The organism is Nonomuraea sp. B19D2 (genome assembly GCF_040137845.1).
In the GTDB taxonomy this organism is placed as follows: Bacteria; Actinomycetota; Actinomycetes; order Streptosporangiales; family Streptosporangiaceae; genus Nonomuraea.
Window position 1 is genome coordinate 57,338 of record NZ_JBEFAK010000001.1, and the last position, 53,391, is coordinate 110,728.

General features: G+C 69.4%; 61 protein-coding genes, 1 tRNA gene and 2 pseudogenes (2 of these 64 only partly in view). 35 read left to right on the forward strand and 29 right to left on the reverse strand.

Annotated features, from left to right (window positions below):
* The 7 genes from ABN273_RS00275 to ABN273_RS00305 all read left to right on the forward strand — a co-directional run.
* Positions 1–600, forward strand: the 3' portion of a protein-coding gene (locus ABN273_RS00275) for an anti-sigma factor family protein (RefSeq protein ID WP_349446540.1). 219 nt of this gene lie to the left of the window's left edge; 600 of the gene's 819 nt are visible here — the last part of the coding sequence; the start codon falls outside the window, past its left edge; the stop codon is at positions 598–600.
* Positions 601–645: 45 nt separating this feature from the next.
* A complete protein-coding gene (locus ABN273_RS00280; RefSeq protein ID WP_502910895.1) occupies positions 646–1,080 on the forward strand; it encodes a thioredoxin family protein in 435 nt (144 codons plus the stop codon).
* Positions 1,081–1,266: 186 nt separating this feature from the next.
* Positions 1,267–1,680 (forward strand): DUF4395 domain-containing protein, encoded by a 414-nt coding sequence (locus ABN273_RS00285; protein WP_349446542.1) that lies wholly within the window; start codon positions 1,267–1,269, stop codon positions 1,678–1,680.
* Entirely contained in the window at positions 1,677–2,516 is an 840-nt protein-coding gene (locus ABN273_RS00290) for a sulfurtransferase (RefSeq protein ID WP_349446543.1), read from the forward strand. Before ABN273_RS00285 ends, ABN273_RS00290 begins: the two co-directional genes overlap by 4 nt.
* Complete coding sequence (locus ABN273_RS00295; RefSeq protein WP_349446544.1) at positions 2,516–2,818, forward strand: DUF1416 domain-containing protein; 303 nt, start codon at positions 2,516–2,518, stop codon at positions 2,816–2,818. The genes ABN273_RS00290 and ABN273_RS00295 overlap by 1 nt, the downstream gene beginning before the upstream one ends.
* Before the next feature lie 107 nt (positions 2,819–2,925).
* Positions 2,926–3,486 carry an RNA polymerase sigma factor gene (locus ABN273_RS00300; protein WP_349446545.1) on the forward strand — a complete coding sequence of 187 codons (561 nt, stop codon included), beginning with the start codon at positions 2,926–2,928 and terminating at the stop codon, positions 3,484–3,486.
* Positions 3,483–4,247: a methylated-DNA--[protein]-cysteine S-methyltransferase gene (locus ABN273_RS00305; protein WP_349446546.1), complete on the forward strand. Its 765-nt coding sequence runs from the start codon at positions 3,483–3,485 to the stop codon at positions 4,245–4,247. Before ABN273_RS00300 ends, ABN273_RS00305 begins: the two co-directional genes overlap by 4 nt.
* Positions 4,248–4,252: 5 nt before the next feature.
* Here the strand turns inward: ABN273_RS00305 and ABN273_RS00310 are convergent, their stop codons facing one another.
* Entirely contained in the window at positions 4,253–4,837 is a 585-nt protein-coding gene (locus ABN273_RS00310; RefSeq protein WP_349446547.1) for a helix-turn-helix domain-containing protein, read from the reverse strand.
* Between the two features lie 19 nt (positions 4,838–4,856).
* On the opposite strand from ABN273_RS00310, the gene ABN273_RS00315 reads away from it, so the two are divergent.
* Entirely contained in the window at positions 4,857–5,306 is a 450-nt protein-coding gene (locus ABN273_RS00315; RefSeq protein ID WP_349446548.1) for a hypothetical protein, read from the forward strand.
* A gap of 114 nt (positions 5,307–5,420) precedes the next feature.
* Positions 5,421–6,662 carry a hypothetical protein gene (locus tag ABN273_RS00320; RefSeq protein WP_349446549.1) on the forward strand — a complete coding sequence of 414 codons (1,242 nt, stop codon included), beginning with the start codon at positions 5,421–5,423 and terminating at the stop codon, positions 6,660–6,662.
* 21 nt (positions 6,663–6,683) lie between these two features.
* Here ABN273_RS00320 and ABN273_RS00325 read toward each other — a convergent pair whose 3' ends face one another.
* The 3 genes from ABN273_RS00325 to ABN273_RS00335 are packed head-to-tail and all read right to left on the reverse strand — an operon-like array spanning position 6,684 to position 9,578.
* Complete coding sequence (locus ABN273_RS00325) at positions 6,684–8,261, reverse strand: hypothetical protein (RefSeq protein WP_349446550.1); 1,578 nt, start codon at positions 8,259–8,261, stop codon at positions 6,684–6,686.
* Positions 8,262–8,268: 7 nt separating this feature from the next.
* On the reverse strand, positions 8,269–8,919 hold the full coding sequence (locus ABN273_RS00330; protein ID WP_349446551.1) for a hypothetical protein: 651 nt from the start codon (positions 8,917–8,919) through the stop codon (positions 8,269–8,271).
* Complete coding sequence (locus ABN273_RS00335) at positions 8,916–9,578, reverse strand: DUF4352 domain-containing protein (protein WP_349446552.1); 663 nt, start codon at positions 9,576–9,578, stop codon at positions 8,916–8,918. Before ABN273_RS00335 ends, ABN273_RS00330 begins: the two co-directional genes overlap by 4 nt.
* 170 nt (positions 9,579–9,748) lie before the next feature.
* Between ABN273_RS00335 and ABN273_RS00340 the strand changes: the two genes are divergently transcribed.
* From ABN273_RS00340 to ABN273_RS00355, 4 genes are all read left to right on the forward strand, one after another.
* Positions 9,749–11,695 (forward strand): hypothetical protein, encoded by a 1,947-nt coding sequence (locus tag ABN273_RS00340; protein ID WP_349446553.1) that lies wholly within the window; start codon positions 9,749–9,751, stop codon positions 11,693–11,695.
* 71 nt (positions 11,696–11,766) lie between these two features.
* Positions 11,767–14,739 (forward strand): ATP-binding protein, encoded by a 2,973-nt coding sequence (locus ABN273_RS00345; RefSeq protein ID WP_349446554.1) that lies wholly within the window; start codon positions 11,767–11,769, stop codon positions 14,737–14,739.
* 65 nt (positions 14,740–14,804) lie between these two features.
* Positions 14,805–16,034 carry a MurT ligase domain-containing protein gene (locus tag ABN273_RS00350; RefSeq protein ID WP_349446555.1) on the forward strand — a complete coding sequence of 410 codons (1,230 nt, stop codon included), beginning with the start codon at positions 14,805–14,807 and terminating at the stop codon, positions 16,032–16,034.
* Complete coding sequence (locus tag ABN273_RS00355) at positions 16,024–16,737, forward strand: type 1 glutamine amidotransferase (protein WP_349446556.1); 714 nt, start codon at positions 16,024–16,026, stop codon at positions 16,735–16,737. The genes ABN273_RS00350 and ABN273_RS00355 overlap by 11 nt, the downstream gene beginning before the upstream one ends.
* A 70-nt stretch (positions 16,738–16,807) precedes the next feature.
* On the opposite strand, the gene ABN273_RS00360 is transcribed toward ABN273_RS00355, so the two are convergent.
* Together ABN273_RS00360 and ABN273_RS00365 are read right to left on the reverse strand one after the other, a co-directional pair.
* A complete protein-coding gene (locus ABN273_RS00360) occupies positions 16,808–17,170 on the reverse strand; it encodes a DsrE family protein (protein ID WP_349446557.1) in 363 nt (120 codons plus the stop codon).
* Between the two features lie 4 nt (positions 17,171–17,174).
* Positions 17,175–19,286 carry a transglycosylase domain-containing protein gene (locus ABN273_RS00365; RefSeq protein ID WP_349446558.1) on the reverse strand — a complete coding sequence of 704 codons (2,112 nt, stop codon included), beginning with the start codon at positions 19,284–19,286 and terminating at the stop codon, positions 17,175–17,177.
* A gap of 117 nt (positions 19,287–19,403) precedes the next feature.
* Here ABN273_RS00365 and ABN273_RS00370 point away from each other — a divergent pair, with 117 nt between their 5' ends.
* The 4 genes from ABN273_RS00370 to ygfZ all read left to right on the forward strand — a co-directional run bounded on the left by ABN273_RS00370 (position 19,404) and on the right by ygfZ (position 21,909).
* Positions 19,404–19,892, forward strand: coding sequence for a heme-binding beta-barrel domain-containing protein (locus tag ABN273_RS00370; RefSeq protein ID WP_349446559.1), 489 nt, complete (start codon positions 19,404–19,406; stop codon positions 19,890–19,892).
* Between the two features lie 6 nt (positions 19,893–19,898).
* Complete coding sequence (locus ABN273_RS00375; RefSeq protein WP_349446560.1) at positions 19,899–20,195, forward strand: DUF2470 domain-containing protein; 297 nt, start codon at positions 19,899–19,901, stop codon at positions 20,193–20,195.
* 307 nt (positions 20,196–20,502) lie between these two features.
* Positions 20,503–20,916, forward strand: a complete 414-nt coding sequence (locus ABN273_RS00380; protein WP_349446561.1) for a Fur family transcriptional regulator — start codon at positions 20,503–20,505, stop codon at positions 20,914–20,916.
* 54 nt (positions 20,917–20,970) lie between these two features.
* Entirely contained in the window at positions 20,971–21,909 is a 939-nt protein-coding gene (gene ygfZ, locus ABN273_RS00385) for a CAF17-like 4Fe-4S cluster assembly/insertion protein YgfZ (RefSeq protein WP_349446562.1), read from the forward strand.
* Between the two features lie 4 nt (positions 21,910–21,913).
* On the opposite strand, the gene dtd is transcribed toward ygfZ, so the two are convergent.
* Positions 21,914–22,339 carry a D-aminoacyl-tRNA deacylase gene (gene dtd, locus ABN273_RS00390; protein ID WP_349446563.1) on the reverse strand — a complete coding sequence of 142 codons (426 nt, stop codon included), beginning with the start codon at positions 22,337–22,339 and terminating at the stop codon, positions 21,914–21,916.
* Between the two features lie 66 nt (positions 22,340–22,405).
* Here dtd and ABN273_RS00395 point away from each other — a divergent pair, with 66 nt between their 5' ends.
* Complete coding sequence (locus ABN273_RS00395; protein WP_349447159.1) at positions 22,406–23,308, forward strand: asparaginase; 903 nt, start codon at positions 22,406–22,408, stop codon at positions 23,306–23,308.
* Between the two features lie 8 nt (positions 23,309–23,316).
* Here ABN273_RS00395 and ABN273_RS00400 read toward each other — a convergent pair whose 3' ends face one another.
* Complete coding sequence (locus ABN273_RS00400) at positions 23,317–24,924, reverse strand: DUF2207 domain-containing protein (protein ID WP_349446564.1); 1,608 nt, start codon at positions 24,922–24,924, stop codon at positions 23,317–23,319.
* Positions 24,925–24,952: 28 nt separating this feature from the next.
* A complete protein-coding gene (locus tag ABN273_RS00405) occupies positions 24,953–26,053 on the reverse strand; it encodes an FAD-dependent monooxygenase (protein ID WP_349446565.1) in 1,101 nt (366 codons plus the stop codon).
* 106 nt (positions 26,054–26,159) lie between these two features.
* On the opposite strand from ABN273_RS00405, the gene ABN273_RS00410 reads away from it, so the two are divergent.
* Positions 26,160–27,068: a TetR/AcrR family transcriptional regulator gene (locus ABN273_RS00410; RefSeq protein WP_349446566.1), complete on the forward strand. Its 909-nt coding sequence runs from the start codon at positions 26,160–26,162 to the stop codon at positions 27,066–27,068.
* Between the two features lie 204 nt (positions 27,069–27,272).
* Here the strand turns inward: ABN273_RS00410 and ABN273_RS00415 are convergent, their stop codons facing one another.
* Complete coding sequence (locus ABN273_RS00415; protein ID WP_349446567.1) at positions 27,273–28,007, reverse strand: alanyl-tRNA editing protein; 735 nt, start codon at positions 28,005–28,007, stop codon at positions 27,273–27,275.
* A 27-nt stretch (positions 28,008–28,034) separates the two neighbouring features.
* Here ABN273_RS00415 and ABN273_RS00420 point away from each other — a divergent pair, with 27 nt between their 5' ends.
* The gene (locus ABN273_RS00420; protein ID WP_349446568.1) at positions 28,035–28,664 is read left to right on the forward strand and encodes an SGNH/GDSL hydrolase family protein; all 630 of its coding nucleotides are present in this window, start codon (positions 28,035–28,037) and stop codon (positions 28,662–28,664) included.
* Here the strand turns inward: ABN273_RS00420 and ABN273_RS00425 are convergent, their stop codons facing one another.
* From ABN273_RS00425 to ABN273_RS00445, 5 genes are all read right to left on the reverse strand, one after another.
* The gene (locus tag ABN273_RS00425) at positions 28,665–29,027 is read right to left on the reverse strand and encodes a DUF2516 family protein (RefSeq protein WP_349446569.1); all 363 of its coding nucleotides are present in this window, start codon (positions 29,025–29,027) and stop codon (positions 28,665–28,667) included.
* Between the two features lie 121 nt (positions 29,028–29,148).
* Entirely contained in the window at positions 29,149–29,565 is a 417-nt protein-coding gene (locus tag ABN273_RS00430) for a hypothetical protein (protein ID WP_349446570.1), read from the reverse strand.
* Positions 29,566–29,568: 3 nt separating this feature from the next.
* Positions 29,569–30,060 (reverse strand): helix-turn-helix domain-containing protein, encoded by a 492-nt coding sequence (locus tag ABN273_RS00435; RefSeq protein WP_349446571.1) that lies wholly within the window; start codon positions 30,058–30,060, stop codon positions 29,569–29,571.
* Between the two features lie 61 nt (positions 30,061–30,121).
* Entirely contained in the window at positions 30,122–31,027 is a 906-nt protein-coding gene (locus ABN273_RS00440; protein ID WP_349446572.1) for a M56 family metallopeptidase, read from the reverse strand.
* On the reverse strand, positions 31,024–31,380 hold the full coding sequence (locus ABN273_RS00445) for a BlaI/MecI/CopY family transcriptional regulator (protein ID WP_349446573.1): 357 nt from the start codon (positions 31,378–31,380) through the stop codon (positions 31,024–31,026). The genes ABN273_RS00440 and ABN273_RS00445 overlap by 4 nt, the downstream gene beginning before the upstream one ends.
* Positions 31,381–31,526: 146 nt before the next feature.
* On the opposite strand from ABN273_RS00445, the gene ABN273_RS00450 reads away from it, so the two are divergent.
* Positions 31,527–32,030 (forward strand): O-acetyl-ADP-ribose deacetylase, encoded by a 504-nt coding sequence (locus ABN273_RS00450; RefSeq protein WP_349446574.1) that lies wholly within the window; start codon positions 31,527–31,529, stop codon positions 32,028–32,030.
* Positions 32,031–32,043: 13 nt separating this feature from the next.
* Here the strand turns inward: ABN273_RS00450 and ABN273_RS00455 are convergent, their stop codons facing one another.
* The gene (locus ABN273_RS00455) at positions 32,044–32,832 is read right to left on the reverse strand and encodes a class I SAM-dependent methyltransferase (protein ID WP_349446575.1); all 789 of its coding nucleotides are present in this window, start codon (positions 32,830–32,832) and stop codon (positions 32,044–32,046) included.
* A gap of 40 nt (positions 32,833–32,872) precedes the next feature.
* Positions 32,873–33,616 (reverse strand): SDR family NAD(P)-dependent oxidoreductase, encoded by a 744-nt coding sequence (locus ABN273_RS00460; RefSeq protein ID WP_349446576.1) that lies wholly within the window; start codon positions 33,614–33,616, stop codon positions 32,873–32,875.
* Positions 33,617–33,824: 208 nt separating this feature from the next.
* On the opposite strand from ABN273_RS00460, the gene mshA reads away from it, so the two are divergent.
* The 3 genes from mshA to ABN273_RS00475 are packed head-to-tail and all read left to right on the forward strand — an operon-like array spanning position 33,825 to position 36,418.
* Positions 33,825–35,102, forward strand: a complete 1,278-nt coding sequence (gene mshA, locus ABN273_RS00465) for a D-inositol-3-phosphate glycosyltransferase (RefSeq protein ID WP_502910896.1) — start codon at positions 33,825–33,827, stop codon at positions 35,100–35,102.
* Positions 35,103–35,142: 40 nt separating this feature from the next.
* Positions 35,143–35,622: a type III secretion system chaperone family protein gene (locus tag ABN273_RS00470; RefSeq protein WP_349446577.1), complete on the forward strand. Its 480-nt coding sequence runs from the start codon at positions 35,143–35,145 to the stop codon at positions 35,620–35,622.
* A 52-nt stretch (positions 35,623–35,674) separates the two neighbouring features.
* A complete protein-coding gene (locus ABN273_RS00475; protein WP_349446578.1) occupies positions 35,675–36,418 on the forward strand; it encodes a phosphoglyceromutase in 744 nt (247 codons plus the stop codon).
* Positions 36,419–36,541: 123 nt separating this feature from the next.
* On the opposite strand, the gene phoU is transcribed toward ABN273_RS00475, so the two are convergent.
* Positions 36,542–37,186, reverse strand: a complete 645-nt coding sequence (gene phoU, locus ABN273_RS00480) for a phosphate signaling complex protein PhoU (RefSeq protein ID WP_349446579.1) — start codon at positions 37,184–37,186, stop codon at positions 36,542–36,544.
* 123 nt (positions 37,187–37,309) lie between these two features.
* Here phoU and ABN273_RS00485 point away from each other — a divergent pair, with 123 nt between their 5' ends.
* On the forward strand, positions 37,310–38,491 hold the full coding sequence (locus ABN273_RS00485) for a sensor histidine kinase (protein ID WP_349446580.1): 1,182 nt from the start codon (positions 37,310–37,312) through the stop codon (positions 38,489–38,491).
* Positions 38,488–39,180 carry a winged helix-turn-helix domain-containing protein gene (locus ABN273_RS00490; RefSeq protein ID WP_349446581.1) on the forward strand — a complete coding sequence of 231 codons (693 nt, stop codon included), beginning with the start codon at positions 38,488–38,490 and terminating at the stop codon, positions 39,178–39,180. The genes ABN273_RS00485 and ABN273_RS00490 overlap by 4 nt, the downstream gene beginning before the upstream one ends.
* 51 nt (positions 39,181–39,231) lie before the next feature.
* On the opposite strand, the gene ABN273_RS00495 is transcribed toward ABN273_RS00490, so the two are convergent.
* Positions 39,232–39,813: a copper chaperone PCu(A)C gene (locus ABN273_RS00495; RefSeq protein WP_349446582.1), complete on the reverse strand. Its 582-nt coding sequence runs from the start codon at positions 39,811–39,813 to the stop codon at positions 39,232–39,234.
* 275 nt (positions 39,814–40,088) lie between these two features.
* Here ABN273_RS00495 and ABN273_RS00500 point away from each other — a divergent pair, with 275 nt between their 5' ends.
* From ABN273_RS00500 to ABN273_RS00515, 4 genes are all read left to right on the forward strand, one after another.
* Complete coding sequence (locus ABN273_RS00500) at positions 40,089–40,571, forward strand: CarD family transcriptional regulator (protein ID WP_020544658.1); 483 nt, start codon at positions 40,089–40,091, stop codon at positions 40,569–40,571.
* Positions 40,572–40,588: 17 nt separating this feature from the next.
* A complete protein-coding gene (gene ispF / locus ABN273_RS00505; RefSeq protein ID WP_349446583.1) occupies positions 40,589–41,059 on the forward strand; it encodes a 2-C-methyl-D-erythritol 2,4-cyclodiphosphate synthase in 471 nt (156 codons plus the stop codon).
* A 181-nt stretch (positions 41,060–41,240) separates the two neighbouring features.
* Positions 41,241–41,528 carry a GlsB/YeaQ/YmgE family stress response membrane protein gene (locus ABN273_RS00510; protein WP_349446584.1) on the forward strand — a complete coding sequence of 96 codons (288 nt, stop codon included), beginning with the start codon at positions 41,241–41,243 and terminating at the stop codon, positions 41,526–41,528.
* A gap of 97 nt (positions 41,529–41,625) precedes the next feature.
* Positions 41,626–41,895 (forward strand): GlsB/YeaQ/YmgE family stress response membrane protein, encoded by a 270-nt coding sequence (locus tag ABN273_RS00515; RefSeq protein ID WP_349446585.1) that lies wholly within the window; start codon positions 41,626–41,628, stop codon positions 41,893–41,895.
* Between the two features lie 61 nt (positions 41,896–41,956).
* Here ABN273_RS00515 and ABN273_RS00520 read toward each other — a convergent pair whose 3' ends face one another.
* On the reverse strand, positions 41,957–42,967 hold the full coding sequence (locus ABN273_RS00520; protein ID WP_349446586.1) for a DUF2637 domain-containing protein: 1,011 nt from the start codon (positions 42,965–42,967) through the stop codon (positions 41,957–41,959).
* A gap of 53 nt (positions 42,968–43,020) precedes the next feature.
* Here ABN273_RS00520 and ABN273_RS00525 point away from each other — a divergent pair, with 53 nt between their 5' ends.
* From ABN273_RS00525 to ABN273_RS00540, 4 genes are all read left to right on the forward strand, one after another.
* Complete coding sequence (locus ABN273_RS00525; protein WP_349446587.1) at positions 43,021–43,407, forward strand: PPOX class F420-dependent oxidoreductase; 387 nt, start codon at positions 43,021–43,023, stop codon at positions 43,405–43,407.
* A 64-nt stretch (positions 43,408–43,471) separates the two neighbouring features.
* Positions 43,472–44,863: a cysteine--tRNA ligase gene (cysS, locus tag ABN273_RS00530; RefSeq protein WP_349446588.1), complete on the forward strand. Its 1,392-nt coding sequence runs from the start codon at positions 43,472–43,474 to the stop codon at positions 44,861–44,863.
* Between the two features lie 56 nt (positions 44,864–44,919).
* Positions 44,920–45,882: a 23S rRNA (guanosine(2251)-2'-O)-methyltransferase RlmB gene (gene rlmB / locus ABN273_RS00535; RefSeq protein WP_349446589.1), complete on the forward strand. Its 963-nt coding sequence runs from the start codon at positions 44,920–44,922 to the stop codon at positions 45,880–45,882.
* A 20-nt stretch (positions 45,883–45,902) separates the two neighbouring features.
* Positions 45,903–45,975, forward strand: a tRNA-Thr gene (locus tag ABN273_RS00540).
* A 76-nt stretch (positions 45,976–46,051) separates the two neighbouring features.
* Here the strand turns inward: ABN273_RS00540 and ABN273_RS00545 are convergent.
* From ABN273_RS00545 to ABN273_RS00575, 7 genes and pseudogenes are all read right to left on the reverse strand, one after another.
* Positions 46,052–47,347 (reverse strand): site-specific integrase, encoded by a 1,296-nt coding sequence (locus ABN273_RS00545; RefSeq protein WP_349446590.1) that lies wholly within the window; start codon positions 47,345–47,347, stop codon positions 46,052–46,054.
* Positions 47,347–47,529, reverse strand: coding sequence for a helix-turn-helix domain-containing protein (locus ABN273_RS00550; protein ID WP_349446591.1), 183 nt, complete (start codon positions 47,527–47,529; stop codon positions 47,347–47,349). Before ABN273_RS00550 ends, ABN273_RS00545 begins: the two co-directional genes overlap by 1 nt.
* Positions 47,519–48,175: pseudogene (locus ABN273_RS00555) on the reverse strand (replication initiator); the annotation flags it as partial. The gene ABN273_RS00550 and the pseudogene ABN273_RS00555, both read right to left, overlap by 11 nt.
* Before the next feature lie 121 nt (positions 48,176–48,296).
* Positions 48,297–48,467 (reverse strand): annotated as a pseudogene (locus tag ABN273_RS00560) (replication initiator); the annotation flags it as partial.
* Positions 48,436–48,588, reverse strand: coding sequence for a hypothetical protein (locus tag ABN273_RS00565; protein WP_349446592.1), 153 nt, complete (start codon positions 48,586–48,588; stop codon positions 48,436–48,438). The gene ABN273_RS00565 and the pseudogene ABN273_RS00560, both read right to left, overlap by 32 nt.
* Before the next feature lie 139 nt (positions 48,589–48,727).
* Positions 48,728–49,951 (reverse strand): RCC1-like domain-containing protein, encoded by a 1,224-nt coding sequence (locus ABN273_RS00570; RefSeq protein ID WP_349446593.1) that lies wholly within the window; start codon positions 49,949–49,951, stop codon positions 48,728–48,730.
* Between the two features lie 660 nt (positions 49,952–50,611).
* The gene (locus ABN273_RS00575) at positions 50,612–50,836 is read right to left on the reverse strand and encodes a hypothetical protein (RefSeq protein WP_349446594.1); all 225 of its coding nucleotides are present in this window, start codon (positions 50,834–50,836) and stop codon (positions 50,612–50,614) included.
* Between the two features lie 466 nt (positions 50,837–51,302).
* Between ABN273_RS00575 and ABN273_RS00580 the strand changes: the two genes are divergently transcribed.
* Positions 51,303–51,827 carry a GNAT family N-acetyltransferase gene (locus tag ABN273_RS00580; protein ID WP_349446595.1) on the forward strand — a complete coding sequence of 175 codons (525 nt, stop codon included), beginning with the start codon at positions 51,303–51,305 and terminating at the stop codon, positions 51,825–51,827.
* A 301-nt stretch (positions 51,828–52,128) separates the two neighbouring features.
* Here the strand turns inward: ABN273_RS00580 and ABN273_RS00585 are convergent, their stop codons facing one another.
* Both ABN273_RS00585 and ABN273_RS00590 read right to left on the reverse strand, forming a co-directional pair.
* Complete coding sequence (locus ABN273_RS00585; protein ID WP_349446596.1) at positions 52,129–52,698, reverse strand: hypothetical protein; 570 nt, start codon at positions 52,696–52,698, stop codon at positions 52,129–52,131.
* Between the two features lie 483 nt (positions 52,699–53,181).
* Positions 53,182–53,391, reverse strand: the final stretch of a protein-coding gene (locus ABN273_RS00590; RefSeq protein ID WP_349446597.1) for a hypothetical protein. It continues 426 nt past the right edge of the window; the window shows 210 of its 636 coding nt (coding positions 427–636); the start codon falls outside the window, past its right edge; the stop codon is at positions 53,182–53,184.

Sequence of the window (53,391 nt, forward strand, 5' to 3'; positions counted from 1 at the left end):
CTGAACGACCGTGCCAAGCGGACCAGGCGCGGCCGGCTGCTGCTGGTGGCGGCCGCCTCCGTGGTGGCGCTGGCCCTCGGCGGCACGGTCTGGACGGTCGTGAACGACAGCCCCACACAGCAGAGCGCGATGGCTCCCGAGTCCACCCGGTCGCCGGCGAGCGTGCTGGACGCGCCCGTGGACAGCCAGGCGAAGGCGCTGCGCGGTGAGGCCGAGCCGTCCGCGAGCCGGAAGCCGACCCTGAGGCCGAGCCTGAGGCCGAGCAAGTCGCAGTCGGACGCGGTGGACGGGCCCACGTTCACCGGCAGGAACGCGGCGAACGGCTACAGCGCCACCGTGTCGGCCTGGCCCGGCGAGGACAGCGGCACGGAGCTGGGCGTCAAGGTCGGCGGCGTGCCCGTCGGCACGACCTGCCGCCTGCTCGTCGTCGCCGCGGACGGGCGGCGTGACCTCACGAAGAGCTGGGCGCTCAGCCGGGAGTCATACCAGGAGAACACCGTGTTCAAGCGCGTGACGTCGCTGGACATGAGCGACATCACCAGGTTCGACGTCGTCGATCAGGCGGGGAAGGTGCTCGTCAGGGTCCCGGTGCGGAAGTAGTCCCGGTGCGGAAGCAATCGCGGGCGTCCGTGGTTGCACCAGGCGATGACTGGTTTGTGGGTGGCGCTGGCGACCGTGGCGCTCGGCATTGTGATCGGGGTGGTCCGCCTGCGCCGCGACGGACGGGTACGTGACACGAGTGGAGATCGGCTGTCCGAGGCCGATCTCGGTGCCGGGCTGGGCGAGCGGGCGACGCTGGTGCAGTTCTCCACGGCGTTCTGCCAGCCGTGCCGGGCGACCAGGCGGATCCTCGCCGACGTGAGCGAGCTCGTGCCGGGGGTGCGCCACGTCGAGATCGACGCCGAGTCCCGGCTGGACCTCGTGCGACGGCTGGACATCATGCGCACGCCGACGGTTCTCGTGCTCGATACCAGCGGAAAAATCGTGAAAAAGGCCGCCGGTCTGCCCCGAAAGGCCGAGGTTCTGGCGGCCCTCGCCGCGGCCGTCCCACCACCGCCGTCTCAAGAATCGTCTCACTAACCGGACGAGATGTGACAGATGACGAGACGCCGAGTAGTGTCTTCGGCATGAACCCAACGACAGAGCTGCTGACGAAGCGGCGCGCGGTTGATTTCTGCCGCGTGACCACCGCGCTCTGTCGCGCTGCCTGAGGACGATCCCGCGGACATCAGGTCCGCCCCATCGACCCTTCAGGAGCATCCTGCGATGCGTGCCGACCCTAGAGCGCTGCGCTTCGGCGCGGCCATCACCACCCTGGTCCTCGCCCTCGTCCTGGTGACCGAGAGCGCCTGGCTGCTCGCCGCCCAGGCGACGGTCTTCGCACTCGGGGTCACGTGGCGCTCGCCGTACACGATGCTCTTCAAGGCGCTCGTCAAGAGCGCGCCGAAGGAGACCGAGGACGCCCGCCCGCCGCGCTTCGCGCAGGGGGTGGGGCTCGTCTTCGCGGTCGCGGGGCTGACCGGATACCTCGCCGGGGTCGTGCCGCTGGCCCTCGTGGCCACGGCCGGGGCTCTCCTCGCCGCCTTCCTCAACGCAGCCTTCGGATTCTGCCTTGGCTGCGAGATGTACCTGCTCATTCGCCGTCTACTGCCCGCCGCCAACATGGAGGTTTCCAAATGAGCCGCTCCGCCGCCCTGGTGGACGCCGACTGGGTCGAGGCCAACCTCGACACCCCCGGAGTGGTCCTCGTCGAGGTCGACGAAGACGTCAGCGCGTACGACAAGGGCCACATCCGTGGCGCCGTGAAGGTCGACTGGCGGCAGGACCTGCAGGATCCGGTGCGCCGCGACTTCGTGGACAAGACCGGTTTCGAGGCCCTGCTGTCCGACCGCGGCATCTCCAACGATGACACCGTCGTGCTCTACGGCGGCAACAACAACTGGTTCGCCGCCTACGCGTACTGGTACTTCAAGCTCTACGGCCACGCGAACGTCAAGCTGCTCGACGGCGGGCGCAAGAAGTGGGAGCTCGACTCCCGCGAGCTGGTTCGCGAGGTGCCCGAGCGGGCCAAGACGCAGTACGTCGCCCAGGAGCAGGACACCAAGATCCGCGCCTTCCGCGACGACGTGGTCGGCGCCATCAGCAAGCTCAACCTGGTCGACGTGCGCTCGCCCGACGAGTTCACCGGCAAGCTGCTCGCTCCCGCGCACCTCCCGCAGGAGCAGGCGCAGCGCGCCGGCCACGTGCCCACCGCCCGCAACATTCCGTGGTCCAAGGCCGCCAACGACGACGGCACGTTCAAGTCCGACGACGACCTGCGCACGCTCTACGGTGAGGCCGGGGTCGACTTCGGCAAGGACACCATCGCCTACTGCCGCATCGGCGAGCGCTCTGCGCACACCTGGTTCGTGCTGCACGAGCTGCTCGAGCAGGACAACGTGAAGAACTACGACGGTTCGTGGACCGAGTACGGCTCGCTCGTGGGCGTGCCGATCGAGCTGGGGGAGGCCCGCTGATGACTACTGCACAGGGTTGCGGAGCGCCGGAGCAGACGATCACGCTGCCCGCCGGGATCGACCTGGCCACCCAGGCCGTGATCCAGGGCGTGGTGACCGGCGCCGGCACGGCGTACGCGCGGCTGCTCGACCACTCCGGCGAGTTCACCGGCGAGGTGGTGGTGTCCGACGAGGGCATCTTCCGCTTCTTCGCCGCCCCCGGCGACTGGACCGTCCGCATCATCGCGGGCGGCGGCGTCACCAGGGACATCAAGGTGGAGGCCAAGCTGGGCGAGGTCTCCTCGCTCGCGGTCGCCGTCTAGCCGCGCATTTCGCGCGTCACCGCCCGCGTCCTTCCCGGGACGCGGGCTTTTCTCTTTCGGGGACGCGGCGCTGCAACGGATCGGTACGCGGCGGTGTTGTAGCAGGTGTGAGTGAAACCGACTGTCTCGACCCGGTGCGCAAGGCGCTGCTCGACGACCTCGACGAGGGGTTCGCCGAGCTGTACGGCGCCTACCGCGGCCTGGTCTTCTCGACCGCGCTGCGGCTGAGCGGGCGCTGGGCCGACGCCGAGGATCTCACCGCGGAGGCGTTCCTGCGCGCGTACCGGGCGCTGGCCGGCTACGAGCGTGACCGCATCGCCGCGCTCCAGCCGCGCGCCTGGCTGGTGACGATCCTGATGAACATCTGGCGCAACTGCGCCAGGGCCAAGTCCCGCAAGCCACCGCCGGAGCTGCAGGACCAGCCGGTCGAAGAGGCCGATCCCGGCCAGGACGTCGAGGAGGCCGCGGTGCGCCGCGAGACCGGCGACGAGCTGGCCGAGCTGCTCAGCCTGCTGCCCGAGGAGCAGCGGGTCGCGGTGGTGCTCAGGCACGTCGTCGACCTGCCGGTCAGCGAGATCGCCACCGTGCTCAGGATCCCGCAGGGCACGGTCAAGTCGCATGTGTCGCGCGGGCTGCGGCGGCTACGCGCACTGGGAGGTGCCCGATGACCCACGACCCACAGCTCGACGAACCAGAGGCGCCGGACGGGCTGCTCGCCGCGCTCGCGGGGCTGGCCGCCGACGCGCCCCACGGGTTGCTCGACCGGATCGCGGCCCGCTGGGTACACGTGCCGAGCCCGATCGGGGAGCTCCGCGTCGCGTTCACCGACCAGGGCGTGGCCTACGTGCACGCGGGCGAGGGGTTCGCGGAGGCGTTCAGGAAGCGGTTCGCCCGGCCGCTGCTGCCCGCGGAGCGGCCGCCTGCCGGGCTGCTGCCCGCGCTGCGCACCGGCCGCACCGCCAAGGTCCGGCTGGACCTGCGCGGGCTGAGCGACTTCCAGCGCGACGTGCTGGAGGCGGCCCGTACGATCCCGCGCGGTGAGGTCAGGCCGTACTCGTGGATCGCGGAGCGGATCGGCCGCCCAGGGGCCGTGCGCGCGGTGGGCACGGCGCTCGGCCGCAACCCGGTGCCGCTGCTGATCCCGTGCCACCGCGTCACCAGGTCGGACGGCCTCGTGGGGGATTACGTGTTCGGCTCGGCGGCCAAGGAACGGCTGCTGCTGGCCGAGGGCGCCGACCTGCAGCGGGTGCGGGAGCTGGCCGGGGAGCGGGTGTTCTACCTGGCCAGCGACACCACGGGCGTCGTCTGCTTCCCGACGTGCCACAACGCCAGGCGCATCACGCCCGCGCACCGGCACGGCTTCGGCAGCCTCGCCCAGGCGCGGGCGGCCGGTTACCGCCCGTGCCGCACCTGCCGGCCCGCCGCGTAGGTCGCTCAGGGTTTGACCGGGTAGCGCATGAGGAGCGTGGCACGTACGACGTCGGGGCCGCGCGCGCGGTAGCCGTGCGGCACGTCGGAGATCCACGAGATGTGGTCGCCCGGGCCGGCCGTGAGCGGCTCGTGGATGGGACCGGCGCTGAGCGTGCCGGTGAAGACCGTGACGTGCTCGCTCACGCCCTCGTGATGCGCGGGCGAGGTCTGCGTGAGGCCGGGCGGGACGGTCACCCTGTAGAGCTCGTACGTGACGCGCTCGTCCTCGAACACCTCGAGCAGCTCCGCCTCCATCGCCGTGCCCCGCATGATCTGCGGCTCGGGCGGCTCGGCGAGCAGCGCCCCGATCGGCACACCGAGCTGCGCGATGATCGCCCAGAGCGTCTCCAGCGTCGGGCTGCGCGTGCCGGTTTCGGCGCCGGCCAGAGTGGCCTTGTCGATGCCGGAGCGCTTGGCGAGCTCCGACAGCGACACGCCGCGCTCCTGACGCAGTCTCCGTAGGCGATCTCCCACCACGCGAGGGTCGGCGTCGATTGCGGGCTGCGGCTCCATACAGTCATCGCACGCGTCGCGCTTCGTGGCCGCCATTTCCTCGCCGATAATTCTTTTGTCACTGCCCAGGGACGACACCCGCACCGGCGAAGACCTGGACCGGCACATGCACTGGCACGCGTACACCTGGACCGGCAGCGCGGAAGAGCGTGACAGGGAATCGGAGCGTCGCCCTGACTCGCCCGACTTCCCGAGCTCCGCCGTGCCGCCCATGCGGACCGGCGACTGGCTGGCCAAGCCGCGCTCGCGCGTGGCGGCCACGTTCGACGACCTCGACGCGGCGCTCGACTGGCTGAGCTCTCGTTACCGCCGGCTGGAAGGCGCGTTCCTGCACCCCGACAGGGTCGGCCTGGACGAGCGGCTCGCGTCCGCGAGAGAAGCTCTGCCGCGCGGCGTGGACGTGCAATGGGGCGAGTGGCTGACCGGCGGCAGGTTCGCCACGGTGAGCCTCATTTGCTGCCCGAACAGGCACGTCACCCACCCGTGCCCGGTCCGCAGGCCATAGCGCTTTCGGGAGTTGCTGCTGCGACAGAAGGGGCAGACCGATACGATTCTGCAGATGTCCGGTCCGACAGGAGTGATGGCACCTCCCCGACCTGGGCCTACGCCGGCTCAGGGGATGCCGTCGCCGTACTCGCTGCCCCTCCACACCCTACGACTGGCGGGCAAGTGCGCCCTGCCGCTGATCTTCTGGTTCGCCGCCGGTCAGCTCGCGCGCTTCCTCCTGCTGTACGGCGCCACCGAGGTCGCGTACGGCGACTTCCAACAGGTCCGCCTCGTCGCCGTGATGACGCTGCTCACGTTCATCATCCTCACGGCGATGACGGTCACCACCGGCATGCTGTACTCCCTGCGCGGTGCCATGTGGGAGATGCGCGCGCGGGTGGAGGAGGGCGAGGCGCAGGAGCGCTTCTTCCGGGTGCTCGACCGGGTGGCCCCGGCCTTCGCGGTGCTCTACCTGGCGTGGGGATTCCAGACGGAGGACGCCAGGGACGTCTACCAGATGGACCTGTTCCACCACTTCTACGACCAGCTGGACGCGGGATGGTTCGGCGAGGAGTCTCGGGTCGGCCGCGGGCTCATCGATCTGGACTGGCGGGTGTCGCTGGGGGCGATGGCCGTCATGTTCGGGCTGAAGTGGCTCTTCGCGAAGTTCGTCGAACAGGGCAAGGGCGGCCTCTACGGCTTCCTCGCCGCCTTCTCCGAGTTCGCCTTCGTCTTCTACGGCCTGAACGCCACCGTCTTCATCGCCGACGCGCGCTCCGAGTGGATCGAGCACCGCAACGTGGTCGCCGGCACGCAGGAGATCTGGGCCGAGGCGCAGAAGAACGTGCCGTTGTGGGACGCCGTCACCAAATTCTTCGGCGATGTCTGGCCGTTCGTCCTCGACGCCGTCGCCGTACCGCTGGCCTGGATCACCGTGGCGATGCTCGTCTTCGGCTCGTACTCCGACGAGGCCCGTACCCTGCTCAAGGGCACCCGCCTGGAGAAGAGCGTGGACCGGCTCGAAGAGAGCCACGACATCACGCAGAAGTCGTTCGACCAGCTCACGGGCGGGTTCAGGGACCGCTGGCTGCCGCTGGCCAATTCCCTGCGGATGGCGTTCAAGAGCGGCGCGCCGCTGTTCGGCATGATGTGCCTGTGCTACGTGGTCATCTCGGTGACCGGGCAGTACGCGGAGCGGGGGCTGATGACGCTGATAGGGGCGCAGGAGGAGTACGCGTGGGCCTTCATGGGGCCGCCGGTGACCTTCGTGCGCGACATGATCGTGACCGTGCTGACCATGTCGCTGCTGGCGGCCGCGTACGACATCGCGGCCACCAGGGCCCGCCTCAACGGCGAGCCGCTCAACGACGTCTGAGCCGTCCGCACCCCTGAGCCGTCACCGGCGTCTGAACCGCAGGACCTCGACGTCCTTCTCCATCTTCTCCACAGCCTCGCGCTTGAAGAGATCCTCAGTGGGGATGTCCGAGCGGTAGGTGCTCGGCCGGAAGGAGAGCTCGACCTCGTTCGCCACGGGGGCCGGCACGATGGCCAGCCCCTGGATCCTGTACTCCTTGCCCACCACCAGCCGGTCCGTCGGTGGAGACCCCACGTCCGCGGTCTCCACGGTCCAGATACGGCCTGCGCTGTCCTCCAGCCGGACCTCGCTGGGCTTGGCGGTCATGGTGGCGCTGCCCTCGTCGAGGACTTTTTTCGTGATGTCCACCTTCAGCCAGGTGACCTCGGGGCCGTGCTTGCTGTTCGGAGGAGCCTTGGTGGGCGCGACCGCGGCCCGGTACTCGATGTTGTGAGACCTGCCCGCCTGGCCGGCGGGCACGATGATCAGCTTGGTCTCCTTGGTGCTGCTCTTCTCGTAGAAGAGGTAGCCGTCGTACGACTGGGCGGCCGTGGTGAGGAGCGACACGACCACGGCGCCGGCGGCGATCAGCAACGTGCGCTTACGCCGTGCCCCGGGTGCGGCGGCCCGCCGCGACCCCGGCTCGGGGGCCTGCGGCGCGTCGGGCGGGGCACCGTGCGGCCCGTCGCCCGGAGGCTGGTGCGGCATCGCGGCGGCGGCGGCCTGCGGGGGCGGCCCGGACGGGGACGCGCTCTGCTGCGGCTCGAAAGGCGAGGGGCCCTGGACGGCCGGTAGCGGCTGGGTGGCGCTGCCGACGGGTTCGCGAGGGGCCGGCGGCCACACCTGCTGGTCGGACAGGCCGTGCCGAGCCCGGCCCTGCGGCGCGCCATGGCGCGGAGTCACCCCTTGCGCCGACCCCTGTCCCTGCGCGTGCATCGGGCCATGCGGCGGTGCGCTGCTCTGTGGTGGTGCGCTGCCTTGCGGTGGTGCGCTGCCCTGCGGCGGTGCGCCGTGCCACTCTGGCGCCTCTTGTGGCGCGCTGGGCCATTCCAGCGCGTCCTGCGGTGTGCCGGCCCATTCGGGGGCCTCTTGCGGCGTGCTGGGCCACTCCGGGGCGGCCTGTGGCGTGCTGCTGGGCCACTCCGGCACGGCCTGCGGTGTGCTGGCCCATTCGGGGGCCTCCTGCGGCGCGCTTGGCCACCCCAGCACGTCCTGCGGCTCGCTTGGCTGCGGCTCCAGCGCGTCATAGCCGCGAGGCGGCGTTACGCGGCCGCGACGCCCGCCGTGGCGTGGCGGCATGCCGAGGCCGGGCAGCTCGCCCCCTGACGGAATCCGAGGGACCGGCGCCGTCTCGGCACCGGGCGGCACCTCCTCCTCGTGCTCGGAAGGCAGGGCGTGACCGGAGTGCCGCCCACGGCCGGGCGGCACGGTGCCGGGGCCGCGCGGCGGTGCGCCGGGGCCGGGTGGCGGGGTGCCCGGGGTGGGAGCGGGCGTGCCGTGGCCGGAGTGGGAGCCGAGGCCGGCTGGCGGCTCCTGGCTGGGCGGGGGCGGGGGCGGCGGGTCATCCTCGCGCCGCGGTTCGTTCCTGGGCGAGAACCAGTCGCGCTCGTTCGTGCTCATCCTGCGATCACTTCTTGTCGGTCGAGTAGACGTCCTGAGGCGAGGCCGCGAGCTTGCGCGCGCCCTTCTCGTCCAGGCCGAGATCCACCTCGACCTCCGGCTGGTACGACTCCACCAGCGTCTTGTTCGGCAGTCCGAACACCACCCGCGCCCCGGGCAGCACGGAAGGCGGCACCTCGAAGTAGAACCGCCCGCTCACCCAGATGTCCGGCTGCACCCATGTGTTGGCCAGCGTCAGGTCGCTGTTCACCCGGTCGGTGGCGGTGAAGCGCTTCCCGTCGGCGGTCAGCAGCACCGGCTGCGCCAGGTGATAGGGCTCGCGGCTGGACTTGGCCGAGGTGTTCACGATGAGGAAGAGGTTGTCGGTCCCGAGGGTGTTGCCGCTGCTCTGGAGCGACCTGGCCGCGGTGAACGAGTCGAGCCGGACGGTGAACCGCCGCGCGTCCACGGCCTCGCCCTTGACCCCCGTGTAGGTGAGCGGATCGCCCTCCTGGCCCTCGGTCATGTGCAGGGTCTGCACCGCCACGGCGGCGGCCAGCAGCACCAGCCCCATGACCACGCCGAGCAGCCGGCCCCCGGCCCCCTGCCCCCGCCCGGCCCGCCTGCCGCCGCCGCGCCGGGCGGGGGCCACCACTGTTCGCTGCTCCGTCGTGGTCACGCTGCGTCACCCTTCTTGACAGTCAGCGTCACTCGCGCCTTGATCTCGGGGAGCCACTTGTCGCCCACCTCTTTGGCGACCATCCTCCAGGCCAGGTCGTTGCTGCCGAACTGGGGTTCCTCCTCGAAGGAGGCCACGTCCATGGTGATCCTGTCCGGCGGCTGCTCGTCGTCCTTCAGCCGGTAACGCACGATGACCTGGCTGGTCACCCCTGGCTGGAGCTGACGGCTCTCGTTCCCCTTGGCCTGCGCGAAGGCGAACGGTCCCGCGTCCTTGTCGAAGGCCGGGGTGATGTTCAACAGCGAGGCGGCGAAGCTGTCGAGGGAGAAGGCCTGCTCGAGCTTCTGGGCGGGCAGGCCGACCGAGAAGGTCTTGTCGCCCTGGTTGGTGACGTCGAAGACCAGCTCGACGAAGCGCTTGTCCTCCTCGAACTGCGTCTTCGCCCGCTCCACCGTCACGCGCGACTCGACGAACTTGGTGGAGTAGAGACCCTGGTCGAGCACCGCACCCTGGCCCAGCGGCTCCGGCTCGTCAGGGGCCTCGCTCAGACCGCCCAGCAAGGCGGTGATGCCGACGGCGGTGAACGCCACCAGGGCAACTGCGGGCACCACTACCGGGCGTCTGGGCTTGTCACTGCTTGCGCCGGAGGGTTCCGTCATGGAAAAGGATGGTAGTAGGTCTCGTCTGTCCCATCTGCCGCAATGCTCCCATCGGACGGGGAGAATTGCCGAGAAACCCTGCCGCTACGGGTCTCGAAGCTCATACGCTGTCACGGAGCGGAAAGGGCTGGCCCCTACTCCTAACGACATATCGGCGGCCGGAGGGTCACGTGACGGACGTGCATCCCGAGCATGCCCAGCTACAGGCGGACCGCATCTACCTGGGCTGGCAATACATCCTGCTGCATCCCGACCCGGGCCCGCCGCCCAAACGTCCCTCGCCCGCCGAGGAGCCGCCGCCCGCCGCCGCGCCCGACGTCGCCGAGCAGGATCTGCTGCGCCGCGAGCGCCGGCAGGAGGACATGCTCAACCAGCCGGTGCGGATCTTCCGGACGTTCATGCTGGTGCTGGCCGTGCTCATCCTCGCCGCGGCCATCGCGGGCTACCTGGGGTGGTCGTTCGCGCTCGCCGGGCTCACCGCCACCGGAGGCGTGGCGGCCATCTGCAGTTACGCGCTGGTGCAGGGTGACAGGGCGGTCAAGTACCGCGTGCTGGAGCAGCAGGCCAGGGGCGAGCGCCAGCGCGAGGAACGTGACAAGGAGCTGTTCCGCGCGCAGGAGGAGCATGCCCAGCGCTACCGGGAGTGGCAGGACTCCAAGGAGCGCCACGACAGGCAGCTCACCTGGTACGCGGTCGCCGTACCCGACGAGATCGACCGCATCGACGTGGCGGGCGGCACGTTGCCCGGCTGGTCGGCCCTGATCACGCTGCTCGGGGCCACGCGGCTCTACAGCGGCGGCCACCTGACCGTGCTCGACCTGTCCGAGGGCGCGATCGCTAAGGACCTGATCGAGCTGGCCCGCAAGGGCGGCGACGACCCGCTGGTCTGGGTGCTGCCGGTCGATCTGCCCAAGCTGGACCTGGGCGCCACGCTCAAGCCCGAGGCGTTCGCGGACGTGCTGGCCCACGTGGTGAGCGTGAGCGAGGAGCACCGCACCACGCGCGACCTCAGCTTCGACAACGCGATCCTGGAGCGGGTGCTGGAGGTGCTCGGCGAGAACGCCACGATCAGCCAGGTCACGGCCGCGCTGCGGGCGCTGGCGCAGGTGGGCGATCCGCGTGACGACCTGAGGTTCGGGCTGATCACGGCGACCCAGCTGGAGCGGATCGGCACGTTGTTCGGGCGTGGGGTGAGCGACCGGGTGGTGATCGAGCGGGCCTGGGCGCTGGAGTCGCAGCTGCGCAAGCTGGAGACGCTCGGCACGGAGGCCGTGCGGCTGCCGCCGGCCAGGCTGCGGGTGGTGAGCATGGACCGGCAGGCGGGCGTGTTCGGCAACCGCGTGCTCGGCACGTACGTGGCCACGGCCCTCACCCACATCCTGCGCCAGTCCGCCGCCTCCGACCGGCCCTGGTACCACACGATCATCGTGGCGGGCGCCGACAAGCTCAGGGGCGATGTGCTCGACCGGTTGATGGACGCCTGCGAGACCTCCCGTACCGGACTGGTCCTGACTTATCGGTCCTTGACCCCCACGGTGCGGGAGCGGCTGGGCAGGGGGCACGCGGCGGTGGCGTTCATGCGGCTCGGCAACGCCGAGGACGCGCGGGTCGCCAGCGAGCACGTCGGCACCGAGCACCGGCTGGAGCTGGCCCAGCTCACCGAGACGATCAGCGAGTCGCTGCCCGGGCTCGACGGCGGCTACACCTCGACGATCTCGCAGATGGACGACGACAGGGAGGCCCGGGACGAGAGCCACGCCGACCTGGCGGGCGACATCACCGAGTCCACCGAGTGGGGCAGGACCGCCGACAAGATCTCGGAGAAGGAGCGGGTGCTCCAGCGCTCGCGCGAGTTCCTCGTCGAGCCACACCAGCTCCAGCAGCTCCCCACGACCTCCGTGATCGTCACGGACGCCACGGCCCAGGGCAGGCGTGTCCGCCTCGCCGACGCGAACCCGGCCATCCTGACCTTCCCCAAGACCACGCTCGGCGAGCTGGAGGAGGTACGCGAGGCCGTGCTGGCGCTCGACCCCAAGGCGCGGGACGGCGACGGGGAGCCCCCACCGAACCTCGGGCCACCACCGCCACGCCTGGACTGGCGCAAGGGGAGGCAATGACATGGTCAATGTCAAGGTGACGAGCTGACGGTTGGCGGAATTTAACAAAGAACCGTCTGTGGGGGAATGAAATGCAGCCGAGTGTCTCGCTGAGTGGGCCCTGGTATCGAATCCAGTCGATCGCAGCACCCTCGCGAAGCTCGTCGGCGGAGTGGGATTTCGTCACCGTGCTGCCCGCGGTGCTGTCGGCCGCGCAACGCGACCGGCCGTTCGTCATCGGGTGGCTGTCGCGAGGGTCCGGCGCGCCGCTCGAGCTCATCACCAACGCGGGGCCGCTGTCGCCGCCGCGCCAGCCGCGCAGGTCGACCGGCGCGCCCGAGTATCCGAGCGGGCCCCAGCCGCTGCTGTTCCCCGGCGGGGCCCGCGGCGTCCAACTCGACGAGGAGTATCTCGCCGACCTGGCCGACCTGGTGTGGACGCCGTGCCCGGGCCGGCAGGCGCCGCCGCTCGGGAGCAAGGGGCGCGAGTTCGACCCGGACGAGCTCAGGCGGCCGACGTTGTTCGAGTCGACGCTGGTGACGCTCATGTCGCGGCCGTTCGCCTGGCTGGTCGTGGCCGAGCCGACCGACCTGCTCGACGCCGAGGTGGCGCACCTGCGTACCCAGCTCAACGTGCTCAGGCAGTACGGCGACGCCTCCGAGCGCTCCCGCTTCGACGCCGAGCGCGCCGAGCGGCGCATGCAGGAGCTGGACGCGTTCAGGGAGGCGGGCCTCTGGAACGTACGCGTGCTCGCCGGGGGCGCCACCGCCGAGGAGCTGCGGCAGATCGCGCCCGTGCTGGTCGGGTCGGTCGAGATGAGCCAGCACCCGTACCGGCTGCGCAGCTCGCACGGCGCGGCCTACACGCTGCCGGAGGCCCTGGCCATCACCATGCAGGACCCGGCCGACGGCGCCGCCGCCCCGTTCGCCGCCACCGCCGGAGCCCTCGCGGCGCTGGCCGGGCTGCCCCGCCGGGAGGTCCCCGGGGTACGCGTGCTCGAGTCGGGCTTCTTCGACGTGACGTCCGAGGCCGACGGGGGCGAGCTGGAGCTCGGGGAGATCCTCGACGGGCAGGACAGAGCGGTCGGTACGTTCCGGGTGCCGCTGGCCACGCTCAACCGGCACGCGTTCGTCACGGGCGCGACCGGCTCCGGCAAGTCGCAGACCGTGCGCCACCTGCTGGAGCAGCTCAGCAGGGCGCGCATCCCGTGGCTGGCCATCGAGCCCGCCAAGTCCGAGTACGCCGCCATGGCCGGCCGCATCGACGAGCCGATCACGGTCATCAACCCGTCGGCCCCTGACGGCGTGCCGTTCAGCATCAACCCGCTCGAACCCGAGCCCGGCTACCCCGTCCAGGCCCACATCGACATGATCAGGGCGCTGTTCATGGCGGCGTTCGACGCCGAGGAGCCGTTCCCGCAGATCATGTCCCTCGCGCTGCAGCGCGTCTACGAGGCGACCGGCTGGGACGTCGTCACGGGCGGCGCCGTGCCGGGCTCGAACGTCCCGCCCAGCGTGCCCACCCTCGAACAGCTCCAGCAGCACGCCATGGACGTGATCAAGGAGATCGGCTACGGCCGCGAGGTCCAGGCGGACGTCGAGGGCTTCATCTCGCTCAGGCTCCGCTCCCTGCGGGTCGGCTCGGCCGGGCGCTTCTTCGAGGGCGGCCACCCCGCCGACATCGGCGGCCTGCTCGAACGGGACGTCGTGCTGGCGATCGAGGACGTCGCCAACGACGAGGACAAGGCGTTCCTCATGGGCACGCTGATCATCAGGATCGTCGAGCACCTGCGCATGCGGGCGCGTAGGGAGAAGTCCCACGAGCTGCGCCACGTCATCGTGATCGAGGAGGCGCACCGGCTGCTGCGTGACCGCGGCCACGGGCGGGCGTCCACGCACGCGGTGGAGCTGCTGGCCGGGCTGCTCGCGGAGATCCGCGCGTACGGCGAGGGCATCGTGGTGGCCGAGCAGATCCCCACCAAGCTCGTCTCCGACGTGGTCAAGAACACCGCGCTGAAGGTGGTGCACCGGCTCCCGGCGGAGGACGACAGGAAGCTCGTCGGCGCCGCCATGAACCTGAGCGACGAGCAGTCCCGCCACGTCGTCTCCCTGCAGCCGGGTTCGGCCGCGGTCTTCGCCGACGGGATGGACCGGCCGCTGCGGGTCCGCGTGCCGCTGGGGGAGTCCAGGGAGAAGGTGCTGCCCGGCCCGCCGCCGCCCATCCGGGGCCGCCGGTCCGCGGCGTGCGGCGCGGCCTGCCGTACCGGGCAGGCGTGCACGCTGGTGGAGCTGCGCGAGGCCGACGTGCTCGCCGACGCGCCCGAGTGGGCCTGGCTGCGGATCTGGTGCGACACGGTCGTGCTCGCCTTCGTCAGCAACCGGCCCCTGCCCGGGGTGCCGCGCGCCCTCGCCTCCGCCTGGTCCGACCTGCCGGTGCGGCGCCGGGAGTGCCTGCTGGCGACCCTGATCGAGCGCTCGGTGCAGCGGCGTGCGTGGTCACTGCGCAGCTGGTTCGATCCTTCGCTGCTCACGGAGAAGGCGGCCGAGACCGCCACCCGGCTGCTCGCCGGGCTCGAAGGCGGCGGGGAGCGACCGGGGGCGTCGTGGGTGATCCCGCAGGTCCGCTGGCTGCACGAGGTGGACAGGCTCTTCCCGTACGGCCAGCCGGCCCCCAACCTGCGCAGCCCGGCGCCTCCCATGGAGTACGCCCTCTTCCGCCAGCCGTCCAACGGCAACGGCTCCTCGCCCGATCTCGTCCACACGGAGCTGCTCGGGCACCGGGCGAAGGCGCTGCGGCATCACCCCCTGTCGATGGAGATAGACCGTAACCGGGCGCTGGCCTGGCGGGTGATCCTGGGGGACGACGAGAACGAAGGGGTGCAGCGGGACATCACGACGGTGGCGATCGGGATCGAGTCGTCGGCGCGGGTGCGGCACGTGGGGCAGACGATGGGGGCCGGATGGCTGGAGGGCGTGCTGTCCTGGCCCCGGCGCTTCGTCCTGCCGTTCGAGCAAGGCGGGGCCCCGGAGATCACCTTCGCCGAGCCCGCCCCGAGCCCCTCCTGACCCCTTGGCCGCGTTTTCGTGTGCATCTCCAGACTTACGGCCAACGCCGACTAGGATCCTTGGGCATGACCCAGCTTCCTCTGCGGGCCCAGCTCGCCAGCGCCCTGGGCCGCAGTGCCGCCACACTGTCCAGGATGACCGGGCGCGGTGACGGCTCGGTGATCGGCGGCCGAGTGGGCCTGCTGCTCGAGCCCGACCTCCTGCGCAAGCTGGCCCGCGACCGCAAGCTGGCCCTGGTCAGCGCCACCAACGGCAAGACCACCACGACCAGGCTGATCACGTCGGCGCTGCTCGACCTCGGCGAGGTGGCCACCAACGCGTTCGGCGCCAACATGCCCGCCGGTCACGTCTCGGCGCTCTCCCAGAGCAAGGCCGCCCCGTACGGCGTGCTGGAGGTGGACGAGAAGTACCTGCCGGAGGTGCTCGACACGACCGGTGCGAGCGTCGTCTGCCTGATGAACCTCAGCCGCGACCAGATGGACCGTGCCGCCGAGATCTGGCTGCTCGCGCAGAAGTGGCGCAGGGCCCTGTCCGGCAAGCCCACCCACGTCATCGCCAACTGCGACGACCCGCTCGTGACCTGGGGCGCCTCCACGGCCGCCAAGGTCACGTGGGTCGCCGGCGGGCAGCGGTGGAAGGAAGACTCCTGGTGCTGCCCCGAGTGCGGCGGCCCGCTCGACCGCAAGGACGCCTTCTGGGCGTGCAGGGAGTGCACGTTCCACCGGCCGGAGCCGCAGTGGGCGCTCGACGACGACGTGGCCGTCGATCCGCGCGGTCAGCGGTGGTTGCTCGACATCCAGCTGCCCGGCCAGGCCAACCGTTCCAACGCGGTGATGGCGCTGGCGGTCGCGGAGGCGTTCGGGGTGCCGGTGGAGCGCGCCCTGCCCAGGCTGCGCGAGGTCACCTCGGTGGCCGGCCGCTACACCACCGTCGAGCGCGACGGCCGCCACGCGCGGCTGCTGCTCTCGAAGAACCCGGCGGGGTGGCTGGAGGCGTTCGACGTGGCCGACCCGCAGCTGCCGATCATCCTCTCGGTCAACGCGCAGGGCCCCGACGGCCGTGACACCTCGTGGCTGTGGGACGTCGACTATCGCATCCTGCGCGGGCGGCCCGTGTTCGTGACCGGCGAACGCCGCCTCGACCTGGCGCTCAGGCTCGACGTGGCGGACGTGCCGTTCACGCTGTGCGGCACGTTCAGCGAGGCCCTCGCCATGCAGCCGCCTGGCCGGGTCGACGTGATCGCCAACTACACCGCGTTCCAGAGCATCCGATCGGAGTTCGGCCGTGCCGTCTGACAGCGCCCTGCGCATCGTCTGGATCTACCCTGACCTGCTGAGCACGTACGGCGACCAGGGCAACGTGCTCGTCCTGGAGCAGCGTGCGCACCGCAGGGGCATCGAGACGGAGACGATCCACGTACGCTCGGCGGACCCGGTGCCGGAGACCGGCGACATCTACCTGATCGGCGGCGGCGAGGACCGCCCGCAGATCCTGGCGGCCGAGCGCCTGCGCCGGGACGGCGGCCTCCACCGCGCCGTCGCCCGCGGCGCCGCCCTGCTGGCGGTGTGCGCCGGATACCAGATCATGGGCAGCACGTTCGGCGGCGAGGAAGGCCAGCCGGTGGACGGCATCGGCCTGCTCGACATCGCCAGCTCCCGCGGGCCGGCGCGCGCCGTGGGCGAGCTGGTGGCGGAGGTGGACGCCGCGCTCAACCTCCCCACGCTGACCGGCTTCGAGAACCACATGGGCGTCACCCACCTGGGCCCCGGCGTCAGGCCGCTGTCCAGGACCGTCGTGGGTGTGGGCAACGGCGACGGGTTCGAGGGGTGCCACGCGGGGCACGTGGTGGGGACATACCTGCACGGGCCGGCGCTGGCCCGCAATCCCGCGCTGGCGGACCTGCTGCTGTCGTGGCGGGTGGGGGAGCTGGTGCCGCTCGACGACTCCCGCTACGAGGCCCTCCGCCAGGAACGCCTGGCCGCCGTACGGCCGAGCTGACCCTTCCTTCGGCCGAGCCGCACGTAGAGCGCGACATGCGTGCGGCTCGGAGTCCGGCGGCCGGTGACGGTCAGTAGACCAGCGCCTGCGCGCCCTCGCTGACCGCTTCCTCGACGAACGCCGGAGCGCCCGCGATGCGGACCCCCTCGATCACGTCGTCCACGGTGATGTTCCTGCGGGCCGCGCACTGGGTGCAGAGCGTCACCCGCCCACCCGCCAGCACGGCGTCGAGCAGGTCCGCGAGCGGCGCGGCATGCGGCAGGCTGAACTCCTTGGCCCTCCCCGGCAGCGCGAACCACGACGACTCGCCGGTCAACCAGAGAGAAACGGGCACACCGCTCGCGAGCGCGGCGGCCGCGACCGTGAACGCCTGGTTGCACCGCTCGGGGGCATCCGCCCCGGCGGTCACCTTGATCACCAGTGATCGTCCCATACCGTCACCCTAACTCCTCCGCCGTATCCGGACGCTCCTCGCGGGCCGGTGCGCAGCTCTGGTCGCAGCCGCCGAAGCGGGCCGTGTTCACCGGGGTGAAGTCCGAGGCCGGCACGTCCTTCAGCGCCGCCATCATGGTGTCCTTCCAGATCGGCCCGGGCACCGAGGCGCCGGCCACCGCGCCGAAGTACCGGCCGCCGATCGTGACCCCGGTCAGCTTGTACCGCTGCGAGCCACGCGGGTCGCCCACGCTGACCGCACCCGCGAGGTCGGGTGTGAAGCCGGCGAACCAGGCCGTGGCGTACCCGTCCGTGGTGCCCGTCTTGCCCGCCGCCGGGCGGCCGATGCCGCCGACTCCGCGCATCGTGCCCTTGGTGAACACGCCGGACAGGACCTGCGCGGTGGCGTCGGCCACCTCCGGGTCCAGCGCCTTGCGGCACGACGGCTTGTAGGAGGTCGTCGTGCCCGCGCTCACCTTGGTGATGACCATGGGCGCGCAGTACGTGCCGCGCGCCGCCACCGCCGCGTACGCGGCGGCCACGGTCACCGGGTCCATCTCGTTGATCCCGAGCGTGAACGTCTCGTACTCCTGCAGCGGCCCTCCGTCCGCCCGCCTGATGCCCAGCGACTTGGCCGTCTGCACCGTCTCGCAGAGGCCGACCCGCTGCTCCAGCGCCATGAAGAACGTGTTCACCGACCCCCACGTGCCGGTCGCCAGCGTCTTGAACCCGGGCGAGCCCTCGTCGTTGGTCACCGTCCAGGATGGAATGCCCATGTTCTGACCCTTGCAGTTCTTGAACGAGGCAGAGCCGGGAGCGGTGTAGGCGTTGGTCACGCTGATCCCGTCGTCGATCTTCATGCCCTGTGCGAGCGCCGTGATCAGCGTGAACGTCTTGAACGTCGAGCCCGCCTGGAAGCCGATCAGCCCGCCGTGCCGCTTGTCCGCCACCGGGTTGTAGGAGATCTCCTTCCGTTTGGCGGAACGGCCGTAGGGCCGGCTGGCCGCCATCGCCTTGATCTCGCCCGTACCCGGCTCGACCAGCGCCTCGGCGGCGACGGCGTGGTCCGAGGCGAACACGTGCTTCCTGACGGCCGCCTCCGCCGCCCGCTGCGCCCTGGGGTCAAGCGTCGTGTAGATCTTCAACCCGCCGCGCTCGAACCGCTGCTCCCTGATCCGCTGCGTCCCGCCGAAGGCGGGGTTGGTGAGCAGCTCGTAGCGTACGTACTCGCAGAAGTAGGGATACGGGCTGTCCTGGCAGCCATTGGGGGCGTCGACCCCCTTGTAGCCGAGCTTCTCCGCCTTGGCCTGCGCCGCCTGCTCCGGCGTGATGCGGCCGAGCTGCGCCATCCGGTCCAGCACCACGTTGCGGCGTCCCAGCAGCAGCTCGCGGGCCTGCTTGCCGAGCTCGGGATCGGTCCTGTTGGGGTTCTGGACGGCGCCGGCCAGGGTCGCGGCCTGGGCCAGGCTGAGGTGGGCCGCCGAGACGCCGAAGAAGCGCCGGGCCGCCGCTTCCACGCCGTTGGCGCCCGCGCCGAAGTACGCAATGTTCAGATATCTACGGAGAATCTCGTTCTTGGAGTATTTCTGCTCCATGCCCATCGCGTACCGCAGCTCCTTGAGCTTGCGCGCGTAGCTGGCCTCCAGCGCCTTGTTCTTGCCTGCCTCGGTGTCGGCCGAGTTCAGCAGGACCTGCTTGACGTACTGCTGGGTGATGGAGGAGCCGCCCTGGGCGATGCCGCCCGAGCTGAGGTTCTTGACCAGGGCGCGGACGGTGCCCTCGAAGTCGATCGCGCCGTGCTGGTAGAAGCGGTAGTCCTCGATGGCGACGATCGCCGTCTTCATCACGTCGGCGATCTGGTCCAGGCGGACGACCTTGCGGTTCTCGGCGTAGAACTGGGCGATGCGGTTGCCCTTGGCGTCGTACATGACGGAGGTCTGGGCCAGGGGCGGCTCTTCGAGCTGGGCGGGCTTGAGATCCAGCGTCTCCGTGGCCGAGACGACCAGCGAGCCCGTGCCGCCCACGGCGGGCAGCGTGAGCGCGGCCACCAGGGCGCCGGCGGCGACGGCCGCTCCGGTCAGACGGACAAGGCTCCACAAGGGGCTCGAAGGGGACATGGGCGTCATGACAGCACAGGCCTGTTCTCACTGTCCAAGACTGATATGACGCATCCGTCGATACGGGAATGGATATCGAGGCCGCACAGTGGGCCAACGCCACTAGGCTTGGGGAACATGGAAGAACCAGAAGTGCACCCCGACCTGGAGCAGATCGCGTTCCTGCTCGGGCGGTGGGAAGGCGCCGGCGTGGGCGGCTACCCGACGATCGAGAGCTTCAACTTCGGTCAGGAGATCGAGTTCGCGCACAACGGGAAGCCGTTCCTGTCCTACGTGAGCCGCACCTGGCTGCTCGACCAGGACGGAAACCGGGTGAAGCCGCTGGCCACCGAGTCGGGATACTGGCGTCCCCAGCCCGACAGGCAGATCGAGGTGGTGCTCGCGCACCCGACCGGGATCGTCGAGATCTACGTCGGCGAGGTCGTCTTCCACAAGATCGAGCTACGCACGGACGTCGTCGCCCGCACCGTCTCGGCCAAGGAATACACCGCGGGCCACCGTCTGTACGGGCTGGTCAACGGCAATCTCATGTGGGCGTACGAGATGGCGGCCGCGGGCCACCCGCTCACGGACCATATGTCGGCGGAGCTGAAGAAGGTAGCTTGACCCGGTATGAGCACGCCCTTCACCGCTGACGCCGTCGAGGCGATCAAGCGCCACATGAATGACGACCATGCCGAAGACGCGCTGATCATCGTACGAGGACTCGGCGGACGCCCCGAGGCCACCTCGGCGGTGACGAGCGACGTGGACGCCGAGGCGATCGAGTTCACCGTCGACGGCGGGGAACGGGTCCGGGTGCCCTGGGGGGCGACGCTCACCGAGCGGGCCCAGGTGCGCAAGGCCGTGGTGCAGCTCTATCGGGACGCATGCGGCAAGCTCGGCATCGCGGCACGAGGCGAGCACTGACCCCGGGAGCATGAAGAAGGGCCCCAGGCTGACTCCGCCTGCCGAGCAGGCGGGCCGGATGGACCAAGGTCGGGATGGGATCCCGCCCTCCGGCTGCCAGGGGCCCCGGTGGTTGCCTCGTATTCGCCGTGCGTCACGAGACAACAGTCCGCGACTTAGCGGACAACCACCTCGCTAGTCCAACTATGAATCACCATTGCTTGGACCACCTCCTTTCCGCGTACCAAAGACGCTATGCGCTCCTGCTCGGAAGGGGCAAGTGAATATCACCGGACCGTCCTGCGGCCTCTGCGCCTAAACTCAGGACATGACCGAGACGCAGTGGCATGAGGAACTCCGCGCCAAGGGCTACCGGGTCACCCCCCAGCGCCAGCTCGTCCTTGAGGCGGTCAAGTCGTTGGAGCACGCCACGCCGGAGGAGATCTGCGTCAGGGTCCGCGAGACCGCCCGCGGCGTGAACATCTCGACCGTCTACCGCACGCTGGAGCTGCTCGAAGAGCTCGGCATGGTCACCCACACCCACCTCGGGCACGGCGCGCCGACCTACCATCTGGCGGCCGAGGCCGATCACGTGCACCTGGTGTGCCGGGGCTGCGACAAGGTGTTCGAGGTGCGGCCCGAGCTGGCGGAGGGGCTGGTCAAGGGGCTGGACGAGGAGCTGGGGTTCATCGCGGACGTGCATCACCTGACGGTCTTCGGCCGGTGCCGCAACTGCCGATAGGCGCGCGGCCTCCCGTCTGCGGGCGTCCTCGCGACTGACGCTAGCCTGGATGGCATGCGTAGCCCTCTGCTCGACCTCCCCGGTGCCGTCGCCGCCGACGAGCCGGACTCCGACGTAGCCGCCCACTACGGTGACCTGTTCGCCGAGCAGCGCGCGCTGGCCAAGGGTGAGGCGGTCGTCGACCGCAGCAACCGCGAGGTGGTCCGCATCTCCGGCGCCGACCGGCTGAAATGGCTCAACGACCTGACCTCGCAGAAGCTCGACACGTTGCGCCCCGGCGAGTGGACGCAGACGCTCGACCTCGACCTGCAGGGTCACGTGCTGCACCACCTGACGCTGGCTGACGACGGCGAGAGCGTGCTGGCCCACGTCGAGCCGGGCAGCGCGCAGAGCCTCATCGACTATCTCGACCGGATGCGGTTCATGCTCCGCGTGGAGGTGTCGCGGGCCGACGAGCTTGCCGTGCTCTCCACGACCACAGAGGACTTCCTGGTGCCGCGCGCCGAGCTGCCCGACCACCTGGGCAGGCCGCTGGCGGGGCTGTGGGCGTACGAGGCGCTGCGCATCGAGGCGCACCGGCCGCGGCTGGGGCTCGACACCGACCACAAGACGATCCCCCACGAGGTGGGGTGGATCGGCTCGGCCGTGCACCTGACCAAGGGGTGCTACCGCGGCCAGGAGACCGTCGCCAGGGTGCACAATCTCGGGCACCCGCCGCGCCGCCTGGTCTTCCTGCACCTCGACGGCAGCGTCGACACGCTGCCTCCGCACGGCGCTCCGGTGCTTCTCGAGGGCCAGGAGGTCGGCGTGGTCGGCTCGGCCGCCCGGCACCACGAGCTTGGCCCGATCGCGCTGGCCGTGGTGAAGCGCACGGTGCCGGTGGACGCGCCGCTGCTGGCCGGTGGGGTGGCGGCGGCGCAGGAGGTCATCGTGCCGCCGGACGCGGGCCGCAACGTCAGCATCGACCCCTCGCTGCGCCGCCGCATCCGCTGAGGGCCTAGACCTCGAGGACGAGGGTGATCGGGCCGTCGTTGACCAGCGACACCTTCATGTCCGCCCCGAAGACGCCCGTCTCCACGTGTGCGCCCAACGCGCGCAACTCCTCCACCACCGCGTCCACCAGCGGCTCGGCGACGGGCCCAGGGGCGGCGGCCTGCCACGTGGGCCGTCGCCCCTTGCGGGCGTCGCCGTACAGGGTGAACTGACTGATCACCAGGAGCGGCGCCGACACGTCCGAGCAGGACTTCTCGCCGTGCAGGATGCGCAGCCCCCACAGCTTCGCGGCGAGCTTGGCGGACGAGGCCCGGGTGTCCGTGTGCGTGACGCCCACCAGCACCAGCAGCCCCGGCTCCGCGATCGCCCCGACCGTGCGCCCGTCCACCACGACCGACGCCGAACTCACTCTCTGCACCACTGCTCGCATGGCAACCCATTCTGGACCAGGAGCGACGATCCGTAGACTCATGCCGAAAGGGGAAGCGATATGTCGATGATTGTGGAAGTTGTCCGATCTGGGTTCGTGGAGTCCACGCATCAGGCTCGCATGCTGACCGTGGACGCCGAAGGGCACCCGGTCGCGGCGAGGGGCGCGGTGCACGTTCCCGCGTCGCCACGGTCGTCGATGAAGCCGCTTCAGGCGCTCGGCATGCTCCGCGCCGGTCTGCGGCTGGAGAGGGAGCTGCTGGCGCTGGCCTGCGCCTCGCACTCGGGCGAGCCGTTCCACGTGGACGGCGTCAGGAAGATCCTCGCGGGCGTGGGGCTGGAGGAGCCGGCGCTGGGATGCCCCGAGGACTACCCGTTCGACCGTACGGTGACCGAACGCGGGCGCGTCTACATGAACTGCTCCGGCAAGCACGCCGCCATGCTGGCCACCTGCGTGCTGAACGACTGGCCCACCGACTCCTACCTCGAGCCCAGGCATCCGCTCCAGCGTGCGATCCGCGAGACCGTGGAGGACCTGACGGGGGAGCGGGTCGCGGCCTCGGGCGTGGACGGGTGCGGGGCGCCGCTGTTCTTCGTGTCGATGCTCGGGGTGACCAAGGCGTTCAGGGCGTTCCCCCTGTCCTCGCCCGACTCGTACGAACGCAAGATCTTCGACGCCATGACCACCTACCCCGAGTGGACCTCGGGCACCGACCGGCCGGAGGCCAGGCTCATGCGTGCGCTGCCCGGCCTCATGCTGAAGGCGGGGGCCGAGGCGTTCGACGCGTTCGCGTTCGAGGACGGGCGCGCGGGGACCGTCAAGATCGAGGACGGGTCGCAGCGCGCCCGCGTCCCCATCACGGTCGCGGCCCTGCGCTCGCTGGGCCTGGACGCGCCCGAGCTGGCCGATCTGGCCGCGCCGCCGGTGCTCGGCGGCGGCCGGCCAGTGGGTGAGCTCCGCCTGCGTTAGAGGGGGCGTCAGAGGGTGCGGAACTGGCGGGTGGCGGAGATGGCGCCCGAGGTCGTGGTGGTGAACGTGCGCATCGACCCGGCGAACTTGGACAGGTCCCACTCCGCGGGGCCGTGGTACCAGTACAGGTTGTCGGCCTGGTGGCCGTTCCCGGTGACCGAGGCCACCACGCGCGACCAGTGCTCCACGCCGTCGAAGATGACCGCGTACGGCAGGTAGCGCGAGAACAGCTCCACCCTGTGCTGCTCGGGCACCTCGCCCAGCTCGCCGGAGAACAGGTACTTCCGGAAGCCCATGGTGTGCGCGAGCGCCGCCGAGCCCTTGGCCGTCTTGGCCGGCATGTACTGCCCGCCGACGGCCAGCGCGCCGCCCGCGATGATCAGGGCCAGGCCGAGCAGCCCGTACGTGGTGAACCAGGCCAGCGCCACCGTGGCCACCAGCCCGAGGCCGATGAGCGCCACGCCGGTCGTCGTCCACCTGGTGCGCTCGGTGTCCGGACGCCGGGCGAACCAGCCCTGCTTGACCACGTCGGCGTAGAGGGCGTCGCGCACCTTGCCCAGGTGGGTCGCGAACGAGCCGGACAGCTGCGACAGCAGCACCGCGTCCCGCCCGTCGAAGATGGCGTCGTACAGGGCGCGCTCGTAGGGCAGCAGCGTGTTGGTGGGCGCGTTCGGCAGCTTGACCAGCATCCAGTCGGGCGCGTCGTACGTCTGGCGCGGCTGCTCGTCGATCCGCAGGTAGCCGCGGACCGCGAGGTCGACGATCGTGGCGGTCACGTCGATCACGTCGGCCTGCTCGTCCACGAGCGTGCCGATCTGGCCGGGCCGCACCCCGTCGGGCGGGGAGAAGTGGCCGTTCTGCACCGGATCGACCGAGCCCTGCTCGTGCCCCGCGACCCTGGCGTCGCGCCCGCGCGTCCAGTAGAGCAGGGCGAGGCCGCCGAGCAGCAGCACCAGCAGCCCGGCCAGGGCGCCGCCGGTGACGGCGTTCAGCGTGAACGCGGCGGCCAGCGAGAAGCGCTTCTCCAGGATGGGGGCGCCGCCGCTGGAGCCCTTGGGATAGCCGATGACCACGGTCAGCGCCTGGCCGGGCGCGATGTTCTCCTGCTCGAAGTCGGCCTGGGTGGCCGAGTGGTCCATGGAGGCCGAGGTGCAGCCGATGGCCGAGGTCAGCTCCCCGGCGAAGCAGGACAGGTTCTGCACCTGCCCCGGGCCGTTCACCTTGACCGTGGCCTTGGCGACCTGCTGATTCCACCCGTTCACCGCGAACCAGCGCAGCTCCTCGACACCGCCCGAGGTCGTCACCGCTCCCTTGACGTCGTACTCGACCGTCCCGTTCCCCTTGACGGTGAGTACGTCGCCTGCCAGGGTGCCGCCCTTGACGTTCGAGATCTGGTAGACGCGGTCGTTGTCGTCGTCGTACCGCGTCCTGGTGATGAACGTCCGCTTGAGCTCACCCGACGCCCCGCCGATCTTCTCGACCACGTGCAGGGTGCCGTTCTTGCCGAGGGTCAGCGTCACCTCGTCCGTGATCCCGGCCACCGCTGCGTACGCGGGAGCGGCGGTCAACGTCAGAGCGGTGGCCGCGAGCGCGGCCATCGTGAGTCTGATACCCATGGCGGCAAATCGTATCGGTTCGTGACTGTCAGTCCAGCGTGATGCTGGTTGCAGCCCGCTGAACACTCTCCGGCGAAGCGCCCTGGCCGGGGTTCTCGAGTGCGAGCGCCTGGTTCTGCTCGACGAACGGGCGCATGCGCTCCTCGTACCGGTCGAAGGCCGCCACCTGGTCCCTGCCGAGCTCCTCCGCCAGCACGTACGCCCCCACCAGGGCCAGGCTCGTGCCCTGCCCCGACAGCGGCGAGGCGCAGTAGCCCGCGTCCCCGATCAGCGCGACCCTGCCCTTCGTCCAGTGCTCCATCCTGACCTGGGCCATGGCGTCGAAGTAGAAGTCGTCGGCCTGCCACATGGCCTCCAGCAGCTTGGGCACCTCCCAGCGCGCGCCCGAGCAGCGCTCCTGGACGATGCGCTTCTGCTGCTCGACGTCGCGGTAGTCGTAGTCGATCGGCTCGCCGCGGAAGCCGAGGTTGACCCGCATCACGCCGGCGTCCCTGTCGCTGAAGACGGCGCCGCCCGCGTCGCCGTCGTTGAACCAGGTCTGCCAGTGGTCCAGGCCGAGGAAGTTGTCGGCGGTGAAGATGGACACGTAGGTGCCGAGGTGGCTGAGGAACTGCGCCTCGTGGCCGAAAGTGAGATCGCGCACGTTGGAGTGCAGGCCGTCGGCGCCGACCACGTAGTCGTAGCGGGCACGCCCGCCGCTCTCGAACGTCACGTCCACGCCCTCGGGGCCCTGGGCGAGGGTGGCGATCGAGTCGCCGTAGACGTACTCGGCGCCGGCGGCACGTGAAGCCTCGATGAGGATCGCGGTCAGGTCATCGCGCATGATTTCGATGTCCGGGCTGTCGAACCGGCCCCCGCTGAGGGTCTCCTCCTCGCTGCGCATGATCTCGTTGCCGTCGGCGTCGACCATGGACATCCCCCGCATGGTCGTCCGCAGCTCCCTGATCTGGTCGATGACGCCCATCTTCTCGACCACCGTCAGCGCGGCGCCCCTGATGTCGATGGCCTGGCCGCCCTTGCGCGGGGCCGCGGCCCGCTCGACGAGCGTGGTCTCGTAGTTCCCGTGCTGCTGCAGCCAGTAGGCCAGGACGGGGCCGCCGATGCTCGCGCCGGAGATGAGAACCTTCATGATGTGCTCCCTGTCTTGTTGACGTCGTACGCTGACTGTACGACGTACGGACAGCACGTCACAACTGTATGATGGCAAGATCTGTACTAGTACAGGAGGATGTGGAATGGCCGTCCCGCCCTACGCCAGGATCGTCGCCGACATCAAGCGCCGCATAGCCGACGGCAAGCTGCGCCCAGGCGACCGCGTGCCCTCCACCAGGCAGCTCGCCAGGGACTGGCAGGTCGCGCTGGCCACCGCCGCCAAGGCGCTCGCCCTCCTGGCCCAGGAGGGCGTGGTGGTGGCGGAGCCCCGGGTGGGCACGATCGTGGCGGAACCGCGCGGGGGCCGGACGGCCGTTCGGCGTCAGGAAATTTCCGGAAATGACATGATCCGCGAGCGCATCGTGCGGGCCGCCATCGAGATCGCCGACGCCGAAGGGCTTCCCGAGCTCACCATGCGCGGCGTCGCCGACCGGCTCGGCATGGCCACCATGTCCCTTTACCGGCACATAGGCGGCAAGGACGATCTGGTGCTGCTCATGGTGGACGCCGTGATCGACGCGTACCCGCTGCCCGCGGAACCGCCGGGCGGCTGGCGGGCCAGGCTGGAGACGACCGCCCGGCTGCAGTGGGCCGCGTACCGCGCGCACCCCTGGATGGCCACGGTCACCTCACTGAGCAGGCCGCTGCCCTCAGCCAGCCTCATCAAGCACACGGAGTTCGTCATGGAGGGGCTCCACGACTCCGGGCTCGACGCCACGGCCAAGATGGACGTCCACATCCTGGTCTACAGCTACGTGCAGGGCATCGCCGCCAACATCGAGCGGGAGCAGCGGGCCCAGGCCGCCACCGGGCTCACCGCCGACGAGTGGATGGACGAGCAGGGGGAGCGCATGGGCGCGATCACCGCGGAGTACCCCGCGTTCGGCCGGCTCATCGACGAGCTCGACGGCGACTTCGACCTCGACCTCGACCGGCTCTTCGAGTTCGGCCTCGGCCCGCTGCTCGACGGCCTCGCCAAGGTGATCGACTAGCCCAACCCCTTCGGCCCTCCTCCCCAAAGGAACGCACCGAAGTGCGTTCCCCGTGCTCCCTCCTCAAAGGGCCGCGCCGAAGTGCGTTCCCCGCATTCCCTCTTCAAGGGGCCGCGCCGAAGCGCGTTTCCCCGCTCCTGCTCCCCAAAAGGACCGCACCGAAGTGCGGTGGGGCGTGAAGGGGCGCAGGTCAGCGTAGGAGGGCTAGCTGGTGATCTGGATCCGCAGCCGCCGGAAGCCGCGCCCCTTGCTCTCGATCTTGGCGACCTTGATGTGGCCGATCTGCCTGGTGGAGGCCACGTGGGTGCCGCCGTCGGCCTGGGTGTCGAGGCCCACGATGTCGACGATGCGCACGTCCTGCACGCTCTCCGGCACGAGGTTGGTGGCGGTGCGGATGATGTCGGGGATCTCGAACGCCTCCTTCCGGGGCAGCACGCGTACGTCGATGCGCCGGTCGGCGGCGATCTCGGCGTTGCACGCGTCCTCGACCGCCTCCTTGAACCCGGCAGGTACCTCCGGCAGGTTGAAGTCCATCCGCGCGCTGAGCTCGTCCATGTTGCCGCCGGTGACGAGGCAGCCGTAGTCCCTGAACACCACCCCGCACAGCACGTGGAGCCCCGAGTGCGTACGCATGAGGGCCGAGCGGCGCTCGTCGGCCACCGCCGCCTGCACCACGGTCCCGGCGGGCGGGACGGGGTCGCCCTCGGCCGGGATCAGGTAGAGGTCGTCGCTTTTGCGCACCCCCACGATGCGGGTCTCCACGCCCTGCCAGACCAGAACTCCGTGATCCGCCGGCTGACCGCCGCCACCTGGATAGAATGCCGACCTGCTCAGCACGATCCCATCAGGCGTCGCGTCCAGCACGACGGCTTCGAAGTCGCGTAGGGCCTGGTCCGACAGTTCCAGTCGCTGGGTGCGCCCGTGGAGGTCGTTGGTCATGTCGGCAGCCTAGTGCCCGAGGTGGTAATGCGTGGCCTGAGGCTCATCGCACCGCTCGCCGCGATGACGGCGCTGGTGCCGGGATGCGCCGGTGAAGAGCGAGCCAAGCCCTCGCCCAAGCCGGTGATGATGTTCGTGGGCGACAGCTTCACCGTGGGGTCGGGGCCGGTGCCGCGGTGGGAGACGTACGCGTCGGAGGCCGCGCGGCGGCTGGGCTTCGAGCCGGTCATCGCGGGCGCGGGCGGCACGGGCTATCTCAACACGGGCCGGGTGGGGCGTACGTTCCAGCGCTCGTTCGAGACGGAGCTGGCCTGGCGCCCGGCCCCCGACCTGCTGGTCATCTCCGGCGGCCACAACGACCGGCGCTGGAGCCCGGCGCGGGTGGGGGACGCCGCCGCGCGGCTGCTGAAAGAGGTTCGTACGCGCTGGCCGCGCACGAAGGTCGTCATGGTCGGGCCGATCTGGCTGTCCGGCACGCCGAGGAAGGCCTACGGCATGCGTGACGTGCTGGCGAAGGTGGCCGGCAAGGAGGGCGTGACGTTCCTCGACCCCCTGCGCCATCGCTGGCCCGCGGAGGCGATCCTGCCCGACGGCGTGCATCCCACGCTCGTCGGGCACCAGCGGCTCGCCGCCTGGCTGGCGGGCGAGCTGGCTTGATCACCAGGGGCCGTAGGGCCCGTTGTTGCCCCGGCCCATGCCCTTGACGGCCGGCTTGACGTCCACGATGTAGATCGTGGCCGCGATGACCGCCAGGATCGAGAAGAAGCCCAGGCCGATGCCGATGAACTCGGCGCCGCCGTAGAAGAGGAACGCGTTGAAGTAGCTCCATGCGCCCGCGGCCGAGAACAGCGTCGCCAGCACGAGGATCAGCAGCCAGAGGTTCTTCTGCAGCTTGCCCGCCGAGACGAACGCCGAAGGGGGCACCCGGAGCGCGTGCACGAGGGCGTAGACCGACATGCCGAAGATGACGGCGGCGAGCACCAGGAAGAGGAGATTGAGAACACCGTTGATCAAGTTCATGTTGTTGGCTCCGCACAACGCCGCGATGAAAACGGCTTCAGCCTAATAGGCAGCCCCGACAGGAGGGCACCCTGAAGCGGAAAAGGCCCGCCTCCAGAAAGAGGCGGGCTTCCCGGTCGATTCAGGCCTTCGCCTTGGTGGTGCGGGGCTTCCTGACCGGCGTCACCGGCTTGGCGACGGGCGGCTCGGCGGCCTCGGACACCTCTTCGAGCTCGAGCGCGGCGGTGCCGCTCGCCTTGCTGACGACCTTGCGGCCGCGCGTGGCGAAGTCCTCGTAGACCTCGGTGGCCCTGGTGGTGAACTGGCCGGCGTACTCGCGGGCCTTCTCGGGGAACTCCTTGGCGAGGCCCTCGGCCTTGTCGGCGTACTCGCGGGCGCGCACCGGCAGCTCCTTGGTGAGCTCGGAGCGGCGCGACTGCAGTTTCTGCAGCTGCTCGGGCAGCTCGCGCAGCTTCTCCACGGCGTAGTCGCCGACGCCCGCGACGGCGTAGAACGGCTTGGACTCGGTGAGCTTCTTGACCTCGGTTGCGAGCGTCATGGGTTAACCTTCCTTGGTTTCCTGGGTGACGTTGCCGTTGCCGGAGGGCGCCGCATAGGGCTCAAGAGCGGCGAGAAACTCCTCTGGCAGTGGTTCGTCGTCCGATGCGGAGTCGCGCCGAGGGTGAGCTTTCTGGGAGGTCTGCTCGCCTTCGGCGCGCTTCTCTTTACGGAACGACTCATAGATATCAATCAGCACCTGGCGTTGCCGCTCGGTGAGCTGCGTGTCGGCCCTTATTGCCGTGATGACGTCACTTGGCGGCTCGCGGTCCTCGATGAGGCCTGCCTGCACGTAGAGCGCCTGCGAGGAGATGCGCAGACCCTTGGCGATCTGGTTGAGGATCTCCGCGCTCGGCTTGCGCAGCCCCCGCTCGATCTGGCTCAGGTAGGGGTTGGAGACCCCTGCCGCCTCCGCCAGCTGCCGCAGCGAGATCTTCGCCTGCTGCCGCTGCTCGCGGATGTATTCGCCGATCGAACCGACTTTGGGTAGTGCCATGCCCCATAGTCTGCCTCGTCCTGCTTGCAATTGCAAGCAGGACGGTTAACTGCAGCAAGCATCAGAGCTGGAAAACCCACAGGAGGGGTGTTGTTGTGATCAAAGCCACAGAGAGCGCGATGTACCCGTAGCGCACCGACGCGGCCAGCTCGGGCCCCGGCTTGATCAGCCGGTCGACCCTGGCCATGACGTGCTGGGCGTGCACGCCGAGCATGCCGTTGGGCGTCGGCATGGCGCCCGCCGTACCGAACCTGAGCAGCGCCGTCGCCAGCCTGCGCGGCGAGCAGTAGCGCCGGGCGCGGTCGTCGGCGGCCATCTCGATGAGCAGCTCGACCTGCGACTGCGCGTCGGCCACCACCTTCGACCAGGGCAGCGCCCTGCGCAGCGCGGCGAACGGCAGCAGCACCAGGTCGTGCCGCTCGCGCACATGCGCGGCCTCGTGCGCGAGCACGGCCGCGAGCTCGTCCTCCGACAGCAGCTTGAGCGCGCCCTCGCTCACCACGACCTGCGAGCGCAGGCCGGGCACGCAGTACGCCGCCGCGCTGGGGTGGTCGAGCACCCGCACTCCGGGCACGCCGGGATCGTCGTGGGAGATCAGCGCGAGCAGCATGCGGTGCCGCCGTCGTGCCCGCAGCGCCTGCACGCCGGCCGTGAGGAGCACCGCGACCAGCACGGTCAGCGCGGTGAGCCCCGCGATCAGGGCCAGCACGTGCAGCGGGTCCCACGCCTCCAGCGGCGGCTCTCCCTGCGTGAACGCGATCAGCCCGGGCAGCACCCCCACGCCGTACGGCTGGACCGCGTAGGCGAGCATGGCGCCGGTGGTGGCAAGTCCCCAGGCCACGCCCAGGGACTGCCAGACGATGATGGCCAGCCGTGGAGCTTGTGAGGTCCACCGGGCCGTGGTGAAACGCCAGGAGCCGACCGCGCACGCCGCCGCGAGCGCTGCCAGCACCGCTGCCGTGATCACTCTTCCTCCAGCTCCGTAAGGGCTCTGCGCAGGATCTCCGCCTCCGTGCCTGACACAGCCTGGGCGAAGCGGGTCAGGGCGGCCGATCGGTCGCCCGTCATGTCCAAGGCTTCAAGCATAAGCTCGGCGATGTACGCGTCGCGGCTTTCGGCGGGTTGATACCTCCACGCGCGGCCGTCGCGGGTGCGCTGGAGGAAGCCCTTACGGGTGAGGCGGTCGAGCACGGTCATGACCGTGGTGGGGGCAAGATCGCGGTCGGCTATGAGTCTGCCGACCTCGCGGGCGGTCAACGCACTGTGCTCCGCCCAGAGGATGTCCATGATGCTGCGCTCAAGCTCGCCAAGACCCTTCACGCCCTTCAGGGTAGCTCTACAACCTGTCGAGCTGGCATTTGGGCCATGTGAATCCCGCCACGTCGGATGAACTCCCTCGCGGCACCCCGCGTACCTTCAGACATCGGTGTTGGCGCGGGACGGCCGATGATGACACTCTCGGTTAGATGGAGATCACGCTGGTGCGAGGCGACATCACCGAGCAGCGGGTGGACGCCGTCGTCAACGCCGCCAACTCCTCCCTCATGGGCGGCGGAGGCGTGGACGGCGCGATTCACCGCCGCGGCGGGCCAGAGATCCTCGAGGAGTGCAGGAAGCTGCGGGCCAGTCACTACGGCAAGGGCCTGCCCACTGGACAGGCGGTGGCGACGACGGCCGGGCGGCTGCCCGCGAGGTGGGTGATCCACACGGTCGGGCCGGTTCACTCCAGGTCGGAAGACCGTGCGGAGCTGCTGGCCTCCTGCTATCGGGAGTCGCTGCGGGTGGCCGACTCGCTGGGGGCCAAGTCGGTGGCCTTTCCCGCGATCTCGACCGGGCTCTACGGCTGGCCCATGGACGACGCCGCGCGGATCGCCCTCGATGCGGTGCGGCAGGCGGACACGTCCGTGGCGGACGTCCGCTTCGTGCTGTTCGACAGCGCGGCCTACGCCGTGTTCGAGTCACGCCTCTGACGGCGGCGGCGCTTCAGCGGGGATCGACGGCTGACCAGGGGAGCGTCAGCTCGCCGAGCCGCCACCTGGCCGGGCCGCCCAGTGGCGGGCGCATGGGCACCGGCCACGACGTGGACAGCACCCGTACGGAGGCCAGCCACCGCTGCCGCAGACCGTGAACCCCATACGGCGCGCTCATCGCCCAGGCATGGTCGAAGTCGCTCAGGAACGCATGAATCCGCTCACCGGGCACGTTCCGGTGGATGAGGGTCTTCGGCAGGCGGTCGGCCAGGTCCGAAGGCCGCTCGAAGGCGTCGAAACGGGCCGAGAACGTGATCGTCTGGGGCCCTTCCTGAGACAGCCCCACCCAGACCGCCCGCCGCCCGTTCTCTGACGACGTCCCCTCGACCAGGACGCCGCCGGGAGCCAGCCCGCCCCTGAGCACGTCCCAGTAATGCCACGCCTCGGCCTCGCTGTACTGCCTGAGGACGTTGAAGGCCCGCACCAGCGCCGGCGGGCGCGGGACGGGCAGCTCGAACCCGCCCAGCCGGAAGCTCAACCCGTCCCTCTCGTACGGCTTCGCCACCGCGACCCTGGCCGGATCGATCTCGATCCCGACCACCTCGACCTCCGGCGCCACCCTGCGCAGCCGGGTGAACAGCTCCAGCGTCGTGGTGTGCGACGCCCCGTACCCCAGATCCACCACGAGCGGCCTTTCCGCGGCCCGCAGCAGCCCGCCGTGCACGGCGACGACCCACCGGTCGGAGCGCCGCAGCCGGTTGTGCCCGGTCGTGCCCCGGGTGATCGTCCCGACCGGTGACACGTGCCCTGTCCAGTGCCGTCCGCCTGCGGCTCCGGCCGGTCTAGCCACTGACGCGGTGCACCTTGTGCTGGGCGGCCTGGGCTCTCGGTCGGATGATCATGCGGTCGATGTTCACGTGGGCGGGGCGGGTCACGCACCAGGCGATCGCGTCGGCCACGTCGTCCGAGCTCAGCGGGTCGGGCACACCCGCGTACACCCGCTCAGCGGCCGCCTCGTCCCCGCGGAACCGGGTGACCGCGAACCCCTCGCTCTTCACCATGCCCGGCGCGATCTCCACCACCCGCACCGGCTCCCCGACCAGCTCCAGGCGGAGCGTCTCGACCATCGACGTCTGGGCGTGCTTGGCCGCGCAGTAGCCGCCCCCGCCCTCGTACGACACCAGACCCGCCGTCGAGGTCAGCATCACGAGCACGCCGTCGCCCGACTCGATGAGCTTGGGGACGAGCGCCTGAGTCATGCGCAGGGAGCCGAGCACGTTCACGTCGTACATGCGCTGCCAGTCGTCCAGCCGCGCCTCCGCCACCGATTCGAGACCGAGGGCGCCGCCGGCGTTGTTGACCAGCACGTCGCAGCGCTCGAGCGAGTCCACCAGCGCGTCGACGGACTCCTGGGAGGTCACATCCAGCGTCACCGGCCTGATCGAGGACACGTCCGCGGCCAGCTTGTCCAGGCGTTCGCGCCGGCGCGCACCCGCCACCACCTCGTAACCCTCGGCGGCGAGCCGCCGCGCGGTCGCCTCTCCGATCCCGCTGCTCGCCCCGGTCACCACAGCCGTTCTCCGCATGCCCCTCATCCTGCCAGCCACCCGCCACCACACCACCCCACGGCCACCACCCTCTCCGCCTCCACGCCCCGACCTGCGCCATCGTCTTCGGCGCCGTGAGTTCGGCGTCCGGCAGCGTCGACGGGCGTCCCAAACACCCGGTTATGACCCAATGTCGGGAATGTCGCAAAAATGTGGATGGTTATAAGCAGCTTGGAGGTGGTGTCGAGTGAGGCGACGACGGGTGAGCCGGGTCGCGACCATCAGCATGCACACATCGCCCCTGGACCAGCCCGGAACGGGCGACGCCGGAGGCATGAACGTGTACATCGTCGAGTCCGCCAAACGGCTTGCTCAGCTCGGCGTGGAGGTGGAGATCTTCACCCGGGCCACTGCCCGCGACCTCCCGCCCGTGGCCGAACTCGCCCCGGGCGTCCTCGTACGGCACCTCACCGCGGGCCCGTACGAGGAGATGGACAGGAGCGAGCTCCCGAGCCAGCTCTGCGCGTTCCTGTCCGGGGTGCTGCGTACCGAGGCCATGTACGACCCGGGCCGTTACGACGTCATCCACTCCCATTACTGGCTGTCCGGCCAGGTCGGCTGGCTGGCCAAGGAGCGCTGGGGCGTGCCGCTCGTGCACACCATGCACACCATGGCCAAGGTCAAGAACCTCCTCCTCGCCCAGGGCGACAAGCCGGAGCCCCAGGCGCGCGTGGTCGGCGAGCAGCAGGTCGTGGACATCGCCGACCGCCTCGTGGCCAACACCGTCGACGAGGCGCACGAGCTCATCGAGCTGTACGGCGCCGACGAGAAGCGCGTCGCCGTGGTGAACCCGGGTGTCAACCTCACCGTCTTCCAACCCGCCTCACAGGGCGCCGCCCGCCACCGGCTCGGCCTGCCGCAGGACGCGCACGTGCTCCTCTTCGTCGGCCGCATCCAGCCGCTCAAGGCCCCGGACGTACTGCTCCGCGCCGCCTCCAGGATGCTCATCGACGACCCCTCGCTCCGCGACCGCTTGGTCGTGGCCTGCGTCGGCGGCCCGTCGGGCAACGGCCTGGCCAGACCGTCCCTCCTCACCGAGCTGGCCACCGAGCTCGGCATCCCGGACGTCGTCCGCCTCGTGCCCCCGGCACCGCAGGAGGAGCTGGCCGACTGGTACCGGGCGGCCTCCGTGACGGTCGTGCCCTCGTACAGCGAGTCGTTCGGCCTCGTCGCGCTGGAGTCCCAGGCCTGCGGCACCCCCGTCGCGGCCGCCGCCGTGGGCGGGCTGCGCACCGCCGTACGGGACGGGGTGTCCGGCCTGCTCGTGGACGGCCACGACCCGGCGGAATGGGCGCAGGCGCTGCGCCGCTTCGTCACCTCGCCGCGCTGGCGCGACTCGTTGTCGGAGGGCGCCCGCACGCATGCGGCCGCGTTCGGCTGGCAGGCGACCGCGGCCCGGTTGACGGAGGTGTACGCGGGTGCCGTGGCGCACTTGCACAAGACGCCCGTCGCCCTGAACTTCTAGCTCCGTACTTTTGTTCTGGCGGCCTTCTATTCTGGTGAGCATGCGCGATGTCGTCGAAGCCGCGCTCAAGGCCGCGGACGTCTCCTACGACGAGCCGCGGCCGGGAGCGTTCCTGGTCAAACTGCCCGGCCAGCACAAGCTCGCCACCATGACCTGGTTGATCGTGGGGGAGCAGGCGCTGCACGTCGAGGCGTTCTTCTGCCGCCAGCCCGACGAGAACCACACCGAGTTCTACCGCTGGCTGCTCGGCAAGAACGGCTCGATGTACGGGGTGCACTTCTCGCTCGACCCGGTCGGCGACGTGTACCTGGTGGGACGGGTGCCGCTGGCCGCCGTCACGCAGGACGAGGTGGACCGGCTGCTGGGGTGCGTGCTGACGTACTCGGACGACTGGTTCGACCGGGCGCTGGAGCTGGGGTTCGCGTCGTCGATCAGGCGGGAGTGGGAGTGGCGGGCCAAGCGCGGGGAGTCGCTCGCCAACCTGCAGGCGTTCGCCCGCTTCGCCGACCCGCAGCGATGACGGTTTGATCCACAGAACCGCCCCGTACTCCGGTAACCATAGGATTGGCGACATGGCGAACTTGGTGCTGCTTAGGCATGGCGAGAGTGATTGGAACGCGAAGGGCCTGTTCACCGGCTGGGTGGACGTGAGCCTCTCCGCCAAGGGCGAGGACGAGGCCCGCCGCGGCGGCAAGCTCCTCCAGGAGTCCGGACTGCGCCCGGACGTCGTCCACACCAGCCTGCTGACCAGGGCCATCCAGACGGCCCAGTTCGCGATGGGGGAGGCTGACCTGCTCTGGCTCCCGGTCAAGCGGAGCTGGCGCCTCAACGAGCGCCACTACGGCGCCCTCCAGGGCAAGAACAAGGCCCAGACCCGGGAGGAGTTCGGCGACGAGCAGTTCATGCTGTGGCGCCGCTCGTACGACGTGCCGCCGCCCCCGATCGCGGACGACGACGAATACTCCCAGGCCGGCGACCCCCGCTACGCCCTGCTTCCCTCGGAGCTGATGCCCCGTACGGAGTGCCTGAAGGACGTGGTCGACCGCATGCTCCCGTACTGGTACGACGAGATCGTCCCGGACCTGGCGCTCGGCCGCACGGTCCTGGTGGCGGCCCACGGCAACTCCCTGCGGGCCCTGGTCAAGCACCTCGACGGCGTCGGCGACGAGGAGATCGCGGGCCTCAACATCCCGACGGGCATCCCGCTGCTGTACGAGCTGGACGGCGACTTCCGGCCCCGGCGGCCCGGCGGCGAATACCTGGACCCCGACGCCGCCAAGGCCGCCATCGAGGCAGTGGCCAACCAGGGCCGCTGACCCGAAAGCCCGGCCTTCCACTCAAGGGCGCTTCTGTTTCTTCGGGACGTCGCGTGATGGCCGAGGTCAGGGGAGCGCGAGGGGACGGACGTCCCCTCGCCCGGGCCCCCAACCGACACAGATTCAGCTGGGCCGGGACCCCGTGACCAGGTAAACGACGTCCGCCGCCACCCGCACCGCGTGGTCCGCGTACCGCTCGTAGTAGCGCCCGATCAACGTGATGTCGATCGCCGGCTCCACCCCGTGCTCCCAGTCCTTGGACAGGATGTTCCTGAACAGCCTCCGGTGCAGCCGGTCCATCGCGTCGTCGTCCTGCTCCAGCTCCAGGGCCGAGTCCACGTCCCGCGAGGCGATGCAGCTGCCGGTCTTGGTGACGAGGTTCTCCGCGATCTGCCCCATCTCCACGATCGTCGAGCGCACCTCCGCGGGGATCGCCGACTCCGGGTGGCGGAGCCGGGCGACCTTGGCGACGTGGACGGCGAGGTCGCCCATGCGTTCCAGGTCGGTGCCCATGCGCAGCGCCGTGATGACCATCCGCAGGTCCACCGCCACCGGCTGCTGCCTGGCCATCAGCTCGAAGATCGAGCTCTCGACGTCGGCGAATATCGCGTTCACTTCCTCGTCCCGGGAAATGACGCTCTCGGCCAGCTGGAGGTCCGAGTCGAGCAGGGCTGTCGTGGCCCGCGAAATGGCCGAACGGACGAGCCTGGTCATCTCGACCAGCTTGTCAGTCAGTGAATCGAGTTCCTCATGGTACGCGTCGCGCATGTTGTCACCGTACGTGCCCGTCGATGAACGAACCTCTACCGTCAGATGAACTTTCCAGGAAAGGCCGTTCATCCGCTGATGAGGGGGGTTATCCCTGGGAAAACGCCACCTACCATCGGAGATATGAGTGAGATGGCCATGAGCTTCACAGCCCTGGCCGGGTTCGTCGTGGGCGCCCTGGCGGTCCTGTTCTACCGAAATCAGATCGAGGCCCCCAAACGGGGCGGTGGGCCCGACCCGGTCGAGAGCGGCGCGGCGCTGCCGCAGGGCGTGGCGTCCGTGCTGGCCGTGCTGCCCTCGTCCGCCGTGGTGCTCGACGCGCAGGACAAGGTGCTGCGCGCGAGCTCGGCCGCGCGGGCGTTCGGGCTGGTCAAGGGCGACCGGCTGATGGCCGCCGAGCTGCTGGCGCTGGCCAGGCAGGTACGCAGGGACGGCGAGATCCGCGAGAGCGAGATCGACGTCGCCGGGCACAAATTTGGCCAAGAGACCACCAACTTCGCAGTCCGCGTCGCCCCGCTCGGCTCCCACGGCCTGGTGCTGGTGCTCGCCGAGGACCAGACCGAGCGGCGCAGGGTCGAGGCCGTACGCCGTGACTTCGTCGCGAACGTCAGCCACGAGCTGAAGACCCCGGTGGGCGCGATGAGCCTGCTGGCCGAGACCATCCAGGACGCCGCCGACGATCCCGAGGCGGTCGGCCGCTTCGCCGGGCGCATGCAGCATGAGGCGGCCCGCCTCAACTACCTCATCCAGGACTTGATCACACTCAGCAGGATCCAGGGCGCCGAACCCATCCCCACCCCTGGCCAGGTCTCGATCGACGAGTCCATCCACGACGCCATCGACCACTGCAACACCAAGGCCGTCGCCAAGGACATCACGCTCGTCACCGGGGGCATCGAGGGCCTGCGCGTCTGGGGCGACGACGAGCTCCTCGTCACCGCCCTGCGCAACCTGATCGACAACGCCGTCGCGTACAGCCCCGAGCACACCAGGGTCGTGGTCAGCGTGCGGCCCGCGGGCGACTCGGTGGAGATCAGCGTCAGCGACCAGGGCATCGGCATCCCCGAGGAGGCGCTCGAGCGGATCTTCGAGCGCTTCTTCCGCGTCGACGCGGCCAGGTCGCGCGCGACCGGGGGTACGGGCCTCGGCCTGGCCATCGTCAAGCACGTCGCCGCCGCGCACGCCGGCGAGGTGTCAGTCTGGAGCAAGGAAGGCTCCGGCTCCACCTTCACCCTCCGCCTGCCCGCCTTCGGCGGCACGGCGGTGGCAGTACCACCCTCGATTCCCCTGGAGACAGCTAAATGACCCGCGTACTGGTCGTGGAGGACGAGGAGTCCTTCTCCGACGCCCTGTCCTACATGCTCCGTAAAGAGGGCTTCGAGGTGTCGGTCGCGGCGACCGGTCCCGAGGCGCTCGACGCATTCGACCGCAACGGCGCCGATCTGGTCCTGCTCGACCTGATGCTCCCCGGCCTGCCGGGTACGGAGGTCTGCCGCTCCCTCAGGCAGCGCTCCAAGGTCCCGGTCATCATGCTGACGGCCAAGGACAGCGAGATCGACAAGGTCGTGGGCCTCGAGCTGGGCGCCGACGACTACGTCACCAAGCCGTTCTCCTCGCGCGAGCTGGTGGCCCGCATCCGCGCGGTGCTGCGCCGCCAGGGCGACGTGATGGAGGAGCTGGAGACCGCGGTGCTGGCCGTCGGCCCCGTACGCATGGACGTCGACCGGCACGTCGTCGCCGTGCGTGGCGAGCAGGTGCAGCTGCCGCTGAAGGAGTTCGAGCTCCTGGAGGTGCTGTTGCGCAACGCGGGGCGTGTGCTGACCCGCGGCCAGCTCATCGACCGGGTCTGGGGCGCCGACTACGTGGGCGACACCAAGACCCTCGACGTCCACGTCAAGCGCCTGCGCGCCAAGATCGAGGCCGACCCGTCCAACCCGCGCTGCATCCTCACCGTGCGCGGCCTGGGCTACAAGTTCGACGCCGCCGAAGAATGAAAAAACCCTTGTTCCGGTACGGATCCGTACCGGAACAAGGGTTTCGGCGTGTCAGTGGGCTTCTTCGGAAGCACCGGCGGAAGGCGTCGGGCTGGGCGTGGGGGCCGGAGTGGCGTTGGGGGCCGGGGGGTAGTCCTTGAACTCACGGCTGCGCGTGACCACAGGGACGTTCATGGACACGATCCCGGCGTTGGCGAACTGGAGGTCCAGCTTGATGCTTTCGCCGCCCCTGAGGCTCTTGGGGATCGCCTCGAGCATGATCTGAGGGGTGGGCTTGCCGGTGTTCACCAGCTGGTTGCTCGGGAGCTGGATCGGGGCCGTGACCTTGACCGCACCCCAGCTGCCCGCGTTGACCGCCTCGAGGGTGTCGGGGGCGCCGGCGGTGTTGAGGATGTTCAGGTAGATCGGGGCCGAGCCGCGCCAGGCGAGCTGCGCACCGGAATCGGGGCCGAGGATGAACGCCTGAGGGATCTGAATGCCGCGCGTGCCGTAAGCACCGTTCTGGATCAGTACCCCTGCCTCGTTGGGCGCGTACGGCTTGTTGGTGTTGGCGTCGAATCCAGCCCCGCAGCCCGCGAGCACGGGGGCTGCCAAGAACGCGGCGGCTACGACAATCCAGCGACGGCTGGTCACGGGCGGGTTCTCCTTGGTCTTGCGGAGGGCTCGCGCACGCGCTAAGCGGAGGTGGCGCGCATGCGTGATGTGCAGCGCCCACCATATCCACCCCAATCCATGGTCATATCCACACCCCTGCAGGTCATTCGCTATGTCCGCAAATGCGATTCATAGAGTTGAGCGCTTGTCAAGCCCCAATATGAGGCCTTGACCTGCAGTTATGAGGATTTCACTGTTCCGGGAGGCTGTGGATGCGTGGTACCCTGGAGTACAGCGGAAGGGGTACTTGTCACATGACTTTCCAGGTCGGCGACACTGTCGTCTACCCCCACCATGGGGCTGCTCGGATCGAAGCAATCACGACGCGATCCATCAAGGGTGAGGAAAAGACCTACCTGGTGCTCAAGGTCGACAAGGGCGACCTTACCGTCCAGGTGCCAGCCGAAAACGCAGAACTCGTCGGTGTGCGCGATGTTGTCGGCCAGGAAGGCCTTGAACGGGTTTTCGATGTGCTGCGTATGCCACACACGGAAGAGCCCACCAACTGGTCTCGTCGCTACAAGGCCAATCTGGAGAAGCTTGCCTCCGGTGATGTGAACAAGGTCGCCGAGGTGGTTCGGGACCTTTGGCGGAGGGACCGCGAGCGCGGCCTGTCCGCGGGCGAGAAGCGCATGCTCGCCAAGGCGCGCCAGATCCTGGTCAGTGAGCTTGCCCTGGCGGAGAAGACCAACGAGGACAAGGCTGAGGCCCTGCTCGACGAGGTTCTCAACTCCTGAACACGAATCTTCCCCGGGTGGGCGTCGGAGTCGACGTCCACCCGTTCGCTTCGGTTGCCTCGGGGCGCGAGCTCGACCTCGCCGGCCTGCACTGGCCGGGCGAAACCGGGCTCGAGGGCCACTCGGACGGCGACGCGGCCGCGCACGCCGCGTGTGACGCGCTGCTGTCCGCCGCCGGTCTGGGCGATCTCGGGCAGCTCTTCGGCACGTCCGATCCACGCTGGGCGGGCGCCTCGGGCGTCGCGCTGCTGGAGGAGACCGCGCGCCAGGTCCGGGCCGCGGGTTTCGAGATCGGCAACGTGGCCATCCAGGTGATCGGCAACCGGCCCAGGCTCGCGCCGCGGCGTACGGAGGCCGAGAAGGCGCTCAGCGCCGCCGTCGGCGCGCCTGTGAGCGTGTCGGCCACCACTACTGACGGACTCGGGCTGACCGGGCGCGGAGAGGGCGTCGCGGCCTTCGCGACGGCCCTGGTGGTCAACCATTCCTGAACGCCGGGCGTCTTACGTACGGATGCGTGAGGGTGTCCCGGCGGGCCGTCGTCTGGCCCGCTGAATCAGGAGGCGGCGGTTCGTCACTGGCGCGGTACGGACCGCCGCCTCCCTTTGGTTGTTTGCCTGTTCAGAGGGTAGATGTCCCCACGACATGTGAACGTGTCGGGGGGAGCTACACATGATCGGCGCGATTGTTTCCGCAGTAGTCATCGGCGCGATCGTCGGTGCCCTGGCCAGGTTGATCGTGCCTGGCAAGCAGAACATGTCCATCGGCCTGACTCTCATCGTCGGCATCGTCGCCGCCCTGATCGGCACGCTGATCGCGCAGGCGGCCGGCTGGGCCGACACGAGAGGGATCGACTGGATCGAGCACATCCTCCAGCTCGTGCTGGCGGTCGCGGGTGTGCTCCTCGTGACGCGCATGGGCCCGGGACGCGCCGGACGTACCCGTGGAACACCCACCTGACCTGCTCGTTCGTAAAACCCGCGCATAACCGCGGTAGATCGGGTAGCGGCATCCCCGTGGGAGTGAACCGTTCGCTCTCACGGGGAGGTTTCGAGTCATGACAATCGAGTCCATCCTTGGCGCCATCGTGATTGGCGCCGTGATTGGCGCAATCGGTCGCCTGCTGCTTCCCGGCAGGCAGGCCATCGGGTGGATCCTCACCATCGTCGTCGGCATCGTGGCCGCCCTGCTGGGCACGGCGCTCGCGCAGGTGCTCGGTGTGGAGACGACCCCTGGAATCGACTGGATCGAGCTGGTGATGCAGGTGGTGCTGGCAATTGTCGGCGTCGGCCTGGTCGCCGGGCTCAGGCGCGGGTCCAGGATCTAGGCGGAATAGATGGGCCCGCCCGGGGATCGTGTCCCCGGGCGGGCCTTCTCCGTCCTCTGGCTCAGTCTTCCCGGTCTTCCGGGGGCCGCGGGGTGCTGCGCAGGCGCCCCGAGGGGGCCGGGGTGTCGTCGTCGCGGATCACGGGGTGGGGGGCGGTGTCCGCGGACTCGTCGTCCCGCTCTTCCACGTCGGCCAGTTCGGGGCCGTGCCCGGGGTCGGGCGCGTCGTCCGTCACGACCGGGTGGGGCTGGGTGTCGGCGTCCTTCTCGTCGGTGCGCGGGTGGACCAGGACGTCGGTCGGCTTGATCCGATCGCCCCAGCGCATGGGGCGCCGCGGCTGCTCTACCTCCTGCTCCTGCTCCTGCTCCTGCTGCGCGGGACGGGGCTGCGGCTCCTCGTCGTCGTGCTCCACGCGGCGGACCTGTGGCTCTTCCCCGTGCTGCACGGGCCATGCGGCCACCTGCGCCGCCACCGGCGCCGCGGGGACTGCGTGGACCTCCTCAGGGGCTTCCTGGACCTCCTCAGGGGCCTCCTGGACCTCTTCTCGGACCTCCTGAAGCTGTGGAGGCGCGGGCGCGGTCTCGGCCGCCGGGCGGTCCGGGTGGAAGGGGACGATGTCCTGCTCCACCGCGGTGTGGTCGGCCGCCACCCGATGCGACTGCACGTGCTTGATCAACAGCAGCCAGAGCCACAGCGCCACGGCCAGCATGACCCAGGGCGCCAGTGCCACGCCGATGGCCATCTGCCGTACGTCGAACACGAACCGGACCGCGGTCGCCACGTTCGCCGCCGCGGCCGCCACGATGAGCACGACCAGCACGAACGCCGCCTGCGCGCGCACCAGCAGCCGGGCCGAGCGCAGCAGCAGCACGTCGATCAGCGCGACCACCAGGAGGGCGTCGAAGGCCGCCGGATAGAGGAAGGCGAGATCCTGCCTGGCCTCGCCGGCGATGGCCAGCGAGCGCAGGTCGTCGAAGGAGAGCGCGCACGCGGCCCCGGTCAGGGCGGCGACCGCGAGCCCGGCCAGGGCGATGCCCAGGCGGCGGAGCGTAGAGGGGGGAGTCACGTCCATGGCGGTTTCGAGCCTACAGAAGAATGGGGCCCACGATCGATCAAGGGAGATACATGGCCGAGCTGTCGGAAGATGTTCGCAAACTCTTGGACGCGCCGAATTATGCGACGGTGACCAGCATCAACCCGGACGGTGGGCCGCAGTCGACCGTCGTGTGGGTGCGTACGGACGGCGACGACGTGCTGTTCTCGACCGTGAAGGGGCGTAGGAAGCCGCGGAATTGGGAGCGGGACCCGCGGGCGAGTCTGCTGGTCATCGACCCGGACAATCCGTACAGATATGTGGAGTTGCGCGGGCGTGTGACCATGACGCCCGACCCTGAAGGCGCGCTCATCCAGGAGCTCTCGCAGAAGTATCGAGGACTCCCATGGGAGGACAAACCGGGCGCAGAGCGGCTCATCGTACGGATCTCGCCGGACAGGGTCACGTTGCGAGGCTGATTTATCGGTGTGACGGCGGGATTTATCGGCGTGACCAAGGCGTGGAGGCGTTAGCCTTGCCTTCGTGAGCCTGCACATCTACGACACCAGTACGCGCGCCATCCGTGAATTCGTTCCGGTCGAAGCCGGCCGGGCGTCGATTTACCTGTGTGGGGCGACCGTGCAGGCTCCTCCGCACATCGGGCACATCCGCTCAGGTGTGAACTTCGACGTTCTCCGGCGTTGGCTGGCGCGTTCCGGCTATGACGTGACGTTCTGCCGCAATGTCACCGACATCGATGACAAGATCATCAGGGTGTCGGCCCAGGAGAGCGTGCCCTGGTTCGTCGTGGCCGAGCGCAACCAGCGGGCCTTCACCTGGGCGTACGAGACGCTGGGCTGCCTCCCGCCGACCGTCGAGCCGCGCGCCACGGGCCACGTGCCCGAGATGATCACGCTGATGGAGCGGTTGATCGCGCGCGGGCACGCGTACGCGTCCGGCGGTGACGTCTACTTCGACGTCCAGTCATACGCCGACCGCTACGGCTCGCTCTCCAACCAGAAGCTGGAGAACATGCGGGCCGCGGCCGACACCGACGACGAGTCGTGCAAGCGCGACCCGCGCGACTTCGCCCTGTGGAAGGGGGAGAAGCCGGGCGAGCCGACCTGGCCGACCCCCTGGGGGGCCGGTCGTCCCGGCTGGCACCTGGAGTGCTCGGCCATGGCGACGAAATACCTCGGCTCGACCTTCGACATCCACGGGGGCGGGCTCGACCTGATCTTCCCGCACCACGAGAACGAGATCGCGCAGTCGCAGGCGGCGGGCGACGGGTTCGCCCGCTACTGGATGCACAACGGTCTGCTCAAGATCGGCACGGAGAAGATGAGCAAGTCGCTCGGAAACTCGCTGCTGATCCCCGAGATGGTGCAGAAGGTCCGGCCGGTGGAGCTGCGCTACTACCTGGCGGCGCCCCACTACCGCTCCTCGATCGACTACTCCGAGGAGGCCCTGCTGGAGGCCGCGGCGGCCTACCAGCGCATCGAGGGCTTCGTGACGCGTGCCGCCGAGGTCATCCACGACGTCGACGCGGACGCGCCGCTGCCGCAGGCGTTCGCGGACGCCCTCGACGACGACCTCGGCACGCCGCAGGCGCTCGCGGTCGTGCACGAGGTGGTGCGCGAGGGCAACGTGGCGCTGTCGCGGGGCGACAAGGAGGCCGTGGCCCGCCTGCTCGCCGAGACCCAGAACATGCTGGACGTGCTCGGCCTCGACCCGCGCTCCCCGCAGTGGCGTGGGGCCGGATCGGACCTCTCGCCGGTGGTGGACGCGCTGGTGGCGGTGGCGCTGGAGCAGCGGAAGGCGGCCAGGGAGCGCAAGGACTACGCCGCGGCCGACGCGATCAGAAACCAGCTGGCCGCGGCGGGGATCACGGTGGAGGACACCCCCCACGGCGCCCGCTGGGAGCTGACCCGCTGACCTCCGCCTCACGAGCATGGGATTCGGCGCCCGTCGGCCCGAGTACCCTTGTTGGCATGGCAGCAGGCGGTAGGGCTTCGGGCAGGCCCGCGAAGAAGAAGGGCCCGTCCAAAGGCGCCGGGGGGCAGGGCCGCCGGTCACTTGAGGGCAAGGGCGCGACTCCGCCTGCCGAAATGCGCCATTGGTACAAGGACAAGGCCCGCGCCGAGCGCGTCGCCCGCGAGGAACGCGGTGGCGCACGGCGTACCGCACCCGCGCGGCAGCGGCGCTCCGAGGACGCGCCCGAATACATCGGCGGCCGCAACCCGGTGCTCGAGGCCCTGCATGCGGGCGTGCCGTCCAACGCGCTCTACGTCGCCCAGCGCATCGACAACGACGACCGCGTACGCGACTCCATCAGGATCGCGGCGGAGCGCGGGATCGCCCTGCTCGAGGTCACCCGCGACAAGCTCGACCGCCTGACGGAGGGCGGCGTCCACCAGGGCGTCGCGCTGCAGATTCCCGCCTACGACTACGCGCACCCGTCCGACCTGGTGCAGCTGGCGCAGGACGCCGCCGAGATCCCCCTGATCGTCGCCCTCGACTCGGTCACCGACCCGCGCAACCTCGGCGCCATTGCCCGCTCCGCCACCGCCTTCGGCGCCCACGGCCTCCTCATCCCCTCCCGCCGCTCGGCCGGCGTGACGGGCGGAGCCTGGAAGACCTCCGCGGGCACCCTGGCCACCATGCGCGTGGCCCGCGCGGCCAACCTGACGGCGGCCCTGCGGGAGTACCGCGAGGCCGGCCTGTTCGTGATCGGCCTCGACGGCGCCGGCGACACCGACATCGAGGACGTCGAGCTGCTGACCGAGCCGCTCGTGGTGGTCGTGGGGTCCGAGGGCAAGGGGCTTTCGCGGCTGGTCCGGGAGCAGTGCGACGTGGTGACCCGCATTCCGATGCAGGCGGCTGCCGAGTCCCTCAACGCGGGGGTGGCGGCCGGGGTGGCGCTGTACGAAGTCGCTCGTCACAGGCGTCGCTAGCGTCTACACTGGTAGGCCGTGCCGACGTAGCTCAATCGGCAGAGCATCTGTCTTGTAAACAGAAGGTCAGGGGTTCGATTCCCCTCGTCGGCTCGCAGCTAGAAGGCCCCTTCCGGCACTTGGAAGGGGCCTTTTTGATCTCGTACAGCAGCGATGTACAGCAACCGCATCAGTCGTTGGTTTGGTCGAGGCTTTGGTTGAGCTTGTCGAGGGCCTTGCGGGTCTCCGGGTTGGGGATCTGGGTGTAGACGTTCATGGTCACGGAGATCTGTGAGTGGCGGAGGATACGCATCGCGGTTCGCGGGTGGACGTCGAGGGCGGCCAGGAGCGAGGCGCAGGTGTGGCGGGTGTCGTGAACGCGGATGCGGGGGACGCCGGCCTTTCGGCAGTGTGCTTCGAAGGCACGGTTGAAGTTGCGGGGTTCGATCGGGGTTCCGTGCTTGGTGGTGAAGACGAGGTCCGACGCATTCCAGTCGTTCCCGGCCTCTTTGCGTGCCTTCTCCTGCTTGTGCTGCCGGTGCTGGAGAGCCGTGATGCACAGCCCGAGCAGCGGCAGGGAAGCCGTCGAGTCGTCGGTCTTGGTCGTGTTGCGGTGGAGGAGCTCCCTGCGGACGCGGGTCAGCTGGTTGGCTATCGTCAGTTCCTCGGCATCGAGGTCTACGCAGGTCCACGTCAGGCCGAGCGCCTCACCGCGGCGCAGGCCGAGAACAAGTATCAGGACGTAGGCCGCGTACAGCGGGTCGTCGACCGCGCGGAGGTGTTCGAGGAAGCGGCGGGCTTCGTCGACGCTCCACACCGCTTGCTGACGCCTCTTCTTGGTCTTGCTGGCGCTGGGCAGCGTGGTGAGAGCGGCGACGTTCTTGCTGATCAGCTCCTCCTTGATCGCGTGGTTGAGCGCGGCCCGCAGGGTGCGGCGGATGCCGATGATCGTGTATCGGGCGGGGTAGCTCTTGCAGCATTGCCCGATAGAGCAGCACCGGCGTTTGTTCTCTGGGCGCTTGTGATCCTTCCTCTGGTCGCAGCAGGTACAGAGTGTTGGGAGAGTGTTGAGCCAGGTTTGGACGTCGCGAACGGTGAGCTTGTCGAGGCGCTTCTTGCCGATTCCCGGGACGATGTACAGCCGGACCAGAGGCTCGTAGGCGACGTAGGTCGTCGGTTCGCGGTTGGGCTCCACGACCTCGTTCAGCCAGCGCTTGAGGAAGGCAGCCACCGTCTCGTGCTTGGTTGCCACGGGTCCCACGCGGGCTTGCTCGTGGAGCTTGAGCCATTTCTCGTGGGTCTCTTCACGGGTCTTGCCGTAGGCCCATTTTCGGGTCTTCTTGCCCTCGGGCGTGGTGACCCAGACGTAGCCGGCCCAGCCGTTCTTGTACGGGAAGATCGAGCCCTCGTTGTTGGCACGGGTACGGCGGTTCTTGCGGGGGCGCTTGGGCTCCTCTGGGGTGGCGAGTGCGGTCTTGGTGGGCATCAGGCGGCCTCCTCGCAGAGTCGGGTCACGTAGTCGTTCAGGGCGGCTTGAGGGATGCGGCGGCAGCGGACGCCGACGACGACGGAGCCGAGTTCGCCGGAGCGGATGAGGTTGTAGAGGGTCCACCGGCTGACCTTGAGGACCGCCATTGCCTGAGGCACGGTGAGGAGTTCAGCGCTCATGCGGGCCTACCAGTGGGGTGCCGGTGAGGGCGGCGGCAAGCAGTTGGTCTCCGACGCTGTAGCCCTTGCCTGCGTAGGTCCATTCGCTGATCACCAGGACGGTGTCCTCGTCGAAGAGGGGCAGGCGGCCTGTGGTGATCTCGTGGTCGCGGGCGTGGTGTTCGCGGGCGGCGCGGAGTTCGCCGAGGGTGGTGGAGTAGTGGCGGGATCGGGTGGAGAAGTGGCCGCGGAAGCCGAGCATGTGGGCCCAGTGGGTGAGACGTAGGTCGGCCAGGTCGGCGATGGCGCCGAGGCGGAAGCATTCGGTGATGAGGCGGCGGGCGTGGTCGCGAAGGTTGTAGGCGTCGAGGTTGTCGAGGGGGTTGACGCGACGATCGAGGGTGCCGACGCACTCAGCCGCCTTTGTGGCGTACTTCGCGACGTATCCGGCGACGGCTTGTTCGGTGAGGTCGCCGTTCAGGGTGATGGGGCGGATGTCGAGTTGTTGGCCCCACTTGAACAGGCGGGCGGGTTTGCCGTCGATGGCGGGGACGAGGGCACTGACGGCGTGGGCGGAGTGCTGTACGGCTTGGGTCAGGACGTCTTCGGTGGCCCAGGTTGGTGGGGGTGCGGTAGGGCCGCCGGGGCCGTCGAGGCGGATGACGGCGTGGAAGTGGACGACACCGCGGCGTTGGTATTCGGCGACCTTGGCGAAGGAGACGGCGAGGTTTTTCGCGGAGGTCTTTGAGGGTCAGACCGCCGAGTTTGGCGAGGCGGCGGCGGAGGGAGTCAGCGAAGCGTTTCCACAGCAGCGGTGCCAGGGCGTTGAACAGGACGCTGCCGGTGTAGTCGTAGCAGTCGGGGCACAGGGGTTCGCCAAGAGCGTCCCGATGCGGACCGTGCTGGGCGGCTACGAGATCACTCCGTTCATGAAGGCGACGCCCCCATAAAGGCGCCAGCGCCGACCAGGATCGCGGTAGGCCAGGACTTCCCCTCTTTCAGGACCAGGGCGACAGCCAGGGCGGCCGCGCCGGCGGCCATGCCGAAGACGAGCGCGGTGCGGGTAGTCAGCAGAGCCAAGGCGTTCTCCTCAGTACTCACGCGAAGACGCTCTTCGTCTTCGCTGCTGAGCGCCCCAAACCTCGTGCGGAAGGGCGCCTAGAACATGGAAAAGGCCCCGCCCGGTGGGTGGGGCCCTTCAAGGCTGGCGTGAAGATCTTCAGAGTGGCCCTGATCCAATGAGGAATGCCGCGAGGCTGTGCTCGCCGCCTGCGGCGATGAGATGCACTATGTCGAGGCCGGTCACCACGGTGGTCGGCACGGCGAAGAACGGAAGGGGGTGGTGGTTGATGGTGATGCCGAGGCCGAGTTGACCGGCGGAGTTGCTCCCCCAGGATTTGACGGTGCCGTCGGACAACTGGGCCAGGTTGTGGGCGCTGCCGGCGGCGATGGACAGGACGTCGGTCAGGCCGGCTATGCCCAGGCCGGTGACCGTGACCGGGGTGCTGCGGTCGGTTCTGCTGCCGTCACCAAGCTGACCAAAGCGGTTGCGACCCCAGGCTTTGACACTGCCGTCGGACAGCAGAGCCAGGCTGTGCTCGCCGCCGGCGTCGATGGCCGTCACTCTGGTCAGGCGGGTGACGGTGACCGGGGTGCTGCGGTTGATGTTGGTGCCGTCGCCGAGCTGACCCCGACGGTTCCATCCCCAGGCTTTGACGGTGCCGTCGGACAGCAGAGCCAGGCTATGGCCGCCGTCGGCGGCGATGGCCTGGACGCCGGTCAGGCCCTTGACGGTGACCGGGGTGCGGCTCACGAAGGTGGTGCCGTCGCCGAGCTGACCAACGCGGTTCGCTCCCCAGGCTTTGACGGTGCCGTCGGACAGCAGAGCCAGGCTGTGGAAGCGGCCGGCGGCGACGGCCGTCACTCTGGTCAGGCCGGTGACGGTGACCGGGGTGCTGCGGTTGCGGGTGGTGCCGTCGCCGAGCTGACCCGAGCTGTTGAGCCCCCAGGCTGCGACGAGGCCGTTGGACCCCAGAGCCAGGCTGTGGCTCTCGCCGGCGGCGACGGCCGCCACGCCGGACAGGCGGACCGTGGACGGGGCGGGGTGGTTGGTGGTGGTGACGTCGCCGAGCTGACCAAAGCGGTTGCTCCCCCAGGCCTCGACCGTGCCGTTGGACAGCAGGGCGAGGTTGTGGTTGAAGCCGGCGACCAGGCTGGTGACACGGGCCGCAGTCAGTCCAGCCACCGTGGTCGGGTTGTGCCGGTCGGTCGTGGTGGCGTCGCCAAGCTGCCCTTCGCTGTTTCGCCCCCAGGCTTTGACCCGGTCGACCTGTTTCTGCGCGGACGCAGGGTGCACCGGCGTTCCCAGCGTGATCGGCAGCGCCAGCGACACCGCCAGCGCCACCTTCCCCCAGCGGCGTAGCCTCACGAAAAGTGGACGCATCAACTACCCCCCGTACATGAACGAATGTATGCCGGCCATAGAACCTCCGGTCCAGCAAACTCCCGGTTCCTGGCCTCGCCGCTAGTTTTATCCCGCCGAAGTGACCTGGCGGGGCAACGACGCGCCCAAACGCTGCTCAGCCAAATGAGCCGGGATCGCGCACCCTGATATCCAGCAGCGGGGCACCGGGCCAGGGGAATCGCCCGCCAACATGGTAAGCAGATGGCAATAATCAAACGGGCGCTCTCATCGGAGATGAGGAATGAGCGAATCTATACCTATAGGACGAAGAGCGCAAAAGCCTGCGACCACAAAGCGGGCACATGTCAACGCGTCATGCCTAAATCCCCACTAAAAGCGGGTGTCGCCGGCTTGATCCCTGTGCGTGCGTCGGGCGCCCTCGGACCACGCGTATCACAATGACACCGATCACTGTTGATCTCGCTAACAACGTCGCTGGACGCCGGTGTACGCCTTTGGTAGCAGATCAGGCCGGAAGGGTCGCCGAGCAGGCGCTTGTGACCGAGCTGGACGCCCGTGGACGATCTCGAACTGGCTTGTAAACAGAAGGTCAGGGGTTCGATTCCCCTCGTCGGCTCTGCAAGCGAAAGGCCCCTGAGCAGGCATTATGCCGTCAGGGGCCTTCTTGCTTTCCGATCTTCAACCGGTGTCTTCGGCGTCTTTGGGAGCCACCTTGGGAGCCACCGGGGGCTGTTTCCCCAGGAGAGCGCTGGAGATGGCTTCGGTCGCGACGCGGCGGCCGACGTCGTGAACCTTGGCCCAACCGCGGATATCGGCCGAATGCTGGACGATCTCGCCAGCCGAGGTGTACGACGCCTCATGGTCGAAAGTGGAGCAACCATCCACACCCAATTCCTCACGCAAGGACCAGATCCGTGCCAGAACAGCCGGGCAGTCGCGGTCTCTCACGGTCACTCACAAGCAACCAATCCGTTCTGACCTGCATCCCCGTTTTCCCAGCTCAGGACGGCAAGATCAGTAGCCGGTTCCCAAGCTGACAGCGCGGGTTCGCTTCCTTGGTCGCGAAGGTGGATGGTGCCAGATGGTCGTCTGGCGCTGCGGAAGATCTACCCCGGACGTGCAGGCGTGGGGGCGCACGTCACCTCGATCAGGATTCGGCTCTGGCGCCCCATTACATGATCTAAAGGAAGGTCCTGGGCGCGGTCAGCGGACTCACTGAGATCGCGTTCGACCAGGTGGCATCTCGCGCGGAATCGTGCCGAAGGGCGCGGCCCCGGCCGGAATGTCCCGCGCACCAAGATCCGGCGAGGTAGGGTCCAGGCCAGTGACGCGATCTTGGCGTACGAATGCGTCACAAGGGAGGTGCGCGATGAGCGGGCTTGAGATACGACTGCGGCCGGTGACAGAGGACGATCTCGCCATGTTCCGGCGTTTCGCCACGGAGCCGGGATTGATCGGGCTGGACTGGGCGGGGTTCCGCGATGCGCAGGCCCCAGCGCGGCGCTACGCTGCCGACGGTTACCTAGGCGAAGCTGACAGCAGGGTCATTGTCGAGGTCGATGGCACGGCCGCGGGCTTCATGAGCTGGTCGGCGCAAGGGTTCGGGGTCTCCCGATACTGGGAGATAGGGATCGCCCTACTTCCGGACTGGCGCGGGCGTGGCATCGGCTGGCGCGCTCAGGCGATGCTGTGCGGCTACCTGTTCACTCACACTCCAGCCGAGCGCATCCAAGCGGCCACCCACCCGGAGAACATCGCAGAACAGAAGTCGTTGGAGAAGGCCGGCTTCACGCTGGAGGGTGTCCTACGCGCGGTGGAGTTCCGTGCCGGTCAGTGGCGCGACGGCTGGATGTACAGCAGACTGCGGAACGATCCGCCTCCGGCGACTCATTGAGCGATGGGATGATCTCAGTGTCACGCTTGTAGTGCCCGCTGGTGCGGGTTCAGGACGCTCGGTGACTCAGGGATGATCTGCCGGAACGTGCATGGCTTGTGCCTGACCTGTCCACGGCGGCCTGCTCCTCGACATTGGCCGGGCCGGACGGCATGACTTGATAGGAGCCTGGCAGTTCCCTCAACTGAGATATGTCCGCTGACCAGCCCGGATGTCGTCCCAGCTCGCACGTCCTACCGCGCCCTCGGCCGCCCGTGACCGGCGGCTCCGTGCGGGTCCCACCCGCACGGAGCCGGTACGGTCAGGGCGCCGTCACGCCCTCCACGATTTTGTTCAGCTGCTTGACCAGCGGCTTGCTGGCCATCACGGTGACCACGATGCCAGGCTCCTCCACCCAACCGACCATCCGCCCGTGCCCGAGAGCGCCGTCACCCTCGCGGATCAGTCTCTCGCGCCCGGCGATCGTGGTGTTCTTGGCGCCAGTGAAGCGCCCGAGGGCGACGGGGAGCTTCTTCAGGTCATTCACCGTCTGGGCGCCGCTCCAGCACACCACCCGCACCCAGAGCGAACGGTGCTTGGGGTCCACGTCGTCGCGATCGTCCGACCAGCGGTAGCTGTACTCCCACGCCTTCTTGAAGCGCTGCGTGTTGGCCTCGCCGTAGGTGAAACCCTTGGGGATGTACTCCAGGTCGAGTCCGAGCACCGCGTTCCCTCCCTTGGCGGGCCTGTCGACCTTGTCATCGGCCTCGTTGTACTTGAGCGCGGGATAGCAGAGCCCGGGCGCGTCGGCGGAGGCGGTGCTGGCCTGGGCAGGGAGGGGGGCGGCAACCATGGTCATTCCGACCAGGGCCGCAAGGGTGATCTTCTTCATGCGCTATTGGAGTGAGCGTGCTGAGGAAAAGTTCGCGCGACGTCCCACCGCGTCAGAGCGCAACACGGTTGAGCGCTGCTGCGTCAACAAGCTCCGCCAGCATCGGGCCGTGGCCACCCGCTTCGTTCTGTCGGACGAGCCGTCAGGTATCTTCCGGCCATGCGGCCGACGGTCTTTGGCACGCCATGCTCGCCTGTGGGCCAGAGATGCCGCCTACGTGCTCGGAGGGCAATCGCGCGCTACGGCAGACCACCGCCGACCGCAACGACGCCGCTACCTGGCTCAGGCTCGACAAGCAACGCGAACGGCAAGCACGCCGGCGCTGGTCAGTGCTGCTGCTGGTCAGCCTGCTCACCGGGCGTCGGTGGCAACCCCGCAGGGCGCGCCGTACCAGTTCGGAGTGAGCTTGCGATAGCGCGATCCCTGGATGACGCGAGGTGCTCGCTCGAAGCGAGGAGCTTCGTCGCGGCTCGCGTGACGTGGTCACCGCCCGGCTGCCCGATCCGTGGCAGCTACCGGGGAGAGGGGAGAGGAAGGGGTGAGGCGGTCGTCAACCCAGCGCCGGCGTTCCACCGAAAGGCCGCGAGCAGCCATAGCCCTATCCAGAAGATCTGGATCGAACCCATGCGCCGCCATGTGGTCGAGAAGAGGTTCATATCGATCCGAGCGATCACGCAGGAGTTCTGTGGCCAA

Bases quoted from the DNA above. Each gene is read 5' to 3' on its own strand.
- ABN273_RS00280 (WP_502910895.1), top strand. From the start codon at position 646: ATGACTGGTTTGTGGGTGGCGCTGGCGACCGTGGCGCTCGGCATTGTG.
- ABN273_RS00285 (WP_349446542.1), top strand. From the start codon at position 1,267: ATGCGTGCCGACCCTAGAGCGCTGCGCTTCGGCGCGGCCATCACCACC.
- ABN273_RS00290 (WP_349446543.1), top strand. From the start codon at position 1,677: ATGAGCCGCTCCGCCGCCCTGGTGGACGCCGACTGGGTCGAGGCCAAC.
- ABN273_RS00295 (WP_349446544.1), top strand. From the start codon at position 2,516: ATGACTACTGCACAGGGTTGCGGAGCGCCGGAGCAGACGATCACGCTG.
- ABN273_RS00305 (WP_349446546.1), top strand. From the start codon at position 3,483: ATGACCCACGACCCACAGCTCGACGAACCAGAGGCGCCGGACGGGCTG.
- ABN273_RS00310 (WP_349446547.1), bottom strand. From the start codon at position 4,837: ATGGCGGCCACGAAGCGCGACGCGTGCGATGACTGTATGGAGCCGCAG.
- ABN273_RS00320 (WP_349446549.1), top strand. From the start codon at position 5,421: ATGCCGTCGCCGTACTCGCTGCCCCTCCACACCCTACGACTGGCGGGC.
- ABN273_RS00325 (WP_349446550.1), bottom strand. From the start codon at position 8,261: ATGAGCACGAACGAGCGCGACTGGTTCTCGCCCAGGAACGAACCGCGG.
- ABN273_RS00335 (WP_349446552.1), bottom strand. From the start codon at position 9,578: ATGACGGAACCCTCCGGCGCAAGCAGTGACAAGCCCAGACGCCCGGTA.
- ABN273_RS00345 (WP_349446554.1), top strand. From the start codon at position 11,767: ATGCAGCCGAGTGTCTCGCTGAGTGGGCCCTGGTATCGAATCCAGTCG.
- ABN273_RS00350 (WP_349446555.1), top strand. From the start codon at position 14,805: ATGACCCAGCTTCCTCTGCGGGCCCAGCTCGCCAGCGCCCTGGGCCGC.
- ABN273_RS00360 (WP_349446557.1), bottom strand. From the start codon at position 17,170: ATGGGACGATCACTGGTGATCAAGGTGACCGCCGGGGCGGATGCCCCC.
- ABN273_RS00365 (WP_349446558.1), bottom strand. From the start codon at position 19,286: ATGTCCCCTTCGAGCCCCTTGTGGAGCCTTGTCCGTCTGACCGGAGCG.
- ABN273_RS00370 (WP_349446559.1), top strand. From the start codon at position 19,404: ATGGAAGAACCAGAAGTGCACCCCGACCTGGAGCAGATCGCGTTCCTG.
- ABN273_RS00375 (WP_349446560.1), top strand. From the start codon at position 19,899: ATGAGCACGCCCTTCACCGCTGACGCCGTCGAGGCGATCAAGCGCCAC.
- ABN273_RS00380 (WP_349446561.1), top strand. From the start codon at position 20,503: ATGACCGAGACGCAGTGGCATGAGGAACTCCGCGCCAAGGGCTACCGG.
- ygfZ (WP_349446562.1), top strand. From the start codon at position 20,971: ATGCGTAGCCCTCTGCTCGACCTCCCCGGTGCCGTCGCCGCCGACGAG.
- dtd (WP_349446563.1), bottom strand. From the start codon at position 22,339: ATGCGAGCAGTGGTGCAGAGAGTGAGTTCGGCGTCGGTCGTGGTGGAC.
- ABN273_RS00395 (WP_349447159.1), top strand. From the start codon at position 22,406: ATGATTGTGGAAGTTGTCCGATCTGGGTTCGTGGAGTCCACGCATCAG.
- ABN273_RS00400 (WP_349446564.1), bottom strand. From the start codon at position 24,924: ATGGGTATCAGACTCACGATGGCCGCGCTCGCGGCCACCGCTCTGACG.
- ABN273_RS00405 (WP_349446565.1), bottom strand. From the start codon at position 26,053: ATGAAGGTTCTCATCTCCGGCGCGAGCATCGGCGGCCCCGTCCTGGCC.
- ABN273_RS00410 (WP_349446566.1), top strand. From the start codon at position 26,160: ATGGCCGTCCCGCCCTACGCCAGGATCGTCGCCGACATCAAGCGCCGC.
- ABN273_RS00415 (WP_349446567.1), bottom strand. From the start codon at position 28,007: ATGACCAACGACCTCCACGGGCGCACCCAGCGACTGGAACTGTCGGAC.
- ABN273_RS00420 (WP_349446568.1), top strand. From the start codon at position 28,035: ATGCGTGGCCTGAGGCTCATCGCACCGCTCGCCGCGATGACGGCGCTG.
- ABN273_RS00425 (WP_349446569.1), bottom strand. From the start codon at position 29,027: ATGAACTTGATCAACGGTGTTCTCAATCTCCTCTTCCTGGTGCTCGCC.
- ABN273_RS00430 (WP_349446570.1), bottom strand. From the start codon at position 29,565: ATGACGCTCGCAACCGAGGTCAAGAAGCTCACCGAGTCCAAGCCGTTC.
- ABN273_RS00435 (WP_349446571.1), bottom strand. From the start codon at position 30,060: ATGGCACTACCCAAAGTCGGTTCGATCGGCGAATACATCCGCGAGCAG.
- ABN273_RS00450 (WP_349446574.1), top strand. From the start codon at position 31,527: ATGGAGATCACGCTGGTGCGAGGCGACATCACCGAGCAGCGGGTGGAC.
- ABN273_RS00460 (WP_349446576.1), bottom strand. From the start codon at position 33,616: ATGCGGAGAACGGCTGTGGTGACCGGGGCGAGCAGCGGGATCGGAGAG.
- ABN273_RS00470 (WP_349446577.1), top strand. From the start codon at position 35,143: ATGCGCGATGTCGTCGAAGCCGCGCTCAAGGCCGCGGACGTCTCCTAC.
- ABN273_RS00475 (WP_349446578.1), top strand. From the start codon at position 35,675: ATGGCGAACTTGGTGCTGCTTAGGCATGGCGAGAGTGATTGGAACGCG.
- phoU (WP_349446579.1), bottom strand. From the start codon at position 37,186: ATGCGCGACGCGTACCATGAGGAACTCGATTCACTGACTGACAAGCTG.
- ABN273_RS00485 (WP_349446580.1), top strand. From the start codon at position 37,310: ATGAGTGAGATGGCCATGAGCTTCACAGCCCTGGCCGGGTTCGTCGTG.
- ABN273_RS00490 (WP_349446581.1), top strand. From the start codon at position 38,488: ATGACCCGCGTACTGGTCGTGGAGGACGAGGAGTCCTTCTCCGACGCC.
- ABN273_RS00500 (WP_020544658.1), top strand. From the start codon at position 40,089: ATGACTTTCCAGGTCGGCGACACTGTCGTCTACCCCCACCATGGGGCT.
- ABN273_RS00510 (WP_349446584.1), top strand. From the start codon at position 41,241: ATGATCGGCGCGATTGTTTCCGCAGTAGTCATCGGCGCGATCGTCGGT.
- ABN273_RS00515 (WP_349446585.1), top strand. From the start codon at position 41,626: ATGACAATCGAGTCCATCCTTGGCGCCATCGTGATTGGCGCCGTGATT.
- ABN273_RS00520 (WP_349446586.1), bottom strand. From the start codon at position 42,967: ATGGACGTGACTCCCCCCTCTACGCTCCGCCGCCTGGGCATCGCCCTG.
- ABN273_RS00525 (WP_349446587.1), top strand. From the start codon at position 43,021: ATGGCCGAGCTGTCGGAAGATGTTCGCAAACTCTTGGACGCGCCGAAT.
- rlmB (WP_349446589.1), top strand. From the start codon at position 44,920: ATGGCAGCAGGCGGTAGGGCTTCGGGCAGGCCCGCGAAGAAGAAGGGC.
- ABN273_RS00545 (WP_349446590.1), bottom strand. From the start codon at position 47,347: ATGCCCACCAAGACCGCACTCGCCACCCCAGAGGAGCCCAAGCGCCCC.
- ABN273_RS00550 (WP_349446591.1), bottom strand. From the start codon at position 47,529: ATGAGCGCTGAACTCCTCACCGTGCCTCAGGCAATGGCGGTCCTCAAG.
- ABN273_RS00570 (WP_349446593.1), bottom strand. From the start codon at position 49,951: ATGCGTCCACTTTTCGTGAGGCTACGCCGCTGGGGGAAGGTGGCGCTG.
- ABN273_RS00580 (WP_349446595.1), top strand. From the start codon at position 51,303: ATGAGCGGGCTTGAGATACGACTGCGGCCGGTGACAGAGGACGATCTC.
- ABN273_RS00585 (WP_349446596.1), bottom strand. From the start codon at position 52,698: ATGAAGAAGATCACCCTTGCGGCCCTGGTCGGAATGACCATGGTTGCC.